Source organism: Rhodobacter sp. NTK016B, from assembly GCF_017303295.1.
Lineage (GTDB): Bacteria > Pseudomonadota > Alphaproteobacteria > Rhodobacterales > Rhodobacteraceae > Pararhodobacter.
This window is the reverse complement of record NZ_JAFKOK010000004.1, coordinates 1-55,145: the sequence shown is the minus strand read 5'-3', so window position 1 is coordinate 55,145 and position 55,145 is coordinate 1. Positions and strand designations below refer to the sequence as shown.

General features: G+C 66.2%; 54 protein-coding genes (1 of these 54 running past the window's edge). 18 read left to right on the top strand and 36 right to left on the bottom strand.

Going from position 1 to position 55,145, the window contains the following annotated elements:
* Together JI664_RS06415 and argF are read left to right on the top strand one after the other, a co-directional pair.
* Window positions 1-737: the 3' portion of an aspartate aminotransferase family protein gene (locus JI664_RS06415; protein WP_207012909.1), read on the top strand. The gene continues 436 nt to the left of window position 1, outside the view; 737 of the gene's 1,173 nt are visible here — the last part of the coding sequence; its start codon lies beyond the left edge, outside the window; the stop codon is at window positions 735-737.
* Between the two features lie 90 nt (window positions 738-827).
* On the top strand, window positions 828-1,754 hold the full coding sequence (gene argF / locus JI664_RS06410) for an ornithine carbamoyltransferase (RefSeq protein ID WP_207012908.1): 927 nt from the start codon (window positions 828-830) through the stop codon (window positions 1,752-1,754).
* 204 nt (window positions 1,755-1,958) lie between these two features.
* On the opposite strand, the gene gatB is transcribed toward argF, so the two are convergent.
* Complete coding sequence (gene gatB, locus JI664_RS06405; protein ID WP_207012907.1) at window positions 1,959-3,467, bottom strand: Asp-tRNA(Asn)/Glu-tRNA(Gln) amidotransferase subunit GatB; 1,509 nt, start codon at window positions 3,465-3,467, stop codon at window positions 1,959-1,961.
* A 224-nt stretch (window positions 3,468-3,691) separates the two neighbouring features.
* Here gatB and JI664_RS06400 point away from each other — a divergent pair, with 224 nt between their 5' ends.
* Entirely contained in the window at window positions 3,692-4,291 is a 600-nt protein-coding gene (locus JI664_RS06400) for a transglycosylase SLT domain-containing protein (protein ID WP_207012906.1), read from the top strand.
* 60 nt (window positions 4,292-4,351) lie between these two features.
* Here the strand turns inward: JI664_RS06400 and JI664_RS06395 are convergent, their stop codons facing one another.
* Complete coding sequence (locus JI664_RS06395; protein WP_207012905.1) at window positions 4,352-4,897, bottom strand: YbjN domain-containing protein; 546 nt, start codon at window positions 4,895-4,897, stop codon at window positions 4,352-4,354.
* 238 nt (window positions 4,898-5,135) lie between these two features.
* Here JI664_RS06395 and JI664_RS06390 point away from each other — a divergent pair, with 238 nt between their 5' ends.
* Both JI664_RS06390 and JI664_RS06385 read left to right on the top strand, forming a co-directional pair.
* Window positions 5,136-5,693 carry a DUF4177 domain-containing protein gene (locus JI664_RS06390; protein WP_207012904.1) on the top strand — a complete coding sequence of 186 codons (558 nt, stop codon included), beginning with the start codon at window positions 5,136-5,138 and terminating at the stop codon, window positions 5,691-5,693.
* Window positions 5,694-5,887: 194 nt separating this feature from the next.
* Window positions 5,888-6,526 carry a J domain-containing protein gene (locus JI664_RS06385; protein WP_207012903.1) on the top strand — a complete coding sequence of 213 codons (639 nt, stop codon included), beginning with the start codon at window positions 5,888-5,890 and terminating at the stop codon, window positions 6,524-6,526.
* Between the two features lie 60 nt (window positions 6,527-6,586).
* Here JI664_RS06385 and JI664_RS06380 read toward each other — a convergent pair whose 3' ends face one another.
* Window positions 6,587-7,192 (bottom strand): glutathione S-transferase family protein, encoded by a 606-nt coding sequence (locus JI664_RS06380; protein WP_207012902.1) that lies wholly within the window; start codon window positions 7,190-7,192, stop codon window positions 6,587-6,589.
* A gap of 69 nt (window positions 7,193-7,261) precedes the next feature.
* Here JI664_RS06380 and JI664_RS06375 point away from each other — a divergent pair, with 69 nt between their 5' ends.
* Window positions 7,262-7,945, top strand: a complete 684-nt coding sequence (locus JI664_RS06375) for a helix-turn-helix transcriptional regulator (RefSeq protein ID WP_207012901.1) — start codon at window positions 7,262-7,264, stop codon at window positions 7,943-7,945.
* Between the two features lie 201 nt (window positions 7,946-8,146).
* Here JI664_RS06375 and JI664_RS06370 read toward each other — a convergent pair whose 3' ends face one another.
* From JI664_RS06370 to JI664_RS06355, 4 genes are all read right to left on the bottom strand, one after another.
* Window positions 8,147-8,308, bottom strand: a complete 162-nt coding sequence (locus JI664_RS06370) for a hypothetical protein (RefSeq protein ID WP_207012900.1) — start codon at window positions 8,306-8,308, stop codon at window positions 8,147-8,149.
* A gap of 25 nt (window positions 8,309-8,333) precedes the next feature.
* Window positions 8,334-10,343: a M3 family metallopeptidase gene (locus JI664_RS06365; protein ID WP_207012899.1), complete on the bottom strand. Its 2,010-nt coding sequence runs from the start codon at window positions 10,341-10,343 to the stop codon at window positions 8,334-8,336.
* Window positions 10,344-10,517: 174 nt separating this feature from the next.
* On the bottom strand, window positions 10,518-11,237 hold the full coding sequence (locus JI664_RS06360) for a DUF5765 domain-containing protein (protein WP_207012898.1): 720 nt from the start codon (window positions 11,235-11,237) through the stop codon (window positions 10,518-10,520).
* A 65-nt stretch (window positions 11,238-11,302) separates the two neighbouring features.
* Complete coding sequence (locus JI664_RS06355; protein ID WP_207012897.1) at window positions 11,303-12,274, bottom strand: DUF808 domain-containing protein; 972 nt, start codon at window positions 12,272-12,274, stop codon at window positions 11,303-11,305.
* Between the two features lie 119 nt (window positions 12,275-12,393).
* Between JI664_RS06355 and JI664_RS06350 the strand changes: the two genes are divergently transcribed.
* Complete coding sequence (locus JI664_RS06350; protein ID WP_207012896.1) at window positions 12,394-12,843, top strand: YtoQ family protein; 450 nt, start codon at window positions 12,394-12,396, stop codon at window positions 12,841-12,843.
* Window positions 12,844-12,855: 12 nt separating this feature from the next.
* On the opposite strand, the gene JI664_RS06345 is transcribed toward JI664_RS06350, so the two are convergent.
* Window positions 12,856-13,791, bottom strand: a complete 936-nt coding sequence (locus tag JI664_RS06345; protein WP_207012895.1) for an AEC family transporter — start codon at window positions 13,789-13,791, stop codon at window positions 12,856-12,858.
* A 263-nt stretch (window positions 13,792-14,054) separates the two neighbouring features.
* Here JI664_RS06345 and cobS (JI664_RS06340) point away from each other — a divergent pair, with 263 nt between their 5' ends.
* On the top strand, window positions 14,055-15,029 hold the full coding sequence (cobS, locus tag JI664_RS06340) for a cobaltochelatase subunit CobS (protein WP_207012894.1): 975 nt from the start codon (window positions 14,055-14,057) through the stop codon (window positions 15,027-15,029).
* A 178-nt stretch (window positions 15,030-15,207) separates the two neighbouring features.
* Here the strand turns inward: cobS (JI664_RS06340) and JI664_RS06335 are convergent, their stop codons facing one another.
* Window positions 15,208-15,798: an NADPH-dependent FMN reductase gene (locus tag JI664_RS06335; protein ID WP_207012893.1), complete on the bottom strand. Its 591-nt coding sequence runs from the start codon at window positions 15,796-15,798 to the stop codon at window positions 15,208-15,210.
* A 262-nt stretch (window positions 15,799-16,060) separates the two neighbouring features.
* Between JI664_RS06335 and cobT (JI664_RS06330) the strand changes: the two genes are divergently transcribed.
* The gene (gene cobT / locus JI664_RS06330) at window positions 16,061-17,935 is read left to right on the top strand and encodes a cobaltochelatase subunit CobT (protein WP_207012892.1); all 1,875 of its coding nucleotides are present in this window, start codon (window positions 16,061-16,063) and stop codon (window positions 17,933-17,935) included.
* A 72-nt stretch (window positions 17,936-18,007) separates the two neighbouring features.
* Window positions 18,008-19,795 carry an aminopeptidase P family protein gene (locus tag JI664_RS06325; protein WP_207012891.1) on the top strand — a complete coding sequence of 596 codons (1,788 nt, stop codon included), beginning with the start codon at window positions 18,008-18,010 and terminating at the stop codon, window positions 19,793-19,795.
* On the opposite strand, the gene JI664_RS06320 is transcribed toward JI664_RS06325, so the two are convergent.
* From JI664_RS06320 to glpD, 6 genes are all read right to left on the bottom strand, one after another.
* Window positions 19,782-20,237, bottom strand: a complete 456-nt coding sequence (locus tag JI664_RS06320; RefSeq protein WP_286173900.1) for a DUF2155 domain-containing protein — start codon at window positions 20,235-20,237, stop codon at window positions 19,782-19,784. The genes JI664_RS06325 and JI664_RS06320 overlap by 14 nt on opposite strands.
* A complete protein-coding gene (gene mlaD / locus JI664_RS06315; RefSeq protein ID WP_207012890.1) occupies window positions 20,234-20,698 on the bottom strand; it encodes an outer membrane lipid asymmetry maintenance protein MlaD in 465 nt (154 codons plus the stop codon). Before mlaD ends, JI664_RS06320 begins: the two co-directional genes overlap by 4 nt.
* Window positions 20,699-20,701: 3 nt before the next feature.
* Entirely contained in the window at window positions 20,702-21,073 is a 372-nt protein-coding gene (locus tag JI664_RS06310; protein WP_207012889.1) for an NADH:ubiquinone oxidoreductase subunit NDUFA12, read from the bottom strand.
* Between the two features lie 123 nt (window positions 21,074-21,196).
* A complete protein-coding gene (locus JI664_RS06305; protein WP_207012888.1) occupies window positions 21,197-21,778 on the bottom strand; it encodes a peptidylprolyl isomerase in 582 nt (193 codons plus the stop codon).
* Window positions 21,765-22,280 carry a peptidylprolyl isomerase gene (locus tag JI664_RS06300; RefSeq protein ID WP_207012887.1) on the bottom strand — a complete coding sequence of 172 codons (516 nt, stop codon included), beginning with the start codon at window positions 22,278-22,280 and terminating at the stop codon, window positions 21,765-21,767. The genes JI664_RS06305 and JI664_RS06300 overlap by 14 nt, the downstream gene beginning before the upstream one ends.
* 101 nt (window positions 22,281-22,381) lie before the next feature.
* The gene (glpD, locus tag JI664_RS06295) at window positions 22,382-23,992 is read right to left on the bottom strand and encodes a glycerol-3-phosphate dehydrogenase (protein WP_207012886.1); all 1,611 of its coding nucleotides are present in this window, start codon (window positions 23,990-23,992) and stop codon (window positions 22,382-22,384) included.
* 185 nt (window positions 23,993-24,177) lie between these two features.
* Between glpD and JI664_RS06290 the strand changes: the two genes are divergently transcribed.
* The gene (locus JI664_RS06290; RefSeq protein WP_207012885.1) at window positions 24,178-24,945 is read left to right on the top strand and encodes a DeoR/GlpR family DNA-binding transcription regulator; all 768 of its coding nucleotides are present in this window, start codon (window positions 24,178-24,180) and stop codon (window positions 24,943-24,945) included.
* Here the strand turns inward: JI664_RS06290 and JI664_RS06285 are convergent, their stop codons facing one another.
* The 6 genes from JI664_RS06285 to JI664_RS06260 all read right to left on the bottom strand — a co-directional run bounded on the left by JI664_RS06285 (window position 24,946) and on the right by JI664_RS06260 (window position 31,422).
* A complete protein-coding gene (locus JI664_RS06285) occupies window positions 24,946-25,476 on the bottom strand; it encodes a sarcosine oxidase subunit gamma (protein WP_349768690.1) in 531 nt (176 codons plus the stop codon). It abuts the gene before it with no gap.
* A complete protein-coding gene (locus JI664_RS06280; RefSeq protein ID WP_207012883.1) occupies window positions 25,469-28,390 on the bottom strand; it encodes a 2Fe-2S iron-sulfur cluster-binding protein in 2,922 nt (973 codons plus the stop codon). The genes JI664_RS06285 and JI664_RS06280 overlap by 8 nt, the downstream gene beginning before the upstream one ends.
* Complete coding sequence (locus JI664_RS06275) at window positions 28,387-28,647, bottom strand: sarcosine oxidase subunit delta (RefSeq protein WP_207012882.1); 261 nt, start codon at window positions 28,645-28,647, stop codon at window positions 28,387-28,389. Before JI664_RS06275 ends, JI664_RS06280 begins: the two co-directional genes overlap by 4 nt.
* Before the next feature lie 44 nt (window positions 28,648-28,691).
* Window positions 28,692-29,648 carry a hypothetical protein gene (locus tag JI664_RS06270; RefSeq protein ID WP_207012881.1) on the bottom strand — a complete coding sequence of 319 codons (957 nt, stop codon included), beginning with the start codon at window positions 29,646-29,648 and terminating at the stop codon, window positions 28,692-28,694.
* Window positions 29,611-30,864, bottom strand: a complete 1,254-nt coding sequence (locus JI664_RS06265; protein ID WP_207012880.1) for a sarcosine oxidase subunit beta family protein — start codon at window positions 30,862-30,864, stop codon at window positions 29,611-29,613. The genes JI664_RS06270 and JI664_RS06265 overlap by 38 nt, the downstream gene beginning before the upstream one ends.
* Window positions 30,865-30,951: 87 nt before the next feature.
* Window positions 30,952-31,422 carry a MerR family transcriptional regulator gene (locus JI664_RS06260; RefSeq protein ID WP_207012879.1) on the bottom strand — a complete coding sequence of 157 codons (471 nt, stop codon included), beginning with the start codon at window positions 31,420-31,422 and terminating at the stop codon, window positions 30,952-30,954.
* A gap of 78 nt (window positions 31,423-31,500) precedes the next feature.
* On the opposite strand from JI664_RS06260, the gene JI664_RS06255 reads away from it, so the two are divergent.
* Window positions 31,501-32,130, top strand: coding sequence for a cation transporter (locus tag JI664_RS06255; protein WP_207012878.1), 630 nt, complete (start codon window positions 31,501-31,503; stop codon window positions 32,128-32,130).
* Window positions 32,131-32,133: 3 nt separating this feature from the next.
* Here the strand turns inward: JI664_RS06255 and JI664_RS06250 are convergent, their stop codons facing one another.
* The 3 genes from JI664_RS06250 to JI664_RS06240 all read right to left on the bottom strand — a co-directional run bounded on the left by JI664_RS06250 (window position 32,134) and on the right by JI664_RS06240 (window position 35,752).
* The gene (locus tag JI664_RS06250; RefSeq protein WP_207012877.1) at window positions 32,134-33,390 is read right to left on the bottom strand and encodes an NAD(P)/FAD-dependent oxidoreductase; all 1,257 of its coding nucleotides are present in this window, start codon (window positions 33,388-33,390) and stop codon (window positions 32,134-32,136) included.
* 170 nt (window positions 33,391-33,560) lie between these two features.
* Window positions 33,561-35,021: an amidophosphoribosyltransferase gene (gene purF / locus JI664_RS06245; RefSeq protein ID WP_207012876.1), complete on the bottom strand. Its 1,461-nt coding sequence runs from the start codon at window positions 35,019-35,021 to the stop codon at window positions 33,561-33,563.
* A 110-nt stretch (window positions 35,022-35,131) separates the two neighbouring features.
* Window positions 35,132-35,752 (bottom strand): FMN-binding negative transcriptional regulator, encoded by a 621-nt coding sequence (locus tag JI664_RS06240; protein WP_207012875.1) that lies wholly within the window; start codon window positions 35,750-35,752, stop codon window positions 35,132-35,134.
* Between the two features lie 101 nt (window positions 35,753-35,853).
* On the opposite strand from JI664_RS06240, the gene JI664_RS06235 reads away from it, so the two are divergent.
* Window positions 35,854-37,338, top strand: a complete 1,485-nt coding sequence (locus JI664_RS06235) for a hypothetical protein (RefSeq protein WP_207012874.1) — start codon at window positions 35,854-35,856, stop codon at window positions 37,336-37,338.
* On the opposite strand, the gene JI664_RS06230 is transcribed toward JI664_RS06235, so the two are convergent.
* The 5 genes from JI664_RS06230 to JI664_RS06210 form a co-directional block, all read right to left on the bottom strand.
* Window positions 37,323-38,858 (bottom strand): hypothetical protein, encoded by a 1,536-nt coding sequence (locus JI664_RS06230; RefSeq protein ID WP_207012873.1) that lies wholly within the window; start codon window positions 38,856-38,858, stop codon window positions 37,323-37,325. The genes JI664_RS06235 and JI664_RS06230 overlap by 16 nt on opposite strands.
* Window positions 38,859-38,952: 94 nt before the next feature.
* Complete coding sequence (rpsI, locus tag JI664_RS06225) at window positions 38,953-39,462, bottom strand: 30S ribosomal protein S9 (RefSeq protein ID WP_207012872.1); 510 nt, start codon at window positions 39,460-39,462, stop codon at window positions 38,953-38,955.
* Between the two features lie 2 nt (window positions 39,463-39,464).
* On the bottom strand, window positions 39,465-39,929 hold the full coding sequence (gene rplM, locus JI664_RS06220; protein ID WP_207012871.1) for a 50S ribosomal protein L13: 465 nt from the start codon (window positions 39,927-39,929) through the stop codon (window positions 39,465-39,467).
* A 159-nt stretch (window positions 39,930-40,088) separates the two neighbouring features.
* Window positions 40,089-40,865, bottom strand: coding sequence for a YiiX/YebB-like N1pC/P60 family cysteine hydrolase (locus JI664_RS06215; RefSeq protein ID WP_207012870.1), 777 nt, complete (start codon window positions 40,863-40,865; stop codon window positions 40,089-40,091).
* A gap of 7 nt (window positions 40,866-40,872) precedes the next feature.
* Window positions 40,873-41,697: an SseB family protein gene (locus JI664_RS06210; protein ID WP_207012869.1), complete on the bottom strand. Its 825-nt coding sequence runs from the start codon at window positions 41,695-41,697 to the stop codon at window positions 40,873-40,875.
* A 291-nt stretch (window positions 41,698-41,988) separates the two neighbouring features.
* Here JI664_RS06210 and JI664_RS06205 point away from each other — a divergent pair, with 291 nt between their 5' ends.
* From JI664_RS06205 to JI664_RS06195, 3 genes are all read left to right on the top strand, one after another.
* Complete coding sequence (locus JI664_RS06205) at window positions 41,989-42,648, top strand: ABC transporter ATP-binding protein (RefSeq protein ID WP_207012868.1); 660 nt, start codon at window positions 41,989-41,991, stop codon at window positions 42,646-42,648.
* Entirely contained in the window at window positions 42,626-44,425 is a 1,800-nt protein-coding gene (locus JI664_RS06200; RefSeq protein WP_207012867.1) for a capsule biosynthesis protein, read from the top strand. Before JI664_RS06205 ends, JI664_RS06200 begins: the two co-directional genes overlap by 23 nt.
* Window positions 44,426-44,572: 147 nt before the next feature.
* A complete protein-coding gene (locus JI664_RS06195) occupies window positions 44,573-45,139 on the top strand; it encodes a hypothetical protein (RefSeq protein ID WP_207012866.1) in 567 nt (188 codons plus the stop codon).
* 46 nt (window positions 45,140-45,185) lie between these two features.
* Here the strand turns inward: JI664_RS06195 and JI664_RS06190 are convergent, their stop codons facing one another.
* The 7 genes from JI664_RS06190 to JI664_RS06160 all read right to left on the bottom strand — a co-directional run bounded on the left by JI664_RS06190 (window position 45,186) and on the right by JI664_RS06160 (window position 52,847).
* Window positions 45,186-46,112 (bottom strand): alpha/beta hydrolase fold domain-containing protein, encoded by a 927-nt coding sequence (locus tag JI664_RS06190; protein ID WP_207012865.1) that lies wholly within the window; start codon window positions 46,110-46,112, stop codon window positions 45,186-45,188.
* Window positions 46,113-46,181: 69 nt separating this feature from the next.
* Entirely contained in the window at window positions 46,182-46,715 is a 534-nt protein-coding gene (cobU, locus tag JI664_RS06185) for a bifunctional adenosylcobinamide kinase/adenosylcobinamide-phosphate guanylyltransferase (protein WP_207012864.1), read from the bottom strand.
* Complete coding sequence (gene cobC, locus JI664_RS06180; protein ID WP_207012863.1) at window positions 46,700-47,227, bottom strand: alpha-ribazole phosphatase family protein; 528 nt, start codon at window positions 47,225-47,227, stop codon at window positions 46,700-46,702. The genes cobU and cobC overlap by 16 nt, the downstream gene beginning before the upstream one ends.
* Window positions 47,218-47,946 carry an adenosylcobinamide-GDP ribazoletransferase gene (gene cobS / locus JI664_RS06175; protein WP_207012862.1) on the bottom strand — a complete coding sequence of 243 codons (729 nt, stop codon included), beginning with the start codon at window positions 47,944-47,946 and terminating at the stop codon, window positions 47,218-47,220. Before cobS (JI664_RS06175) ends, cobC begins: the two co-directional genes overlap by 10 nt.
* A 4-nt stretch (window positions 47,947-47,950) precedes the next feature.
* Window positions 47,951-48,952 (bottom strand): nicotinate-nucleotide--dimethylbenzimidazole phosphoribosyltransferase, encoded by a 1,002-nt coding sequence (gene cobT, locus JI664_RS06170; protein ID WP_207012861.1) that lies wholly within the window; start codon window positions 48,950-48,952, stop codon window positions 47,951-47,953.
* 76 nt (window positions 48,953-49,028) lie between these two features.
* Window positions 49,029-51,587, bottom strand: coding sequence for a hybrid sensor histidine kinase/response regulator (locus JI664_RS06165; protein WP_286173897.1), 2,559 nt, complete (start codon window positions 51,585-51,587; stop codon window positions 49,029-49,031).
* Between the two features lie 87 nt (window positions 51,588-51,674).
* Window positions 51,675-52,847: an RsmB/NOP family class I SAM-dependent RNA methyltransferase gene (locus JI664_RS06160; protein WP_207012860.1), complete on the bottom strand. Its 1,173-nt coding sequence runs from the start codon at window positions 52,845-52,847 to the stop codon at window positions 51,675-51,677.
* Window positions 52,848-52,994: 147 nt separating this feature from the next.
* On the opposite strand from JI664_RS06160, the gene JI664_RS06155 reads away from it, so the two are divergent.
* Both JI664_RS06155 and JI664_RS06150 read left to right on the top strand, forming a co-directional pair.
* Window positions 52,995-53,825, top strand: a complete 831-nt coding sequence (locus JI664_RS06155; protein ID WP_207012859.1) for a hypothetical protein — start codon at window positions 52,995-52,997, stop codon at window positions 53,823-53,825.
* A gap of 77 nt (window positions 53,826-53,902) precedes the next feature.
* Window positions 53,903-55,078, top strand: a complete 1,176-nt coding sequence (locus JI664_RS06150; RefSeq protein ID WP_207012858.1) for an aminotransferase — start codon at window positions 53,903-53,905, stop codon at window positions 55,076-55,078.
* Window positions 55,079-55,145: the final 67 nt, after the last annotated feature.

Below are 55,145 nucleotides of genomic sequence, written 5' to 3'. Positions count from 1 at the left end.
AGGGCTTCGGCCCGCTGATGCCGGGTTTCAAACAGCTGCCCTGGGACGATATCGAGGCCTTCGAGGCCGCGATGGATGACAGCATCTGCGCCGTCATGGTCGAACCCGTGCAGGGCGAAGGCGGCATCCGTCCGATGCCCGCCGATCAGCTCAAGGCCCTGCGGGCGGCCTGCGACCGGACCGGCGCGCTTCTGATCTTCGACGAGGTGCAATGCGGCATGGGCCGGACCGGCAAGCTCTTCGCGCATGAATGGGCGGGCGTTGCGCCCGACATCATGATGGTCGCCAAGGGCATCGGCGGCGGCTTCCCGCTGGGCGCCGTGCTGGCGACCGAGGACGCGGCCTCGGGCATGGTGGCGGGCACGCATGGCTCGACCTATGGCGGCAACCCGCTGGGCTGCGCCGTGGGTCTGAAAGTCACGCAGATCGTCTCGGACCCCGCCTTCCTCGACGCGGTCAGCCGCAAGGCGGGTTTCCTGCGCCAGAAACTTGAAGGCCTCGTCGACGCGCATCCCGACTGCTTCGAAAGCGTGCGTGGTCTGGGCCTGATGCTGGGGCTGAAATGCAAGGCGCCCGCCGCCGATCTCGCTGTCGCCGCGCGCGAGGCGGGCGTGCTGGTCGTTCCCGCCGCCGATAATGTGCTGCGCCTGCTGCCCGCGCTCAATATCCCCGACGAGGATCTGGCGCAGGCCGTTGAGCGCCTCGACACCGCCGCCACGGCCTTTGAAGCCCAATGATCTTCACTTTGTTGCAAATACTCCGGGGGTGAGGCGCGACAGCGCCGAGGGGGCAGCGCCCCCTCCCCGGAGTTTCCGAAAGCCTGAATAATGAAGCATTTTCTCGACATCCACACCACCGACACCGCCGATCTGCGGGCGATCATCGACCAGGCCGCGGCGATGAAATCCGCGCGCAAGGACCGCCACAAGGGCGCGCCCGATGACGAACAGCCGCTCAAGGGTCGCATGGTCGCGCTGATCTTCGAAAAACCCTCGACCCGGACCCGCGTCAGCTTCGATGTCGGCGTGCGCCAGATGGGCGGCCAGACGATGGTGCTGTCGGGCAGCGAGATGCAGCTCGGCCATGGCGAGACCATCGCCGACACTGCCCGCGTGCTGTCGCGCTATGTCGACCTGATCATGCTGCGCACGTTCGAAGAATCGGTGATCCAGGAAATGGCGGAATATGCCAGCGTGCCGGTGATCAACGGGCTGACCAACCGCACCCATCCCTGCCAGATCATGGCCGATGTGCTGACCTATGAGGAGCATCGCGGCCCGATCGCCGGAAAGAAGGTGGTGTGGGCCGGCGACGGCAACAATGTCTGCGCCTCGCTTTTGCACGCGGCCGGGCAGTTCGGCTTCGACTTTACTTTCACCGGCCCCCAGCCACTGGACCCGGAAAACGAATGGATCCGCTATGCCCGCGACAAGGGCCGCGACGTGGTGATCGAACGCGACCCGATGAAAGCCGTCGCGGAGGCGGATCTCGTCGTCACCGATACCTGGGTGTCGATGCATGACAGCCAGTCCACCAAAGAGCGCCGCCACAACCAGCTGCGCCCCTATCAGGTGAACGAGCGGCTTATGGCAGCGGCAAAGCCCGACGCGCTTTTCATGCATTGCCTGCCCGCTCACCGCGAGGACGAAGTGACCTCGGCCGTGATGGACGGCCCGCAATCGGTGATCTGGGACGAGGCCGAGAACCGCCTGCACGCCCAGAAGGCCGTCATGCGCTGGTGCCTCGGCGTCTGACCCCACGCCAGACCTATCGACGAAAAGGGGGGCTGTCTGCCCCCCTCTTTGGCTGCGCCAAATTCACCCCCTGAGGATATTTTCGGATCAAAGATGCGTGGTTAACGAAAGCTCAACGCCGCATCTTTGTTCTCTAAATATCCCGGGGGTGCGGGGGCTGGCCCCCGCCGGTGACCGGTACGCCCTCGCCCGCCGCTCTGAGGATCAAAGCCCCAGCTTCGCGCTGACCAATGCGTTGACTGCTGCCGGGTTGGCCTTGCCGCCGGTGGCCTTCATTACTTGTCCGACGAACCAGCCCGCCAGTTTCGGGTTCTGCTTGGCTTTTTCGACCTGCGCCGGATTGGCGGCGATGATCTCGTCGACCGCGGCTTCGATGGCGCCGGTATCGGTGACCTGTTTCATGCCCTCGGTCTCGACGATCTCGTTCGGGTCGCGGCCGGTCTCGACATGGATTTCCAACACGTCTTTGGCGATCTTGGTCGAGATTTCGTCCTTAGCCACCATCGCAAGGATGGCGGTGTTGACGGCGGGCGCGGCGATCTGGCGGGGCGTTACCTCGGCCTTGTTGGCGCGGCCCAGCACCTCGTTGATGATCCAGTTCGCGGTTCTCTTGCCGTCCCCGCCGCCCAGCGACTCTTCGAAATAGCGCGCCAGCTCGACATCCGCCGTCAGGACCGAAGCGTCGTAATCCGTCAGGCCGAAATCACTCATGAAGCGCGCCTTCTTGGCGTCGGGCAGTTCGGGCATCGCAGCCGCGATTTCATCGACCCATTCCTGTTCGATTTCCAGCGGCAGCAGATCGGGATCGGGGAAATAGCGATAATCCTGCGCCTCTTCCTTGGAGCGCATCGAGCGGGTTTCGCCCTTGTCGGGATCGTAGAGGCGCGTTTCCTGATCGACCTTGCCGCCATCTTCCAGGATGGCGATCTGACGCCGGGCCTCGTAATCGATGGCCTGCTGGATGAAGCGCATCGAGTTCATGTTCTTGATCTCGCAGCGCGTGCCGAGATGGCCGAAATCCTGCGTCTCCATGTATTTCTCGTACTGGCCGGGACGGCAGACCGAGACGTTCACATCGGCGCGCAGGTTGCCGTTTTGCATGTTGCCGTCGCAGGTGCCCAGATAGCGCAGGATCTGGCGCAGTTTGACGACATAGGCTGCGGCCTCTTCCGGCCCGCGGATATCGGGGCGCGAGACGATCTCCATCAGCGGCACGCCGGTGCGGTTGAGGTCGATGAAGGACATGTTGGGGTCCATATCGTGGATCGACTTGCCCGCGTCCTGTTCGACATGGATGCGTTCGATCCGCACCACGCGCGCGACGCCCGCGCCCATCTCGACGATGACTTCGCCCTCGCCGACGATCGGGTGATAGAGCTGGCTGATCTGATAGCCCTGCGGGTTGTCGGGGTAGAAGTAATTCTTGCGGTCGAAGGCCGAGCGCAGGTTGATCTGCGCCTTCAGGCCCAGCCCGGTGCGCACCGCCTGCTCGATACAGAATTCGTTGATCACCGGCAGCATGCCGGGCATCGCCGCATCGATGAACGAAACGTTCGAATTGGGCTCGGCGCCGAAGGTGGTCGAGGCGCCCGAGAACAGCTTGGCCTGCGTGGATACCTGGGCGTGGATCTCCATGCCGATGACCAGTTCCCAGTCGCCGGTCGCTCCGGCGATGACTTTGGGCTTGGGGGCATCAAAGCTGAGATCGAGCATGTCGGTTTCCTTTGTAGGGCCGCACGGCGGGCGCGCGCGGTCTGGACGGGGATCGGAGCGGTTCTAGAACGGCCCGCGCGCGGTGAAAAGCGGTTTCGAGGCCCCTGGCAAGGCGGTTTCCGGCGTTTTCTTGCCGAGAGCCCGTGGCAGCGCGCCAAGCTTGCTTGCCACGACTCGATTTGCAGAGCATGGGAAGCCGGGTTGAAACAATCCCGGACGGATCCATGCGCCTCGCCCTTTGCATCGTGCCATTCCTCGCGGCCTGCGTCATGCAGCCCGTTGTCGAGGAAACCGCTCCCGAAGTCGCCGCGCGCTGGAACCATCGCCCCGAATCCGCCGAGTGGAACACCGCGATGATCGAAGCGTTGCTCACCGACGGCACCCCGATGGTGCATACGGTTCCTGCCGATATCGACCACTTCTGCCCCGATTACGAAGAGGCGACGCCGAGCCAGCGCGCGGCGTTCTATGTCGCCTTCTTCTCGGGCCTCGCGCGGTTCGAGAGCACGTGGAACCCCCGCGCGGCGGGCGGCGGCGGGCGCTATCAGGGGCTGTTGCAGATCTCGCCCACGACGGCGCGGTATCATGGCTGCGATCTGGGCGAAGACGGGCTTTATGACGGCGCGGCGAACCTTGCCTGCGCGGTCCGTATCGCCACGGCGGCGATTTCGCGCGACGGCGTGCTGGTGCAGGGGCGCGGCGGCGTTGCGGCGGATTGGCCGCCGATGCGCGACCCGGCCCACCGCGCCGAGGTGGCCGAATTCACCAACGCCCTGCCGCAATGCAGCAACGCCGTCCGCACCGCCGCTTTGGACGCCCAGTAACGCACTGCGCTTGAAACGGCGGCGCCCCATTCCCGGGGCGCGCGCCTGTAATCCGTGGCGTTACTTACCGGTCGAGCCGCCCGACGAACCGCTCGAAGAGCCGATCCCCGCCGCATCGTAGCCCGGATCGATGACCATTTCGCGGAACTGGCGGACGACCGCCTGCCACCACTGGATGGAATCGTCGAAATTGACTGCGCTCACCCCGCCTGCGAGGTTCACGTCCCATTCGATCGTCGCGTTATCGCGGCTGTCGAGATAGGCGGCCGAGAAACGGCGGTCGCGGTTCCACTGGTTCATCGCTTCCATCGAATGGGCGCCGTTCGATTCCCACCATGCGCGGAACTGGACGGACGTGCAGTTCTGCCCGGCATCGTTGCAGTTGAGAAACGAGATCGTGTAGACGATGCCATCCATCTCGCCGCGCAGCCAACGGCCGTCTTCGTCCTGACGGCGTTCGATCGTGCCATAGGCGCCAGCGATTTCCTGAATGCGGTCCAGATCGTTGCCGGTGATCATACCGGCAAGCGAAGATTGCGCCATTGCCGGTGAGGCCAGCATCAGGGCAAGGGCGGATGACGCGAAAAGCGTGCGAACAGACTGCATGAGAATCCCTCCATCAAAATACGCACCGACGCTAGCACCGGCCAGCGCACAGGTGCAATCACATGCGCGTGGTAAGGCTGAAACCTTTGCGCAGAAGACGCGGGCGACGGGTTTCCGCAGGGTCCGATGTGCGGGGCGCAGCCGATGCCGGGCGAGGTCGCTTGCAATAGGGCGTCGATTGCCGCAAAAGGCGCGGACACGCCTCGACAATGCCTCAGGGAAGCTGCCGGAAACTCGCATGTTCGAATACAAGGTCGTCCCCGCGCCGGTGCGCGCCGTCAGGGTCAAAGGTCTGAAAACCACCGCCGAGCGCTTTGCGCATACCGTGGCCGAGAGCATCAATGCCGAAGCCGCAGGCGGCTGGCAATTCGTGCGCACCGAAACCATGCCCTGCGAGACCCGCTCGGCTCTGGGTGCGACGAAGCAGACGCAGCAGGTCGTGATGATCTTCGCGCGCGAAGTCGGTGCACGCCGCCCCGATGCGGGCGCAGCGCTGGCGGCGGTGCAGGCCGCGCCGGCAGTCCCGGCCCCTGCCCCCGCGCCCGTCCGTGCGGCGCCGCAGCCCGTGGCCGACCCCGAGCCGCAGCCGGTTGCCGAAGCGCCGCGCGTCCAGCCGGAACCGCAGGTCGCGCAGGCCCCGGCAGAGGAAGAACCTGCCGCCCCCGTTCGGCGGCGCGAGCCGCTGTTCCGCTCGGGCGCCATGCTGCGTTCGGAAGGCGCGGTGCGTAACGAGCCGGTTCTGCGCCCGCGCGCGGCACCCGACGAGACCGAAAACGGCGAAGACGGCGAGCGCTGAGCGCGCTCCGTCTTCGCCTGTCGCTCACAGGCTTTTCAGCCATCACCGAGAAACGGGGCGCCGATCCGGGCGCCTTTCGCTTTTCTTTTGGTGGCTCAAAGCTGTAAAGTATCGCCTCCGACTCGCAGGGAGGTTTCGCAGTCGCGAATCCTCGCTTTCCGGCAGGCAAAAACCACAGGCAAAATACGGCACCCATGTCTCGCGACCCTTTCAGCTTCGATATGCGCGCGTCCAGCGACAAAAAGAAAAAAGCCCGCGGCCGCCGCGGGATGTCCGGGGCCGTCGAGACCTCGGCGCGCATCTGTCAGCATCCCGGCTGCAACGAGCCGGGCCAGTATCGCGCCCCGCGCTCGCCCGATGCGCTGGACGATTATCTGTGGTTCTGCAAAGACCACGTGCGGGAATACAACCTCAAGTGGAATTTCTTCTCGGGCCAGACCGAGGCTGAGCAGAACGAAACCATGGAGCGTGACCGCGTCTGGGGCCGTGCCACCGATGCCTTTGGCAATACCGAGCGCCGAGACTGGTCGCGCCATGGGATCGACGATCCGTTTCAGATCCTTGGCGACAACGCGACCCGGCGGCGCACCGATCAAAAGAACCCCGGACGCGGGGCCGCGACGCGCAAGCTGCCCTCGACCGAACGCAAGGCGCTCGAGATCCTCGACGCCCGCGACACGATGAGCCGCAGCGAAATCCGCAAGCAATACAAGAGCCTTGTCAAAGACCTGCACCCGGATCTCAACGGCGGCAACCGCGCCGATGAAGAACGCCTGCAAGAGGTCGTCTGGGCCTGGGACCAGATCAAGGAAAGCCGCCACTTCCGCGAGTGACGGCCTCCGCTTGCCCGTAAGGTTTCCCCGGCCCGGCCCTGCCGCGCCGGGGTTTTCAATTCAGCCCGTCGCCTTCGACGCCATGTCACGCTCAAGCGTGCGCTGCGCCGCGGGCCGCTGTGCACAACGTTCGATCCAGTCCCGGATCACCGGATTGTCGGGGATCAGGTCGGGCAGCCATGAAAACGGGCTCACGCATAGCAGATCCGCCGCAGAGAACGTATCGCCCAGCAGCCACGGCCCACGCTCCAGCGCCTCGGCCAGCCGCGCGGCCATCGTGTCGAAATCGCGCAGCGTGCTCTCGAAATAGGGGTGACTGACGCCCGCCATGCGGATCAGCATCAGCGGCTCCATCACGCCTTGGTAATAGAACAGCCACGACAGATAGGCGCCACGCCCCGGCGCGCCGTGAACCGGCCCCAGCCCCGCCTCGGGATAGCGGTCGGTGAGATAGAGCATGATCGCCCCGCGCTCGCGCAGATGCTCGTCGCCATCGACCAGATAGGGCACCTTGCCCTCGGGATGCGGATTGGCGGGATCCGCGCCGCCTCTGCCATCGGCCCTGCGCACCGTGACATCGCGAATATCGATATCGGCGCCGAGCTCGTCGATCAGCGTCACCACCGACGAGGATCGGCTGAAATACGAATGGTATAAAACGGGCATCCTTGGCTCCTTTGGATTTCTGTGCCCATGCTGTAAGCCGGGGCTGCTGACAGATTACGGCAGGATGACATGGCCCGCACCGACCGCCTGATGCGCCTGATGACCGCGCTGCGCCGCTTGCCCGCCCCGGTGACGGCCGCGCGGCTCGCCGCAGAGACCGGCGTGTCGCCGCGCCAGCTATACCGTGACATCGCCACCCTGCGCGCGGGCGGCGCGCTGATCGACGGTGAGGCCGGTCTGGGCTATACGCTGACCGAAGACAGCGCGCTGCCGCCGCAAAGCTTCTCCCGGCTGGAAATCGAAGCGCTGATGCTCGCGCAGAACGCGCTGGCGCATATGGGCGACGACACCCTCACCCGCGCCGGTCGCGACGCGCTTGCGCGCATCGTTGCCACGCTGCCCGACGCGCAGGCCCGCGCAGCGCTTCATCACACCCACACGTCTTGGCATCCCGGCGCGAGCCGTCCTGCGCCCAGCATTGATCTGGATCTTCTGCGCGAATGCTGCTGGGACGAGGTGAGCGTGCATATCACTTATCTGGACCGGCAAGAGCGCCGGACCGAGCGCGAGGTCTGGCCGCTTGGGGTCTCCTACAGCCAGAACACCCTCATGCTGTTGGGATTGTGCAGGATGCGGATGGATTACCGCTATTTCCACATCGACCGGATCGAGACCCTGCGCCCCGGACGCAGTTTCCGCCCGCAACGAGTCCCGCTTCTGCGTGCCCATCGCGCGCGGCGCCACAATGCTTAGCCCGATGAGCAATCGACAAGAAAAATGATCGGAAATGCAGATTGCATTAACCGTTCCCAAATTCTGCCACTTTTTGCCTGCAATCAGGGGGTGTGACGCGACTGTATGTGCGTCCTTGTGGAGAGTGACATGCGTAAGAGTGCCCTGACCGCCTTTCCCCGCCTGCGCGACCTCGGGATCGCGACTTTACGGGGGCTGCGCCTATCCGGCCCCGAGCAACAACGCCGGGCCCGCGTCGCCCGGCTTTTCAACACCGTCTTCGCCGTCGAAACCAAGTCCCGCCGCGCGGAACTGGTGAGCTATTACCAGAGCGTGCATGCCTGCGACCGCACGCATGCCATGCTGCGTGCGATCGAAGCTCATTTGCCGGAAATCCACGAAGGCCGCTTCACGCCGCGATCAGTCCCCGGCCTTTCAGCAGCGCCTCAACCCCTGGCATCGAGCCGCGGAACTGCCGATACAGCGTCTCTGCCTCATCCGAGCCGCCTTTCGACAGGATGAAATCCTCGAGCTTGCGGGCGGTTTCGGGATCGAAGGCACTGCCCGCTTCCTCGAAAGCGGCGAAGGCATCGGCGTCCATCACTTCGGACCACATGTAGCTGTAATAGCCCGACGAATAGCCGTCACCCGCGAAGACATGCGCGAAATGCGGCGTCGCATGGCGCATCCGGATGGCATGCGGCAGACCGATATTCTCCAGCACCTCGGCTTGTTTCTGCATCGGATCGGCAGGCGGCGGGCCATCGTGGAATTCCAGATCCACAATCGCCGATGCCAGGAATTCCACCGTGGCAAAGCCCTGATCCCAGGTCGAGGCGTTTTTCAGCTTCTCGCGCAGCTCTTCGGGCATCGGTTCGCCGGTCTGCCAGTGCTTCGCGTGGGCCTCGATCACTTCGGGGACGTCGAGCCAATGCTCGTAAAGCTGGCTGGGCAGTTCGACGAAATCGCGCGCCACCGAGGTGCCCGAGATCATCTTGTAGGTCACATCGGTCAGCATCCCGTGCAGCGCATGGCCGAATTCATGGAACAGCGTGCGCGCATCGTCCCAAGACAGCAGCGCCGGATCGCCCTTGGCGAAGTTGCAGACATTGACGACGACCGGCCGCACCTCACCATCCATTGCCGATTGATCGCGGAATCCCGACATCCACGCGCCCGAGCGTTTCGAGGCCCGCGCGAAATAGTCGCCGATGAACACCGCCATATGACGCCCGTCGCGGGTGACGTTCCACGCCCGCGCATCGGGATGATAAAGCGGCACGTCAAGCGGCTCGAACTCCAGCCCGAACAACCGGTGGGCCACGTCGAACGCGGCCTCGATCATCGCATCGAGCGACAGGAAGGGCTTGAGCGCCGCCTCGTCGAAATCGTGCAGCGCGTGGCGTCGCTTCTCGGCGTAATAGCGCCAGTCCCACGGCTCAAGCGGGCCCTCGAACCCGTCGGCATGAAGCATCGCCTCCATCGCCGCCGCGTCTTCTTCGGCCTTGGCCTTGGCGGGCTCCCAGACCCGCATCAACAGATCACGCACCGCGTCAGGGCTGCCGGCCATCTCGGGTTCCAGCTTGAAACGCGCGAAATTCGCATATCCCAAAAGTTCGGCGCGTTCCTGCCGCAGCGCCAGCGTTCGCGCCGCGATATCGCGGTTGTCGGTCTCGCCGCCCGTCATGCCCCGCGCGCCCCAGGCCTCGTAGGCTTTCTCGCGCAGGTCGCGCCGCGTCGAGTATTGCAGGAAGGGCACGATCAACGAACGGTTCAGCGTGACGATATGGCCGTCCATCCCGCGTTCGCGCGCTGCCGAGGCAGCGGTGTTGACGACGAATTCGGGCAGTCCCGACAGGTCATCGAGCGGCATGAACCACGCGGCCTCGTCCGCCAGCAGGTTCTGCGTGAACTGCGTCCCCAGCGTGGCCAGCTCGGATTTCACCGCCGCCATCCGCTTGGCCTCGCCCCCGTTCAGCCCCGCGCCCGCGCGTTGGAACATGCGGTGATAGAGCATCAGCACGCGCTCTTGCTCGGGCGTCAGCGCCAGCGTGTCCTTGCGCGCCCAGAGATCGGCGATCCGTCCCCAAAGCGCGGTATTCGCGGTGATCTCGCTGGAATAGGCCGAAAGCTTCGGCGCCAGATCGCGCTGCAGCGCCTGCCGCGCGGGGTTCGAATCTGATCCCGCAAGGTTGAAGAACACCCCCGCGACGCGATCCAGCAGCGCATCCGCACGCTCGAGCGCCTCGATCGTATTGGCGAAGGTCGGCGCGTCGGGGTCGGCGGCAATCGCGGCAATCGCCGCGCGCCCCTGTTCCAGCGCCGCCTCGAACGCGGGCGCAAAATCCTCGTCGCGGATCTGGTCGAACGGGGGCAGTGAGAAAGGACCGGTCCAGTCGGTCAGCAGCGCATTGGTCATCGTCAGGCCTTCTTGGGGGGCAATGTCGTCACCCCTTAGATGGGCACGAATCCCGCCGGGATCAAACCCTCGCCGCCATATGCGCCGGCACAGCTCGCATCTTTGTTCCGGAAATATCCTCGGGGGGTGAATTTGGCGCAGCCAAAGAGGGGGGCAGACAGCCCCCCTGCCCCATCACGCCGCGCGGGGCTGCGGCGGGCCTGCGACGGTGCGGCGGATCATCGGGCTCAGCGCCACCAGCACGATGACGATCGAGAACAGGCACCAGATCGCCGGCACCTCGTTGGGGTTCGAGGTCAGCAAGCCCGCCGCCACCGGCCCTGCCAGCAAATGAAAGATGACCAGCCGCCACGCGCCGTAGACAAGCGGCAGCGCGAAAGCCACCAGCATATAGCTCGGAAACCCCCAATGCGTGCCGGTCGCCTGTTCGAGCGGTACAAGCAGCCCGTTATAGGGCACATCCCAAGCCTGATGCCAGTCGCCCGACACGGTACACAGCCGCTCGGCGCAGAGCTGCGAGCCGGGCGCGCAGGCGCCGGCCCATTCGAACGGATAAAGCTGCATCAACATCAGCACCGAAGACGCGGCGCAGAGCGAAAAGACCCAGACCTTCATCATGTTGCTGACGGGCCTCGCCACCAGCGCCATGGCGAAGGCGTTGATGAAAAGCGGCTGGAAGACGATATGCATCACGCTCAGCCACGTGACCGTTTCGTTGACCGGCGTGCCGCATTGGTCGATCACCGCGTAGCCCGCGACCTGCAGCGCCTCCATTAGGGTGAAATAGCCCAGCGTCACCGGGATCGCGAGCGGATCCTTGCGGCGCGCGGTCACCACCGTGCCCGCACCGCCAAGCGCCACCATCGCGGCGGATACCCCCATCGTCCAACACATGCGCCTGTCCCCGTCTTTTCTGGTTCGGGTCACTCAAGCATGCGTGGGGGCGGCGTGGCAAATACTCAATGCGCGGGCTTGTTGCCGCCCGTCACGGCGCTTATCGCCGGATTGATCACCCATGTGGCGAGCGGGATCAGCAAAAGCCCGTAGATCAAGCCGAAGATCCCGTCGAAGAACGCGGTCACCGCCCAGGCGACGAAGCCTTCCGAGCGGGCCACGGCATGGGCCACCGCTTCGGCCTGATGGTGGATCCAGTCATAGATCGCGCTCAGCCCGAAGACGTCGAGCCCGTGGATGATGATCGAGCCGCCGACCCAGATCATCGCCGCCGTGCCCACGATCATCAGCGCCTTCATGAACCACGGCATGAAGCGCACGATGCCGCGTCCCAGCGCGCGGGTCAGCGACAGGTTGCCCACGCGCGCCAGCCACAGGCCGAAATCATCGGCTTTCACGATCAGCGCGACGCCGCCATAGACGGCGATGGTGATACCGATCCCGGCGATGGCCAGCGCCGAGGCCTCGATCCACAGCGGCTGATCGGGGTCGAGATTGGACAGGATGATCGTCATGATCTCGGCCGAGAGGATGAAATCCGTTTTGATCGCGCCTTTGACCTTCTGTTCTTCCAGATGATCGGGGTTCACGTCTTTGACCTGTCCGTCGGCATGGGGCGCGTGGGGGCGGAACAGGTGATAGACTTTCTCGGCCCCTTCGAAACACAGATACGAGCCGCCCAGCATCAAAAGCGGGGTGATCAGCCACGGCGCAAAGGCCGAAAGCAGCAGTGCCGCGGGCAACAGGATCAGCAGCTTGTTGCGGATCGAGCCGAGGGCGATCTTGCCGACGATGGGCAATTCGCGCGCCGGGGCGAAGCCGTGGACATATTTCGGCGTGACGGCGGCATCGTCGATCACGGCGCCCGCGGCCTTGGCCCCGGCCTTGGCCGCCTGTCCGGCGATGTCGTCGATCTGGGCCGCGGCCACCTTGGCGATGCCCGCCACGTCATCGAGTAGCGCCAGAAGTCCGCTCATATCCGCCCCGTTCTTGGTCTGCGGCCAAGGTAGGGGGAAGCGGGGTCCTGTCAAGCGCGCGGCTCGACCTGCGGGGCGCGCAATGCTAGATCCCGACCACCCAAGCAAGGAGCGTTCCCATGACCCTGTCCGTCTATCTGAGCGGCGAAATCCACACCGATTGGCGCGAACAGATCGTCGCCGGGGCCAAGGGGCTGGACGTTACCTTCAACGGTCCGGTGACCGATCACGCGGCGTCGGATGATTGCGGCGTGGCGATCCTCGGGGCCGAGGACAGCAAGTTCTGGCACGACCATAAGGGCGCGAAGGTCAACGCGATCCGCACGCGCAAGGGGATAGCGGATGCGGATGTCGTCGTCGTGCGCTTTGGTGAGCAGTACAAGCAGTGGAATGCCGCCTTCGACGCGGGATATGCTGCGGCCCTTGGCAAGTCGCTGATCATCCTGCAGCGCCCCGAGCATGACCATGCGCTCAAAGAGGTGGACGCCGCCGCGCTGGCCGTCGCGCGCGAGCCCGCGCAGGTGGTCGAGATCCTGCGCTACGTCCTGACCGGCGCCCTGCCCGGCTGACCGCGTCCCGCGTCAGCCGCTCAGTCGATCGGCCAGAAAGGCCGCGAGCGGCAGCATCGGCAGGCATAGCAGCGTCTGCCATGTCAGGATCGCGGCGTAGAGCTCGGCATCGCCGCCCATCTGCCGCGCGACGACATACCCATTCGCCGCGGCCGGGACCGCGAAGACGAAGGTTCCGGCAAGGAACGCCGCATGCGGCAGGCCCATCGCCCAGGCACAGGCGGCAAAGGCCAGCGGGCCAAGAACCGGGCGCAACATCAGCCCCGCCCACATCGGCCCCGAAGCCGAGACAAGCCTGCGCGGCATCAGCCCGGCGCCCACGCAGAGCAGCCCGACCGGCAAGGCCGCCGCCGCCGCCATGCCCAGCGTTTTCAAAAGCACCTCGGGCACCGGTACCTGCAGCAGATTGAGCGCGAGCCCCAGAAGCGAGGCCTGCACCATTGGGTTGCGCAAGACACTGACGAGCAGCGCGGACAACCCGGTGCGGGCGCCTGCGGGCGGCGTGCCCCAGATTTCCAGCACGAGGATATTCACCATGTTGATGACGGCAATCGTGGCCGCCATCGCCACCGCCAGCCATGCCAGCGCCTCGGGTCCCGCGAATTGCTCGGCGGCGCTGAGGGCGATGAAGGCGTTCCAGCGGGTGCCGGCCTGAAAGATCGTCGTGAAGCTGGCGTCACTCAGCCCCGGCAGGACCAGGCGCCACGCGAAAGCCCCCGCCGCTGCCAGCACCAGAACCACCAGTAAGAGCGGCACGAAGGGGCCCGAGGCGACCTCACCCAGATCGGCGCGGTAGATGGCATAGACCACCATCGCCGGGATCAACAGCCGAAAGCCCAGCGTGTCAATCCCTGCCCAGAGCGGCTGGGCAATGGTGCCGCTCACGCGCAGCGCGTAGCCCGCGCCCACAAGCAAAAGCACCGGCAGGATCGGCAGGATGAGGGACATGAGGGAAGGACCTTGGGACTCTGGATCGGGCGGAATCGCCGCGCGGCGCACGCTAGGCCCTGCAGCGGGGACGAGCAAGCGGCAGCGCCGCACGAATGCCGTGCACGGATGCAGGGCTGCTTTGCGGGGCATTGGCCCGTGGTTTCGCTGCGGCTTGCATGGGGGGCGCCCTCTTGCACAGATCGCCGGAATGCTCCACAAAACCCCAAACCGCGCGCCCAGTCCAACCCGTGCGCGCCCGCGTAAGAACAAAGGCGATCTCCATGCTCGACACGAATGCGAAACCGACCGAGGAACTGGATGTCCGCGAGGTCTTCGGCATCGACACCGACATGAAGGTGAAAGCGTTCGCCGAGGGCTCGGACCGGGTGCCCGAACTCGACCCGACCTACAAATTCGATCCCGACACCACGCTCGCGATCCTGGCCGGTTTTACCTATAACCGCCGGGTGATGATCCAGGGCTATCACGGCACGGGTAAATCCACCCATATCGAGCAGGTCGCGGCGCGGCTGAACTGGCCGACGGTGCGCGTGAACCTCGACAGCCATATCAGCCGGATCGACCTGATCGGCAAGGACGCGATCAAGCTGCGCGACGGCAAACAGGTGACCGAGTTCCACGAAGGCATCCTGCCCTGGGCGCTGCGCAACCCCTGCGCCATCGTGTTCGACGAATACGATGCGGGCCGCGCGGATGTTATGTTCGTGATCCAGCGCGTGCTCGAGCATGACGGCAAGTTGACGCTGCTGGACCAGAACGAGATCATCACGCCCCACCCCGCCTTCCGTCTGTTTGCGACGGCCAACACCGTGGGCCTGGGCGATACGACGGGCCTCTATCACGGCACGCAGCAGATCAACCAGGCGCAGATGGACCGCTGGTCCCTCGTCGCTACGCTGAACTACCTGAGCCACGACGCCGAAAGCGCGATCGTGCTGGCCAAGAACCCGCATTACAACAACGCCAAGGGCCGGCAGGAAATCAGCCAGATGGTGACGGTCGCAGATCTGACGCGCACGGCCTTCATGAAGGGCCAGCTGTCGACGGTGATGTCGCCCCGGACGGTCATCAACTGGGCCGAGAACGCGCGCATCTTCCGCAATATCGGCTACGCGTTCCGCCTGACCTTCCTCAACAAATGCGACGAGCTCGAGCGCCAGACGGTCGCCGAATTCTACCAGCGCTGCTTTGGCGAGGAACTGCCGGAATCGGCGGCGAGCGTCGCTCTGGGCTGATCCCTGCGCTTTTTGCACGGTTCTGGAAAAACGCCCCTCGGGGCGTTTTTTCGTGTCCGCTGGAATGGCTGCATGATGCGACGTCAAGCCAGACGCCGGTTGCGGAAACAAAAATGGCGGCCCCCGCAGGGACCGCCATTTCTGACCTCGGACAGTGCGAAACCGTCTGAGACGGGACTCAGGCCGAGCGGGCAGCCATCGTCGCGCGGGTCCACCAGTCCAGCTCGTCCAGCATCGCCTTGGCCGAATCGCCGATCGTCGGCTCGATATCGGTCATCGGCTTGTTCTGCTGACCCAGCGGGTGAACCGCGAAGAAGTCGGCGCCAGCGATATGGACGGCCGCGCGGGTCGACGCCATCTGCAGCTCGACACCGATGGTGCGCATGTGCTCGGCGGCGCGCGACGCACCGAGAGCGCCATAGCCGACGATCCCGAAGGCTTTGCGGTTCCACTCGACATAGGCCTGATCGAGCGCGTTCTTCAGAGCGCCGGTGATCGATCGGTTATACTCGGCCAGCACGAAGATATAGCCGTCGAACTCGCCCACTTTCTTCTGCCACGCGACCGCTTTGGGGTCTTCCGACGGCATCCAGGCGTTCGAGGCCATCTCGTTGAAGAGCGGCAGGTCATAGTCTTTCAGATCGAGCAGCTCGACATCCCAGTCGGGATGCAGTTCCTTGGCCTTGGCCAGGATCCACTCGGCGGGCGTGGCGCCGAAACGCGAGTCGCGGGTCGAGCTGATGACAACGGCAATACGGGGATTGGACATGGGGGTCTCCTGTCTGTTGGTCAGTATCTTGCTGTCCCCCAGATCGTGCGCCGCGGCGCAAATGTCAGTTCCCCAGAGCCGCACATGCCTTGTGCATCCGTGCAAAGCGCCAAGGCGGCGGAATGGGCGCGCGCGACGGCGGCCCGCACGGCGCTCGCCCCTTGTTCCCACCGCGCTTGAATGATTTACCTGTGAGCGAAGGAGCGCGAGCGCGTGTGCCCCCGGCTCCACCCCCTAATTGCCGAATGGTCCCCGCGACACGATGCAGAAGAACTCCGACAACCCCGCCGATCCGTTCAAGAAGGCGCTGACCGAAGCGACGCGCACCTTGTCGAACGATTCCGATGTCGCGGTCAGTTTCACCGTCGATCCGCCGGGCATGACCAAGGAATCGATGCGCCTGCCGCAAATCACCCGCCGCATGACCCGCGACGAGGTGCTGCTGGCGCGTGGCACGGCGGACAGTTTCGCGATGAAGCGGCGCTATCACGACGATGGCGTCCATGCGCGCTACATGCCGCAGGGCCAGATGGCGCGCGATCTCTACGAAGCGATGGAAACCGCCCGCTGCGAGGCCGTCGGCGCGCAGCACATGCCCGGCACCGCGTCCAATATCGACGCGCGCATCGCGCACGAGGCCGAGCGCAAGGGCTACGCGCAGATCCGCAGTCAGGCCGAGGCGCCGTTGTCGGTCGCGGCGGGCTATCTGATCCGCGAAATGGCCTCGGGGCGGCCCCTGCCCAAGGGCGCCGAGACAGTGGCCGAGATGTGGCGCCCGTTCTTCGAGCAGCAGGCGAGCGGCACGCTCGAATCGCTCGACGATACGCTGGGCGATCAGGCTAGCTTCGCCAGGCTTGCCCGCAAGGTGATCGAGGATCTGGGCTACGGCGACCAGCTGGGCGACGATCCCGACGATATGGGCGACGAGCCCGAGGGAAACGAGGACGAGCAGGAAGAAGCCGCCGACGACCCGGAATCGCAAGGCGACGACGACAGCCAGCAGGACGAAACCGAGCAATCGGATGACGGCCCGCAGGAAGAGACGGCCGAGACCGAAACGGTCATGGACGACCAGTCCGAGGACGAAATGTCCGAAGAGACCGAGATGCCGCAGGCCGAAGCTCCGCCCGAGCCGCCCGCGCCGCAGCCGATCTCGGATGCCGACCCGACCTATGCCGTCTTCACCACGAAATTCGACGAGGAAATCGCCGCCGAGGATCTGGCCGAGCCTGCCGAGCTGGAACGTCTGCGCGCCTATCTGGACCAGCAGCTCGAGCCGCTGAAAGGCGCGGTGAGCCGCCTTGCCAACAAGCTGCAGCGCCGCCTGCAGGCGCAGCAGAACCGCAGCTGGGAATTCGACAAAGAGGAAGGCATCCTCGATGCCGGGCGTCTTGCGCGTGTGGTGGCGAACCCGACAACGCCTTTGTCCTTCAAATGGGAAAAGGACACCGAGTTTCGCGATACCTGCGTGACGCTTCTGTTGGACAATTCCGGCTCGATGCGCGGCCGTCCGATCTCGATCGCCGCGATCTGCGCTGATGTTCTCGCCCGCACGCTCGAACGCTGCCAGGTCAAGGTCGAGATCCTTGGCTTCACCACCCGCGCGTGGAAAGGCGGCCAGTCGCGCGAGCAATGGCTGGCCGAGGGCCGCAAGCAATCGCCGGGCCGTCTGAACGACCTGCGCCACATCGTCTACAAGGGCGCCGACGCGCCGTGGCGGCGGGTGCGTGACAATCTGGGCCTGATGATGAAAGAGGGCCTGTTGAAGGAGAACATCGACGGCGAGGCGCTGGAATGGGCGTATCGGCGGATGATGGCGCGGCGCGAGCAGCGCAAGATCCTGATGGTGATCTCGGACGGGGCGCCGGTCGACGACTCGACGCTGTCGGTCAACGCCGCGAATTTCCTCGAAAAACACCTGCGCGACGTGATCGCCATGGTGGAAAAGCGCAAGGCGGTGGAGTTGCTGGCCATCGGTATCGGCCATGACGTGACCCGCTATTACGAGCGTGCGGTGACGATCACCGATGTCGAGCAGCTGGCGGGTGCGATGACCGAGCAACTGGCGGCTTTGTTCGATGCCGATCCTCGCGCGCGGGCGCGGGTGATGGGGATGAGCACAATCGCCCGACGCTAAGCCCCAGCGCCCAAACTTCTGACCCTGATGGCCCGCGCCGGGCCTGTGTGACCCTTCGGACGCGAGAGAGCCATGTTTCAGACCTATACCGCCTCGACCCGCCCTTCGGATGGCCCGCCCCGGCTGGCCGCTTTGCGCACAGAGCTGAACTCGCGGGGCCTTGGCGGGTTCATCGTGCCGCGCTCGGACGCGCATCAGGGCGAATATGTCAGCGACCACGACGCGCGGCTGGCTTGGCTGACCGGTTTCACCGGCTCGGCCGGGTTCTGCATCGTGCTGCCCGCGATCGCGGGTGTATTCGTCGATGGCCGCTACCGGCTGCAGGTGCGCGACCAGATCGCCATCCCCGATTTCACGCCGGTCGACTGGCCCGAAATCCAGCCCGCCGACTGGCTGCGCGAACATGCGCCCGAAGGCGCGGTGATCGGCTTCGATCCGTGGCTGCACACGCCCGACGAAATCGACCGCATCGCCAGCGGGCTGGCGGGAAGCGGCCTGAGCCTTCAGGCGGTCGACAGCAATCCGCTCGATGCGATCTGGCAAGACCAGCCCGCGCCTGCGGCGGGCGTCGTGCGCGAGCACCCGCTTGATCTGGCCGGGAAATCCGGCGCGGACAAGCGCGCTGAGCTGGCCGCCGGGCTGAAGCGCGACGGGATCGCGGCAAGCGTCGTCACGTTGGCCGACAGTCTTGCATGGCTGATGAACTGGCGCGGCTCGGACATCATCCGCAATCCCGTGGTGCAGGGTTTCGCGATCCTGCATGACGATGCGCGGCTCGATCTTTTCATCGATCCCGCCAAAGTTTCGCAGATCCCCGAAGAAAACGGCGTAACACGGCGGCCTGTTTCGGATTTCCCCGAAGCGTTGCGCGCCCTCAACGGCGCTGCGCGCTTCGATCCCGCAACCGCACCGGTCGCGGTGAAGACCGCGCTGGCCGACGGCGTGCCGGGCGCCGATCCCTGCCTGATGGCCAAGGCGATGAAGAACCCCGCCGAGCTGGACGGGATGCGCGCGGCGCATCGGCGCGACGGCGCGGCGATGGTCGAGTTCCTGTGCTGGTTCGATGCCAACGCGCTGGCGGGGCTGACGGAAATCGACATGGCCCGCAAGCTCGAAGAGTGCCGCGCCGCGACCGACGACCTGCTGGATCTGAGCTTCGATTCCATTTCCTCGACCGGCCCCAACGCCGCGATCAACCATTACCGCGTGACCGAGGAGACCAACCGGCGGCTGGAGCCGGGCGATCTGTTCCTGATCGATTCGGGCGGCCAATATCCCGATGGCACCACCGATATCACCCGCACCCTGCCCGTGGGCGTGGTCGATTCCGAGCGTCGCGACGCCTATACCCGCGTCCTGCAAGGCATGATCGCGCTAAGCCGCGCGCGCTTCCCGCGGGGCGTCGCGGGTGGCCATCTGGATGCGCTGGCGCGCTATCCGCTGTGGCTGGCCGGGCAGGATTTCGACCATGGCACGGGCCATGGCGTCGGCGCGGCGCTCAGCGTGCATGAAGGGCCTGTGCGGATCAGCCGTCTGTCGACCCTGCCATTGCAGCCGGGGATGATCCTGTCGAACGAGCCGGGCTATTACCGCGCCGGCGGCTGGGGCATCCGGATCGAGAACCTCGTCATCGTGCGCGAGGCCGCCCCTCTGGGCGACAATCGCAAGATGCTGGATTTCGAGACGATCACGCTCTGCCCGATCGACAAGCGGCTGATCGTGGCCGAGATGCTGAGCGGCGACGAAATCGCTTGGCTCGATGCCTATCACGCGTGGGTCGAGGCGGAATTGTCCCCGTTGGTCTCGCCCGAGGCACGCGACTGGCTTGAGAAAGCCTGCGCGCCGCTTACGAGCAGCTAAGCACCCAGACGTCGTAGCGGGGATGGTCGAGCGCGTTCAGCGCCGGGCTCGACCCGATCATCCAGCCCTGAAACACCCGCTCTTCGCTGCGCGTATCGGTGATCGTCAGGAAGGCGAACGCGTCCGAGGCCGGATTGTCGGCCGGATAACGGCAGGCGGTCAACGCGACCGAGAGGCGCCCGTAGCGAATGGTTTCGCCCACCGCGATGGGCAGATCGGCGATATCGCCCGAAACCTTGTCGAGCCCGCGAAGCACCGCCTGCGTTCCGGTCGAGACCTGCGGCCCGTCGGGGCGCTGTCCCTGCCCCTCTTCCACCGTGCCAAGCGGGGCCCATTCGACCGGACCTTCCCCCAAGGGCCGCCATTCCACCTGCGCCTGCGCCATGGGGGCGGCGACCAGCACAGCAGCGGTCATCACAGCGCAGATCATTGCGCGGATCATTGCGCAACCTCGGAGGCGTCCGAGCCGGTAAAGGCGCGCAGCAACAGGGTGATCAGGCTGACCGCGCTCTGGGTGTCCTGAAAGCTGTCGCCGGGCTCGAGATTGTCGAAATCGCCGCCGGGCAGGATTTCCACGAACGTGCCGCCCAGAATGCCCTCGGACGCAACCTGAATCGTCGAATCGAGCGGCAGGGCCAGATCCTGCTGGATCGCCACGGTCAGCTGCGCGCGGAAGCTTTGCGGGTCGAGCGTCAGCGCGGTTACGCTGCCGATCTTGACGCCGCCCAGCCGGACCTCTGTCCCCGGACGCACGCCTTCTGCCGAGCGGAACGAGGCATGCAGGTCATAGCTGTCGGATTGGGTCAGGACGGTGCCCGTGCTACGCAGCGCAAAGACCACGAACACGATCGCGGCGACCATGACCAAGGCCCCCAGCGCGACCTCCCAGGCGCGATAAGCCATCGGTTACTCGGGCTGCCAGGCTTCGTAATCGCGGCGCTCGACCGGAGCGTTGCGAATGGATCCCGGCGGCGCATAAGCGGCCATCGTGCCGGTGAAATTCTCGTGGTGCGGCTTTTCCCAGGCCTTGTGGACAAGCGGGCGCTCGGTCGGCGGCTCGTCCCAGGTGCCGTGCAGCCAGCCATGCCATTCCGGGTCGATGCGCGAGGCTTCGGTTTCGCCGTTATAGATCACCCAGCGGCGTTTGCCGTCGGCGGTCTTGTAGAAGACGTTGCCCTGGCTGTCCTCGCCCACTTTGACGCCCTTGCGCCAGGTGAAAAGCTGCGTGCCGATGGTCTGGCTGTTCCACCATGTCAGGATGCGAAGCAGGAATTTCATGGCGAGGCCCCCGAGGATCTGCATTTGCCCTGACATATGAACCAAGTCGGGCGGGAAATAAAGCCCCGCCGCGTCGCGGCGAAGCCGGTGGGGCGGGTTTCCCCGCCCCTTTTCAGGCGCGCGTCACTGCACGACCGAGACGTCGACCATCACGTCAGGCTCGCCCTGAACGGCGCCGTTCTGACCCCGGCCCAGCTTGATCTGGTCGAGCACGTCGAGCCCTTCGATCACCTGACCCAGCACGGTGTACTGACCATTCAGATACGAAGCTTCGTCGAACATGATGAAGAACTGGCTGTTGGCCGAATTGGGCGACTGGCCGCGGGCCATGCCCACGACGCCACGCACGAACGGCTCATCGCTGAACTCGGCCGGCAGGTCGGGCAGGTCCGAGCCACCATAGCCCGCGCGCGACCGGTCGCCATCCATGCGGCCGTATTGCACATCACCGGTCTGCGCCATGAAGCCCGACATCACGCGGTGAAAGACCACGCCGTCATAGGCGCCGCTTTCGGCCAGATCGATCACCCGCGCGACATGCTGCGGCGCAAGATCGGGGCGCAGGGCGATGCGGATCGTGCCATTGGCCTCGCCCGCGACCTGAATGACCAGTTCGGGCGCATCGGCGGGCGGCTGGGTCTGGGCGACGGCGCCCAGCGGCAGCAGGCTGAAGGCTGCAGCCAGAAGGAGATTACGACGCAGCATCGGCAGCCACTTTCATCGAGATCATCTTGTCCGGATTCGCGGGCGGCTCGCCACGGGTGATGGCATCGACATGCTCCATCCCCGAGACGACACGACCATAGACGGTGTATTGACGGTTCAGGAAGTGGTTGTCGCCGAAATTGATGAAGAACTGACTATTGGCCGAGTTCGGGTTCTGCGACCGCGCCGCGCCCAGCGTGCCCCGATCATGCGGAACGCCAGAAAATTCCTGCTTCAGATCCGGCAGATCCGAACCGCCCGTGCCCGCGCGACGCAGGTTGAAGCCGTCTTTGTCGGCATTGCCATGCTCGACATCGCCGGTCTGGGCCATGAAGCCGTCGATCACGCGGTGGAAGACCACGCCGTCATAGGCCCCGGCGCGCGCCAGTTCCTTGATGCGCGCGCAATGCAGCGGCGCGATATCGGGCATCAGTTCGATGGTGACGGTGCCGTCCTTGAGTTCAATCAGGAGGGTGTTTTCGGGGTCCTTGATCTCGGCCATGCCGGTCTCCTTTCGGGATTTTGGCGCAACTTATCGCGGCCCGCGCCCGAGGGGAACGGGACATCGTCGAAAATCGCGTAATCAATCGGGCGGGTCGTCGCTTATGCCGCGCGCGACAGGGCGCGGGCCATGTAATCCGACAGCCACGCCACCTGCCCCGCATCCAGATGCAGCCCCAGCTTGCCGCGCCGCCACAGAACATCATCGGCGGTGCGGGCGTATTCATGCGCGATCAGCCAGTCCACTTCGCGCGCGGTCAGCGTCGCGCCGAAATCGGCCCCCAGATCCTCGGCACTGCCGGCGCCGTTCAGGATCGATTTGGCCTCGGTTCCATACGCCTGAACCAACCGCTGCGCCCAGCGTTGCGTGAGAAACGGGTATTCCGCGCGCAGATCGGCCGTCAGGTCAGGCACGCCATCGACCGGGAAATCGCCGCCCGGCAATGCCACGCCCGCCGTCCAGTCGCCCGGCATCGGCAGATGCGCTGCAAGCTTGTGCAGCGCCGATTCCGCGAGTTTGCGATAGGTCGTGATCTTGCCCCCAAACACGTTGAGAACCGGCGCGCCGGCGCTGGTATCGAGGTCGAGCACATAATCCCGCGTCGCCGCCGTGGCGCTGCGCGCGCCGTCATCATAGAGCGGCCGCACGCCGGAATAGGTCCAGACGACATCCTCGGGCCGGACCGCGCGTTTGAAATACTCGGACGCGAAGGCGCAGAGATAATCGCGCTCGTCATCGGTGCAGCGGGGCGGCGTATCGGGGTCGGAATGCTCGGCATCGGTGGTGCCGATCAGGGTGAAATCCTGCTCGTAGGGAATGGCGAAAATGATCCGCCCGTCCTTGCCTTGGAAGAAATAGGCCCGGTCATGGTCATAAAGCTTGCGCGTGACGATATGCGAGCCGCGCACCAGCCGGATGCTGGCCTCGGTATTCTTGCCCAGCACACCATGCACCACCTCGGCGGCCCAAGGACCGGCGGCATTGACCAGCGCCTTGGCGCGGACGCTCTGTGTGCCCATGCTGACGCGCCAGTGATCGCCCTCGGCGCGGGCTTGCGTCACCTCGGTGCGGGTCAGAACCGTTGCGCCGCGCGCCTCGGCATCGCGGGCGTTCAGCACCACCAGACGCGCATCCTGCACCCAGCAATCCGAGTATTCATAGGCGGTCTTGAAATGCTCTTTCAGCGGCCCGCCTTCGGGCGCGTGGTCGAGATCCAGCTTGCGCGTGCCGGGCAGGATCTTGCGCCCGCCCAGATGGTCATACAGGAACAGACCCAGCCGGATCAGCCAGCGCGGGCGACGGCCCTTCATCCACGGCATGAAGGTCGATAAAAGCCGCGAGGTTGGCGTCTCGGAATCGAAGCGCATGTCCTTGTGATAGGGCAGCACGAAGCGCATCGGCCATGAGATATGCGGCATCGCGCGCAGCAGAACTTCGCGCTCGATCAACGCTTTGCGCACGAGGCCGATCTCGAAATATTCGAGATAGCGCAGCCCGCCATGGAACAGCTTGGTCGAGGCCGACGACGTCGCGCCCGCCAGATCGCCCTTTTCAACCAGCAGGACCTTCAGCCCCCGCCCTGCCGCATCGCGGGCGATACCGCAGCCATTAATGCCGCCGCCGATCACGACAAGATCGTACAACGCGTCGCCTGCCTCGGTCTGCAGGTCGGACTGCAGGTTGGTGTTCTGGGCTTCATTCTGCGTGGTCATGTTGCTTTCCACTGCGAGTCGCGCAATTTGGCGCGCGAAAATGTTCGTTTCTGCGCGATTATACGCGCTTTTGTGACGTTTCAACACCTCGCCCGGCAAAAATGATAGTCCATCCGAGGGTTTTTCACAGAACCAACGCGGTTCTGCGGTATGCGATCCGAAAATGCCCGAAAAGGATGCGACTCATGGCTCAGGGCTTTCGCCTGCCGGAAATCCTCGACATCGCCCGCTCGGAAGGACGGGTTACGGTGGACGATCTGGCCGTGCGGTTCGGCGTCACGGCGCAGACGATCCGCCGCGACCTTGCCGAACTGGACGATGCGGGCGAGCTGGAACGCGTGCATGGCGGCGCGATCCTGCGCTCGGGCGTGGTGAATATCGGCTATCAGGATCGCGCGGCGCTGAATGCCGAGGGCAAGCGTGCGCTCGCCCGGGCCTGCGCCGAGGCGATCCCGCACAACGCCGCGCTCTTCATCGCCATCGGCACCACGACCGAGGCCGTTGCGCGCGAGCTCCGGCGCCATGACGGGCTGATGGTTGTCACCAACAACCTGAACGTGGCGAATATTCTGGCCGAGAACCCGGCGGCACAGGTGATCGTGACCGGCGGCGCGCTCCGGCGTTCGGATGGCGGGCTGACCGGGCCGCTGACGCAGAACGCCATGGGCCAGTTCAAGGTGGATATCGCGGTGATCGGCTGCTCGGCGCTGGATGCCGAAGGCGACATGCTGGATTATGACGTGCAAGAGGTCGATGCGAGCCGCCGCCTGATCGCGCAGGCGCGGCGCACATGGCTGGTGGTCGATCACAGCAAGCTGTCGCGCACCGCGCCTGCGCGCATCGACTCGCTGCAAGTGATCGACACCGTTTTCACCGATTGCCCCCTGCCCCCGTCGCTGGCCACGAAATGCGCGGAATGGGGGACACGGATTGTGGTGCGCACCGTCGAGTGATCATAGCGCGTCACGCGCCGCCAGCCCTCGCATCGCGCCCGTAAGGTCGTGCAACAGGCTCTCGGCCATCGACCGGAAAACGCCCAGCTCGAAACTGTCCTCGCCCGTGCGGATCATGATCGCCTGCATATGCGCCAGCATCGAGCGCGCCGCGCTGCCAACCGCAAAGCTCTGCGCCCGCAGGTCAAGCGGGCAGAGCCGGGCCAGAACCGATACGGCATCCGGTCCCGATACTGTCAGCCACGCCCAGCCGTCGCTCTGATCGGTGGTGGCGGCGAGGCCGGTGAGGTCGGGCGCCGCGCTCCCCATCCAGAAAGCCTGCTCGCGCCCGGTCCAGACCAGCCGCGCGCCCGGCCCGTCGACCACGCAACCCGGCGCGGGAAAGGACAGCGGCGCCAGCGCGCGCGACAGGTCGCGACCAGGATACGGCGCGATCGCGGTGACCGGACCGGGGTCGAAGGCCGTCAGCGTCGCGCGTCCAATGGTTAGGGGCAGACCGGTGAAGGCCGCTGTCGGTGTTAGGTTAACCACGCATCCGCCCTCCGTCCGGATCGAAGAATACCGGGTCGCAGATCTCGACCAGAACCTTACGGCGGCGCAGCCCGTCATCGAGGCGGATCACCTCGCCATGCCTTGCCCGGCCGTTCTTCACGAAACCCAAGCCCAGCCAGCATCCCAGAGTCGGCGACGGCGCGACCGAGGTGACGTAGCCCTGATTATACGCACGCTCGGCAGGGTCCTTTTCGTTGTACAGATGCGCCCCGGCGCTAAGCTCCTCGCCCTGATTGACCGGCATCAGGCCCACCAGCTGTTCGCGGTTCTCCAGAAGACCGGGACGTTGCGAGGCGGCCTTGCCGATGCAATCCTTGCCCGCGCTCACCATCCCCCCCAGACCGACATCGTCAGCGGTGACGCGACCGTGGATCTCGGCATGGGTCAGGAAGCCTTTTTCAACGCGCAGGACATTGAGCGCTTCCATCCCGTAGGCGCAGCCATCCTCGGCCTCGGCAGCCGCGACCAGCGCGTCGAACAGTGCGGCGCCGTACCGGGTGGGCACGGCAATCTCGTAGCCTTCTTCGCCCGAAAACGAGATCCGGAACAGCCGCGCGCCGATGCCATTCAGCGACAAAGCGCGGCAGCCCATGAAGGGCAGGTCCGGTGCAATACCAAGACGCTCGAGCACCGCTTTTGATTTCGGTCCGGCGACACAGAATTGCGCCCAGGATTCCGTCACCGAAATCAGCCGCACGTCCCACCCCGCGCAAAAGGCCTGATGCACGAAATCCATATGCCGCATCACCAGCCCAGCTGCGGCGGTCGTGGTGGTGACGAGGAAATGCTCAGACCCCAGCCGCGCGCAGGTGCCGTCATCCATGACGAACCCGTCTTCGCGCAGCATCAGACCATAGCGCACTTTGCCGGGTTTCAGCCCTGACATCGTATTGGTGTAGACCAGATCGAGGAACCGCCCCGCATCGGCGCCCTGCACATCGATCTTGCCCAGCGTCGAGACATCGGCGACGCCCGCATTGACACGCACCAGCCGCACCTCGCGGTCGCAGGCTTCGCGCCACGAGGTTTCGCCGGCGCGGGGGAAGTAGCTGGGCCGATACCACAGCCCTGCCTCGATCATAGGCGCGCCCATCGACCGGCTTTTCGCGTCCGAGGTCAGCAGACGCCGGGGCGCGAAGCCCTCGCCGCGCCCGCCCGCGCCGAGGGCCGCGATGGAAACCGGCACATAAGGCGGGCGATAGGTTGTCAGCCCGGTCTCGGCGATGCCCTGCCCGGTCGCATCGGCCAGCACCGCCAGCGCGGCCACGTTCGAGCTTTTGCCCTGATCCGGCGCCATGCCCTGCGTCGTGTAGCGCTTCATGTGCTCGACGGAGGTGAAGCCTTCCTGTGCCGCGCGTGTCACGTCCTTGGTCGTGACGTCATTGGCGAAATCGAGCCATGCGCGACCGCCCGCATCGACCGCCCAGAAGGGCGCGATGGCATAGGGCGCATCCTCGGCCTGCGGTACGACAATGGACGGCGGGCCAAGATCCAGCGCAGCCAGTGCCGCCAGCGCCTTGTCGCGCCCGTCGAGCAGCGCCGCGCGGGTGGACAGGAAACCCGCCGCCGCCCCGGCCGGTGTCAGACCCGGCGTGCGGTCATGGGGCATGACGAAACTTTGCAGCGCCGGTTCCCAGACCGGACGCGCGCCCAGATGGCAGGCCAGCGCGATCGTAGGGTTCCAGCCGCCCGCCAGCGCCAGCGTGCGCGCCGCGATCATCGAGGTGCCGCCGCCATGTTGCACCGCCACGTCGCGCAGGCCCAGACGGCCGCGCGTGCCGGTAACCCGCGCTTCGGGATAGACGGGAAAATCCTCGGTCACCGCGACGGGACGCGGATCGACATAGGCCGCGATCTCGACCCCTTGCGCCGTCAGAGCCCGCGCCGCCTGCAACCCGCTGTCGTTGTTGGAAAAGACCACCACCCGGCCCGGATTGACGCCGTAGCGTGCGAACTGCCCGCTCACCCCCGAGGCCAGCATCACCCCGGGCCGGTCATTGTCGGGATGCGCGATGGGACGCTCCAGCGCGCCGGTGGCGAGGATCGCGTGCCGCGCAACGATACGCCAGAAGCACTCGCGCGGGGCTTCGGACGAGGGGCGGTGCAGGCTGACACGCTCGAGCGCGCCGAACGTGCCGTGGTCGTAGCTGCCGGTGACGCTGGTGCGCGTCATCAGCCGGACGTTCGGCAGGCTTTGCAACTCGGCCATCACCGCCTCGACCCAAAGCGGCGCGGGCTGACCGTCGATCTGCGGCAGATCGGATAGCAGCCGTCCACCCGGTCGGGTGTCCTCGGTCGCCAAGATCACGTCGGCCCCGGCCCGCCCGGCCGTCAGCGCGGCCATCAACCCGGCGGGACCGGCGCCGACGATCAGCAGGTCGCAATGGGCAAAGGCTTTCTCATACGCCGCCTCGTCTTGGTGCCCCGACAGCCGTCCCAAACCGGCCGCGCGGCGGATCGCGGGTTCATAGAGCCGCTCCCAGAAAGCGCGCGGCCACATGAAGGTCTTGTAATAGAACCCCGCGCCCAGAAACGGCGACAGCCGGTCGTTCACGGCCAGCAGATCGAAGCCCAGCGGCCCGAGCCGGTTCTGGCTGCGCGCGTCGAGCCCCTCGTAGATCTCCTGCATCGTGGCGCGGACATTGGGGGTCTGTTGCGCCCCCTCATGGATCTCGACCAGCGCCGAGGGTTCTTCGGATCCCGCTGTCATCACGCCACGCGGGCGGTGGTACTTGAAGGACCGCGCCATGAGCCGCTGCCCATTCGCCAGAAGCGCCGAGGCGAGCGTATCGCCGTGGAACCCCTCGAACGCTTCGCCGTCAAAAGTGAAGCGCACCGGGCGAGTGCGGTCGATCAGCAGGCCCTTGCCGGGAAAGCGAAACGGCTGGGTCATGCGTGCCGTCCTGCCACGGCTTGCACCGAATGAACGGCATGAGTGACAGTATCGCGCTCGACTTCCAGCCAGCTCTGACATGGGTCGTGATACCAAAGATCGCGCGTTTTCCCGGCGGGGTTGTCGCGCAGATGCAGATAGGCGTCCCACGCGTCCAGACCGGCCTCGGGCGCGGGGCGGTCGAGGTAATCGGCGGCGCCGTAATAGGTGAATTCGCGCCGGTCGCGCGGACCGCAGCAAGGACAGGCAAGGCGCATTCTCTACTCCTGACGGGCGCTTGGGGGACGGCGACGCATGACACTCATTCCATGCCCCGACATTCCTCGGGCGCAAGGCGGCGAAGCTGATGGCGGGTGATCGCCTGCCCTGGCGCTGCGATGTCGATATTGGCGGCTTCTGCGCCGAAGATCAGGAAGCGCCCGGTCGACAGCGCCACCCCCTCGCCGAGCGGTGCGATTGCCAGCGCGCCCTCGTCCACGCCTGACCGGCACAGCCCGTCGCGGCTGGAACACCAGACCGGCACTGACAGGCGCGCGCCGCCCAGTCCCGCCGCAGCCGCGCGCCCGCTATCGGGCAGCGTCACGCGAAACGTGCCGTCGGCTTGCGGAAAGGCATAGCCGTCGTCAGCGGGGTGCAAGAGCAGTCGCAGACCCAGCACCCCCTGCCCGTGCCCCATATCGGAATAGGTCATCCCATAGCAGCCTGGCTCGGGAAGCGGATGGGGTTGCCACAACGCCTGACAGATTTCGGGCGGCGCGGCACTCAGGCGATAGGTGGTTTCCTCGCCACGAGACTCGGCCAGATCCGAGCCGCCGCCGCAGGCTTCGCCCTCGCCCAAGGCAAAAAACCGGGTTGTGAGTTGCAGATCCCCGTCAGGCAGGATCGCGGTTTCGAAGATGCCCCCATCGCATTCGACGTAACAGGACTGATCGGCGTCGCAGAGCGCGTATTGCGTCAGCACTTCGCCGCCCACCCCGTCGCGCGCGCCCTGCCCTTGATCGGCCATACGGGCCTCGACCAGAGCGGCGTGGCTGTCAGCCTCCGCGCTTTCGTCGAAAAACCACAGCCGCAACGCCGCGACGCCCTGATTGGGATGCTCGGCCAGATGCTGAGCGGAGTATTCGCGTGCGTAGCAGCCCCGCGCTGGCGTCTCGGCCAGAGCCGGTACCGCGCCCCCAACCGCCGCAAACGCGATCAGCGCGGCAAGGCCCGTCCGTGCCTCAATGCAGGTTGTGTTGCGACCCTGTGCCTTCTTCATCCATCAATCCTTGTCCGGTGCGGAAACGGTCGAGTCGAAAGCCCTCGGCCACCTTGTGCGGCGCGCCGGTCGCCATCAGATGCGCAAGGCACCAGCCCGAGGCGGGTACGGCCTTGAACCCCCCGTAATTCCAGCCGCAATTCAAATAGAGACCGTCAATCGGCGTGCGGTCGATGATCGGCGAGCCGTCGGGCGACATGTCCATGATCCCGCCCCACGAGCGCAGCACCTTCGCGCGCCCGATCATCGGCATCAGGGTCATGCCCGCTTCCATCACATGCTCGACCATCGGCAGGTTGCCGCGCGCCGCATACGAGGCGTAGAAATCCAGATCGCCGCCAAAGACCAGCCCGCCTTTGTCAGACTGGCTGATATAGAAATGCCCCATGCCGAAGCTCACGACATGGTCGATCACCGGCTTCAGCCCTTCGGTGACGAAGGCCTGCAGAACGTGGCTTTCGATGGGCAGCCGCATCCCCGCCATCGCCGCGACCTGGCTTGAGCGTCCGGCGGCGACCATCGCCACTTGTCTGGCCCGGATCGGCCCGCGCGTGGTCTGAACGCCGGTGACACGCCCGTTGACGGTATCGATCCCCGTCACCTCGCAGCGCTGGATCAGGTCCACGCCCAGCCGGTCGGCGCCGCGCGCATAGCCCCACGCGACCGCATCGTGGCGCGCGGTGCCGCCGCGCGGGTGATAGAGGCCGCCATAGATCGGAAAGCGCCCCTGTTCGAAATCGAGATAGGGCAGTTTCTCGCGCACCCCCTCGCGGTCGAGCAGCACCGCATCGTCACCCTGCGCCAGCATCGCGTTGCCGCGCCGCACGAAGGCATCGCGCTGGCCGTCCGAATGGAACAGATTGATGAGGCCGCGCTGCGAATGCATGACATTATAGTTCAGCTCGGCTTCCAGCCCTTCCCACAGTTTCAGCGAATGGCTGTAGAATTCGGAATTGCCGGGCAGGAAATAATTCGCGCGCACGATCGTGGTGTTGCGCCCGACATTGCCACCGCCGAGATAGCCTTTCTCAAGCACGGCAATGTTGCGCAACCCGTGATTTTTGGCGAGGTAATAGGCCGTCGACAGGCCATGCCCGCCGCCGCCGATGATGACGATATCATAGTCGGGCTTCGGCTCGGGCTGACGCCATGCGGGCGTCCAGCCCCGGTTTCCCGTCAGCCCCTGCGCGAAGACGCGTAGCCCTGAATACCGCATTGCCTGCCCCTTGGTTCGTGCCCCCAGACAAGCGCGTCGGCCCTGACAAGACAAGCATTATCCGCAGATGCGGGAAGCGGGCCCGGGTCAGCCTGCCCCGCGGGCGCCGGCGGTATCCAGCTCGCCCGTCACGCCCGCCGGGTGGTCGGCAATGCAGCGCGCGTGGTCCGACAGGGTCTCGATCACCCGGCAATGCGCGGTGTCGGTATGGTCGCAGCCCGAGACCATGCGCTCGAGTTCCATCTCGAGCGCATGCAAAGCCGCGATCCGGGCGCGCACCGCTGACAGATGCCGCCGCGCCAGCGAATCGGCGGGCGCGCAAGAGGCCCCGGGCTGGCCCTGCAGCGCCAGAAGCTCGGCGATGTCTTCCAGCCGGAAGCCCAGATCGCGGGCATGGCGGATGAAACCCAGCCGCTCGACCGTCGCCGCATCATACATCCGGCGCCCGGAATCGCTGCGCGGCGGGGCGGGCAGCAGGCCGCGTTCCTCGTAGTACCGGATCGTAGTCACCTTGATGCCGCTCTGGCGCGCGGCCTCGCCGATGGAAATTTCGCGCATGAGACAATTTTCCGCTTGCTTCTACAGTCGCTGTAGAAAGTAGGACGTGCTCAACACGAAACAAGCGGAGGGCCGGATATGCCCCATGACCATTCCCATGACGAGATCGATTTCGACGGCACCGGCCCCGCCTATCGCCGCGCGCTGATCGCGGTCATCATCCTGAACGGCGGGCTGTTTCTGGTCGAGATGACAGCGGGCGCGCTGGCGGGAAGTCGGGCGCTGCAGGCCGACGCGCTGGATTTTGCCGCCGACGCGCTGACTTACGGGCTGTCGCTGGCGGTGATCGGACGGTCGCTGCAACTGCGGGCGCGCGTGGCGCAGCTCAAGGGCCTGTCGCTGGCCGTGATGGGGCTGGCGGTGCTGGGCTTTGCGATCAGCGACATGCTGGGCCCCGAAGTGCCCCGCGCCGAGGTGATGGGTGCCGTAGGCTTTGCCGCGCTCGCGGCGAATGTGGCCTCGGTTCTGATTCTGATGCGCTGGCGCGACGGCGATTCCAACGTACGTTCGGTCTGGCTGTGTTCGCGCAATGACGCGATCGGCAATATCGCCGTGATGGGCGCCGCGCTGATGGTCGCCTGGACCGGATCGGGCTGGCCCGACCTGATCGTCGCCGCGGCGATGGCGGGGTTGTTCCTGTCGTCCTCGCTCCAGATCCTGAGAAAGGCAGCGCAGGAACGCGCGCATGGCCATCACCACCACGGCTGAGCCCTAACGGCGGCGGTCCGCCAGATGCAGCGCCGCCGCCCCCAGCCGATACCCGGCGCCCCGCACTTTGCGCAGGGCGTCGGTTTTCGCCACCGGCAGCGCGGGCAGCGCCGATTGCAAGCCAAGCGCCGTGCGCGCCAGTTCCCGGCCCAGCACCGTGCCCGGTCCGATCCCGCGCCCGTTAAAGCCGGTCACACCGTAGGCTCCCGGCCCGGTCTCGACCATCCGGGGGACAGCATCGGGCGTCGTGCCGATGCGCCCGAACCAGCGATGCGCAAAGGGAATGCCCGACAGCTGCGGAAACAGGCGGCGCATCTGACGGCTGGCCCAGGCTTCGTGAAAAGCCGTATCGACGCGGCCCAGCTGACCGACCGAACCGATGATGAAGCGCCCCGCCGCGTCGAGCCGGAACGAGGTCAGAACCGTCGCGGTATTCCACGCTCCCTCGCCGCCCGGCAGGATCGTCTTGCGCAGATCCTCGGGCAAGGGATCGGTGGCGAAGTTGAAATACGGCATGATCGTCAGCGACTCGTTTGCCGCAGGCCCCGTGCCATAGGTATTGCCCGCCCAGATCACCCGTGCCGCACTGACCTTGCCGTGCGCGGTCTCAAGCACCCAGCGCCCGCCCTGCGCCCGCGCGCCAGTCACGCGGCTGGGCGCATGGATCACCGCGCCCGCTTTCAGCGCCGCGCGCGCAAGTCCCCGTGCATAGCCAAGCGGCTGGATCGTCCCCGCGCGCGGATCGAACAGCGCGCCGAGATAATGCCCTGTGCCGGTGCGCGCCCGTGTTTGCGACGCATCGAGCAGCGACACCGCGACCTGCCGTCCCTGCCATTGCCGCGCACGTTCTTCCAGCGCGCGCAGCCCGGCGGGATCGGTGGCGCAATGCAGCGTACCGGCGGGGCGCGCCTCGCAATCGATGGCGTGGCGCTCGACGGTATCCCAGACGGCAGCGGGCGCGGCGCTGAGCAGGTCCAGAAGCCCGCTTTCCACGCCCGCGCGCGCTTCGACTTCGTCCGGCATCAGCCAGAGGCCCGCATTCACCAGCCCGACATTGCGCCCCGACCCGCCCGCGCCGACGCCCTCGGCTTCCAGCACCACGACGCGCGCCCCGGCCTGCGCCGCTTCGAGCGCAGCGGAAAGCCCGGTATAGCCCGCCCCGACAATGGCAAGATCGACCTCGATCTCGCCTGTCAGCGGCTCAAGCGGCGGAAAATCGGGGGCGGTGATGGCCCAAAGGCCCGGCGTGTCGCGTGTCATGGTTCCCCGGCAGGCTTGTCTTGAGCCGAGCCTGTTCACCCGAAGCGGCGCGGTCAAGACTTGCCATTCGGCGCGACCTGCGACGCGGCGTCACCCACGGGCCGAGGCGGCGGAACGCATAAGGCCCGACGCATCGCGCCGGGCCTTGAAAATCACGAAGAGACAGAGGGTTACTCGGCCGCTTTCAGCTCGAACCCGCGCTCGATCATATCCGACGGCGCGACCGGATATTCGCCCGAGAAACAGGCATCGCAGAATTGCGGACAGGAATCGTCGCGCCCTTCCAGCGCCCCGGCAGCCCGGTAGAGACCGTCGAGCGAGACGAATTTCAGACTGTCCACGCCGATGTAATCGCGCATCTCGTCTTCGCTCATGCGGGCTGCGAGAAGCTTTGAGCGCTCGGGCGTGTCGACGCCGTAGAAACACGGCCACGTCGTCGGTGGCGAAGCGATCCGGAAATGCACCTCGGCCGCGCCTGCTTCGAGGATCATCTGTTTGATCTTCTGCGAGGTGGTGCCGCGCACGACCGAATCGTCGACCAGCACCACGCGCTTGCCCTCGATCAACGCGCGGTTGACGTTCAGCTTCAGGCGCACACCCATGTTGCGGATCTGCTCGGACGGTTCGATGAAGGTCCGGCCCATATATTGGTTACGGATGATCCCCATGGCGAAGGGAATGCCCGATTCCTGACTGTAGCCGATCGCGGCGGGCGTGCCCGAATCGGGGACCGGGCAGACGAGATCGGCCTCGACCGGGGCTTCACGGGCCAGCTCGACACCGATCTGGCGGCGGGTCTCATAGACCGAGCGACCGCCGATGATCGAATCGGGGCGCGAGAAATAGACCTGCTCGAAGATGCAAAAGCGCGGCGACACCCGTTCGAACGGGCGCGACGAGACCACGCCCTTGGCGTCGATCACCACCATTTCGCCCGGCTCGATCTCGCGTAGGAACTCGGCGCCGATGATATCGAGCGCGCAGGTTTCCGATGCCAGCGCATAGCCGTCGCCGATCTTGCCCAGCACCAGCGGGCGCACGCCCAGCCGGTCGCGCACACCGATAAGCTTGGTGCGCGTCATGGCGATAACCGAGAACGCGCCTTCGCAGCGCCGCAGCGCGTCTTTCAGCCGTTCGGCATGGGTTTTCTGGATCGAGCGCGCCATCAGGTGGATGATGCATTCCGAATCCGACGAAGACTGGAAGATCGAGCCGCGCTCGATCAGTTCGCGGCGGATGGCGTCGGCATTGGTGATATTGCCGTTATGCGCGATTGCCGCGCCGCCCATCGAAAATTCGCCGAAGAAGGGTTGCACGTCGCGGATCGCGGTGGCGCCCTTCGAGCCCGCCGTCGAATAGCGGACATGGCCGATACCGATCGACCCCGGCAGGGTCTCCATCAGCTTGGCCGATGTGAAGTTGTCACGCACAAGGCCGAATCTGTGCGCCGATTGGAAGCCACGTTCGGCGTGGTGGGTGATGATTCCACCGGCTTCCTGTCCGCGGTGCTGAAGCGCGTGCAGGCCCAGAGCGACGAAATTCGCCGCGTCCTGGACGTTCACTGCTCCGAAAACGCCGCATTCCTCCTTCAACTTGTCGTCGTCGAAGGGATGGCTGAGCCAAGGCTCCATGGTCGGGCCCCCGATAGCTGCGATGCGCACCGTTTAGAAGGAAGGCCGCGCGGGAGCAAGGGCCAAGGCGGCATCCGGCGTCGGATTTGCGACAGCGGCGTGACGGATGCTCAACCTTTGGTCGCGCGGCGCATCGCCTGAGCCACTGTTTGGTTGCCCCGGCTCTCAAGCGCCTGCGCCACGCCGCCGATATCGGCAGCGCTGCGGTTCTGGTTGAGCTTCGATTTTGCCTCGACCCGCGTGACCGCGATCCGGAAGGCCACGATCTGATCCAGAAGACCGGCAAGGAAGTCGGCGGGCGCATCGCCCATCTTCCACGCCGCATCGCCGTTCGTTTCCTTCTCATGCCGCGCGGTCAGCAGGGCCACGGCGCGGCGCTTGTCCTTGTCTGCATGCGACCAGTGGATCGTGCCATGCACATGCACGACCTGATAATTCCACGTGGGCACGGCCTTATGCGTCTCGGCCTTGGACGGATACCAGTTCGGGCTGACATAGGCGTCGCCTGCGCGGAAGATCGCCAGCACCGGGGCGCCGTCGGGAAGAAGGGCGTGCACCGGATTGGCGCGCGCGACATGGCCCACGAACCCCTCGCCCTCACGCAGAAGCGGCAGGTGATTGGCGTCAAGCCCGTCGCCTGTCTGCGCCACAAGTGCCGCGAGCGGACAGGCATGGAACAGCCGCTCGATCTCGGCCCGGTCGGTTTCGGTGAAATGGGCGGGATTGTACATGGCGCGGGTTCCTCGGCTTCGGGCGCAGGATAGGGCCGCGCGGTGCTTGTCCACAAGCGGGCACGCCCCTATCGTCGCGCGCCAAAGCCGGAGGCCCACCCGTGACACCACCCCGCCCGCTTGTAACGCTGACCGCTCTCTTGTCGCTGGTGGCTCTGGCCAATCTGTGGATCTACGCACGGTTCACGGTCGATGATGCCTTCATCACATGGCGCTATGGGCTGAACCTGATCCGGCACGGGATCTGGGCCTATAATCCTGACGGGTTTGACCTGACGCAGGCCTATACCAACCCGGTCTTCGCCGTGCTGTCGATCCTGCCCGCCGCTCTGGGGTTCGACATGGTGCTGGCGTTCAAGCTGCTGTCGCTGGCGGTGCTGATCCTTCTGGGCACGCTTCTGCTGCGCGAGGCGGGCGACCGCGTGCGGATGGGTTTCGTGCTGGCCTTGCTGATGGCGGTGCCAGCAACCGTCGCCCATGCGTTTTCCGGGCTGGAAACGATGGTCTATGGCGGCGCGCTGGGGCTGTTCTTCATCCTGCAGGAACAGCGCAGGTGGCGTGGTGCGCTGGCCTGCGTCGCGCTTCTGGTGCTCACACGGCCCGAAGCCTGGCTGCTCTATCCGCTGTATCCCGCGCTGCTGATTGCCGCGCGCGCCGAACGGCGCGTGATCGTGGTGCAGACCCTGCTGCTGGCCCTGCTGGCGGGCGCCTATTTCGGCTTTCACCTGTGGTGGTTCGGCGAGGCGATGCCGAACACTTATTTCATCAAGGCCGGCGACGGGTTTTCGCTCGCACAGGCGGCGGGGATTCTACCGTATGTGCTGCCCGCGCTCTTGGTCCTTGCTTTCGGCAACCGGCGGACGGGCGCGGCGCTGGTGATCTATTTCGGCGCGGTCGGGTATTCCTATGCGGGCTCGGACCTGCTGATGAACTACTTCCAGCGCTTTCCCTTCCAGATCCTGCTGCCGATGGCGCTGTATCTGGGCTGGGTCTTGTCGCGCATGGGCGGGGCGCGGGCGAACTGGGCGCTGCTGGGTCTTACAGGCTATATCGCCGCGTTCGGCTGGCATACCGCGCGGCTGGGCGATCATCTGGTCTATGCCAATTATTATCCCCGGCTGCTCGACAGCCATGTCCGGCTGGGCCGCGCGCTGCACGATCTGGGGCGCGAAGGCGTGGTCTCGGGCTTTGCCCTGGGCGATGCGGGAGCGGCCGCCTATCACTCGGATCTGCGCGCGCTCGATACCTATGGGCTGACCAGCCACCGCATCGCGCGCGAGGGGGTGAGCGCGGACGTCTTGCGTGCCTATGCGCCCGATGTCCTGGCCTTCTTCGCGACCGAGGACGGCATCCGCGACCAGCCCGCGCAACACGCCGCGATGCAAGCCTATGCCGGGGCCGAGGGCTTCACCGAGCAATGCGAGGTCTATTGGGCGCGGCAATACACCATGCGGCTCTTCACCCGCGCCGAGATCCCGGCGCTGCAAGAGGTCTGCGCCACCAGCCGCACGCTCAACGCGGCGGACGAGGTGACATACGCCCTGACCCAGCTGCGCCGCCCGCCATGGGCCTATTGGCACGAGTGAACGGACAAGTCCGCGCCGTCGGGCAGTGTCGGCGCAAACTCGGTGAGGGCCGCGCGCATCTCGGGCTCGAGATCGCGATCGATCAGGTAGAAGCTCACCGTGTCCGACGCCGCGATCACGCGCGAGGTCGTCAGCGTGGCGATGCGGCACCATTCGGGCGGAATAGCCCCCTCGAAAGCGATATCGTAGACCATGGCATAAGCCGCGCGCGCCTCGGTCAACTGCCGCAGGGTCTGTACGGTTCGCCCCTCTGCGGCGGTCAGTTGCCGCGCCTCCTCGCTTCCCAGCCCCCACAGGTCGAGCACGGCAATGTCGTTGTCATAAGACACCCAGCCGATATCGTTGACGGCGACCGTATATGGGAAGAACCCGGTTGCGAAACGGTGCATCTGATATTGCTGCTGATAGATCGACACAGCGGCGGCCGGGGTTTGCTCGAGCGTCGGCAGATAGGTCCAGCCGAACGCGGCGAGCGGCAGGATCAGCACGCTTCCCGCCTGCGGCAGATGGCGCGGCAGGATCAGCGCCAGCGCGGTCAAGGTCATGGCGACGGCATAGACCTCGTAGCGTGCGAACCAGCCGAAGCGCCCGACGAGAAAATGCGCGGCCAGCGCGGCCAGAAGCGGCCAGACCACCGCGCGGGAGACACGGTCGGGTCGCCACACCACCAGCGCCAGCAGAACCTGCCCGGTCCCGATCATCAGCGCGCCCTGCGGGGTTTGGGCCCCCCGGATCGCGTTGACGATGACGGCGACCAGCGCCGAGCGGCCATCGGCATCGAGCGCCGCCGCCGAAGCCGCGCTTTTCACCATCACCGAGCTGGGCAGAAGCGGCAGCCCGAGCGCCTGCATCGCCAGAACATAGCCGATGCTCAGCGCGGTCAGTCCGGCCAGCGCGAGAAACGCCATGCGCCGGTGATCTAGAAACGCCAGCGCCGTGATCGCGGCAAGCGCCAGCGCATAGCCTTCGAACCGAAGCGCGGGCGCAAGCAGGATCGCCAGCAACAGCCAACCGGGCGCGCGCCCGGCGGCGGCCCGCGCAAGGCCCAGAAGCACGGCCACCGAGACCGCGACATGCAGCGGATGCTCCATCCCCGTCAGCGGCAGGCCGATGGCATTGATCGCCAGTGCCAGAAGCGGCCCGGCCACCAGAGCCGCCGCGCGCTGACCCGTCAGCGCCGGGGCCAGCGCGCCCGCCATTAGCCAGACCGCCATCCCCTGCCCCACGACAGCAAGGGCCAGCGGTGCAAGCGTGCCCAGTCCCAGCGCCAGCAAGGGCGCCAAGGCCAGCGCGTACAGCATCGAGGACGATGGCGACGCCGCCTCGCCCGGATTGATGCCGTAATTGCCTTGCAGGATCTCTTCGGCCAGCGCGAGATGGATATAGGGATCGTCGAGCGTGTAGATCAGCGTCCCGCCGGTGCGCGCGATGATCGCGAGACACAGCGCCACGATGCCCAGCAGCGTCAGCGCCAGCGCGTAAGTCTGAAATCCGCGTGCCGTGAATCCGCGTGTCGTCATGGTCCCCTCGTTGTGGGCGGACGATAGCGGGCGGGCGCAAAAAGCAAAAGGCGCGACCGAAGCCGCGCCTTTTGATAGCATATGCCTGAAGCGATCAGCGCTTCGAGAACTGGAAGCTGCGGCGTGCTTTGCGCTTGCCGTATTTCTTACGTTCCACAACGCGGCTGTCGCGCGTCAGGAAGCCAGCGGCTTTCAGCACAGCGCGCAGGCTGGGATCATACAGCTGCAGAGCTTTCGACACGCCGTGTTTCACAGCGCCCGACTGACCCGACAGACCACCACCGACCACGGTCGCGAACACGTCGAACTGGCCAACAGTGTTGGTGATCTCGAACGGCTGCTTCAGGATCATCTGAAGAACCGGACGCGCGAAATACGCGTTGATGTCTTTGCCGTTGACGACAACTTTGCCCGAGCCCGGCTTGATCCAGACGCGCGCGATGGCGTCTTTCCGTTTGCCGGTGGCATAGGCGCGGCCCAGCGAGTCGCGCTGCGGCTCACGGGGGGCGGCGGTTTCGGTGCCTTCGGCACCTTCGGGCGCGGCCGAGGCAGCGCCGGCGACGGCATCCTTCAGCGCGTCGAGGGATTTGATCTCGTCAGCCATGATCAAGCGCTCCGGGTGTTTTTCTTGTTCAGCGACTTGACGTCGAGAACGGTCGGTTGCTGGGCTTCATGCGGATGCTCGGCGCCGGCATAGACGCGCAGGTTGGTCATCTGCTGACGGCCCAGGCGGTTGCGCGAGATCATACGCTCGACAGCCTTGATCACCACGCGCTCGGGATGAGCGCCTTCGAGCACTTGCTCGGCGGTGCGGAACTTGATCCCGCCCGGGTGATTGGTGTGCCAGTAATAGCGCTTGTCGGCACGCTTGTTGCCGGTCATCTGCACCTTGTCGGCGTTGATGATGATGACATTGTCACCCATGTCCATATGCGGCGTAAACGTCGGCTTGTTCTTGCCACGCAGGATGTTGGCGACGATCGTGGCGAGGCGGCCCAGAACGACACCTTCGGCGTCGATCAGGATCCACTTCTTCTCGATCTCCGCCGGTTTTGCGGTGTAGGTTTTCATGGTCCAGCCCTGAAAATGAGAAGCATTGACGCAACCGGGGAAACCCTGCTGCGGGATGGGCGTGTTCTATCGATTCCACCCGGCAGGTCAAGAGCCGTTCCGCACGGACACTTTCGGATTAAACGTTATATTTCAATAACCTACGATTTGGGTATTATTTTACCCCACACTTTTCCGCCCCTCGGGCACCTCGTTCTGGTCGCTCCACGGGATGCGGGCATGATCGAAGCCCCGATGGATGGTCGGTTTGACCACCGCGAAATAGGGCGACAGGTCGAAATCGCGCGGCACGATGAAGCTTGCGTCGCGCGCATGCCAGACAGTGCCCAGCGGCCGACCCGACGGCGCGCGCAGCATCTCGATCTCGGGCAGGATCGGGTAACCGACCGACTGGAAAGCCTGCGCGGCCAGAGACGAGCAGATCGCCCGTGTCGGATCCCCGGCCCCGAGCCGCAGCAATGGCCGGCGCCAGCGCACCGGAACCGGCGGCGTGGGGATGAAATAGCGCATCAGGTCGACAATATTGCGCATGTCATATTGCAGCCCGATACGCTCGACCATGAAATGCGCGACGGCGGCGCGCTCGTCCTCGGACAGCCCGGCGGCGCGGCACAGGCGGGTGTTGTGCGCGGCGTATTTCACCAAAGGCACCCGATGCGCGCCTTCGTGCATCGTGACTTCGACCAGTTCGACCTGCCCTTCGCCCCTTGTCAGGTCCTGCACGCAGATCGCCGCATGCGACCATGTGCTTTGCGTCAGGTACTTGATCGCCGTCGAGACCTTGGCGCGCCCCTCGACCAGAAGCACGTCACCCACCCGGATCGTCGCCGTCAGCGCGGCGTGATCCTGCGCGACGACGGGCTGCGTGTCGGGCTGGTCGCGTTCGAGAAAGCGTCCGATCCAGTGACCGAGGCGGTGGCGCAATCCGGCGAGCATGGCAGACTCAGCGCAGTTTAGGGGGCCGGCTGGGATCGAGGCCCGGATTGGCGCCGGGGGTGATCGTCTGATCCTCGGCCATCTCGAAGGGCGCGGGCGACAATGTCAGCCCCACGCCGGCGATGGCCTGCATGATCCGCTCGGGCGGAAAGATCACGTCGAGCGAGCCCGCTTCCAGCCCCGACAATGCCAACGCTTCGGACACGGCACGGGCGACGGCGGGATGCGTTTCGTCGGGCAACCCGGCCAGCGCCAGCGTATGGCCGCGCGTGCCATCCTGCCAGAGCACCCCGGCAAGCACCGTCTGCGAGAGGCCCGGCATCCCCGACAACCGCCGCTCAAGCGCGGCGACGAGCGGGGTCAGGACCGTTTCTGGCAGATCGGGCGCGGCGAAACCCTGCGCGACGCCCTGCCCCTCCGACGGCGCGGGGCCCGAAAGGGTCGCGGCCAGCCATTCGACCGCCTCGGGCGACATGAGCGAGGCATGCGGCGCATCGGCATTGACCAGAAGCGACAGCCCCTCGCCCGATTCGGCCAGCATGGACACCAGAATACGCCCCGGAAGCGCCGCATAGGCCGCCGCCGCGCCCGCAAATTCGGCCAGTCGGTATTCGCTGTCGAAAGCCAGCACCGCGCGCACATCCGGCAGATCGAAGACCCGCGGCGCCATGCTGTCGCCGGTGACCTCGGCATCGAGCAGCACGAACAGTTCCGCGCGGCTCAGCTCGGCATGAAAGGCAAGCCGGGCGCTGGTTTCCTCGGGCGTGTCGGCGGGGGCTGCGGCGGCGCGCTGCATGGCCGTGTCGAGTTCGGTGTGAGGCGCGTTGCTCATGGCGACCCTGCTCTGTGTGCTTGCCTGATCGGCGGTGTGACCCTACGGCGAAACGACCGCTGCCGCACGCGCCTTGTACGCATGCGACCCGGTCTGGGACCTACCTAATGCCTGCGGCGCGGGCGCGACAGTGCGAACACGCAGTTTTCACTACACTCAGAGGCGGTAATGCTTCATAATGTCGGGACAATTCCGGCCCTGACGGGCCGCAAGCGGGGCCGCAAGAGATGCCCTATCGAGGGCCGGGTGCGCCGAAGGCGCAGGACGGACCGGAAAACCGAGGCGTGAGCGATGCTGGAGTTCTACAACGTCAGCAAGTCCTTCTGGACCGGAAAAAGTCGTAAAGTGATCCTGCACGAGGCGTCGTTCCGCGTCGAGCTGGGTCATTCCGTCGGCATTCTTGCGCCCAACGGTACCGGCAAGACGACGATCATCAACATGATGGCAGGGCTTGAGAAACCCGACGAGGGCACGATCACGCGCACCTGCCGGGTCTCGTTTCCGCTGGGCTTCATGGGCGGGATCAACCACCGCCACACGGCGACCGAAAACGCCCGCTACATCGCCCGCCTCTATCAGCTCGATCCCGACGAGGTCGAAGCCTTCTGCCGCTGGCTGTGCGATATTGGCGATTACTTCGACATGGCGGTCGGCACCTATAGCCAGGGGATGCGCTCGCGTTTCGCCTTCGCGCTGATGCTGGCGATCGAGTTCGATCTTTACCTTGTTGACGAAGGCATGCCCGCGACCACGGATGTGAAATTCAACAAGCGGGCGGGTGCGATCCTGAAGGAGCGGTTGGAAGACGCCACCGTTCTGATCGTGTCACACCAGGCTGAAACCCTGCAGAAATACTGCAAATCGGCGGCGGTGCTGCGCGACGGCAAGCTGCAGTTCTTTGACTCGCTGGAAGAGGCGAAAGCGCTTTATGACTACGAAACCCAAAGCTAGGCGGTTCCGGCTCAAACTGGGCGACGACACCTCCGAGGCGCTGCGCACCAGCGTCGCTCCGCAGCGCTCGGAAGGTACGGCGAGCGGTTCAACGGCGGATGCAGCGGCGCCCCCGTCGCGGCAAGCCGCAGATCCGCAGGCGTCTTCCACGAGCGGGCTGAGCGATGAAGCGCAGCCCACCCGTCCGGCCCGACCGGCCACGGGCACCGACACCCGCCCCCCGCGCGGTGGCACGTCGGCCGATGAAGGCACGGCGGCGCGCACCAATGCGCAGCAGACGGGCAGCACAGACCGGGCCAAGGGCGACACCGCGTCGACCGAAACGGGTTCGTCTGCCGATCAGCCGCAATCCGAAACCGAGCTGACCGGCCGTCAATTGCGCATGGCCATGCGCGTGGCGCAGCGTAACGGGATCAAAGCCAGTTCGGGGCTCGAAGCCGTGCGCCTGCTGCGCCAGCAGGGGATCGATCCGTTCGAGCGCTCGACGCTTCTCGACATCGTGAAAGAAGAAGGCTCGAAAAGCCGCGCGCTGACCACGACCGAGCAGCCGCAATTGCCCAAGGCCTACCGCCAACCGGGCACTCCCGCACTCGCCGACCCGGTGCCCCCCCACGATCAGCGCAAGGCCGAGATCTCGCGTATCCAGCGCGACATCCGCAAACGGCGGCGGCGGCGGATGCTGTTGCTGGCGGCGCGGCTGGGGATCTTCGTGACCCTGCCCACGCTGATCGCCGCGTGGTATTTCTTCGTCGTGGCAACGCCGCTTTACGCCACCAATTCGGAATTCGTCATCCAGCAGGCCGACAGCAATGCGGGTGGCGGCGCGGCCGGGGCGCTATCGGGCATGTTCGGCGGTGCGGCGATGGGATCCAATCAGGATTCGATCACCGTGCAGAGCTATCTGCAATCGCGCGACGCGATGCGACGTCTCGACACCGAAGAAGGCTTCAAGAGCTACTTCCAGAACGAGGATATCGACCCGCTGCGGCGCTTGCCGCCCGACGCAACGGACGAAGCCGCCTATCGTTTGTATCAGGACATGGTGCAGGTCAGTTTCGACCCGACCGAGGGCATCATCCGCATGGAGGTGATCGCCGCCGATCCCGAAACCAGCGAGCGCTTCGCGCGCGCGCTTGTGAGCTATGCCGAAGAACAGGTCGACCAGCTGACCCAGCGCCTGCGCGAGAACCAGATGGCGGATGCCGAGGAAAGCGTGGCGCAGGCCGAGGCGCGGATGAACGAGGCGCAACTTCGCGTTCTGGAGACGCAGGAGCGGTTCCAGATGCTGTCGTCCGAGGTCGAGGTGACGCTGTTGACGCAGCAGATCAGCAATCTCGAAACGCAGCTCAATCTGGAACGTCTGAGCCTGTCGGATCTGCGCGCCAATCCGCGCCCAAACCCCGCGCGACTGGAACAGGCCGAACGGCGCGTGGCGACACTGGAAAGCCAGATCGCCGGTCTGCGCGGCAGCCTGACACAGGGTGGCGAAAACAGCCCCTCGGTGGCGCGGCTGCAGCGCGAACAGGTGATGGCGGAATCCGATGTGGCGACGCGGCAGATGCTGCTGGCGCAAGCGATGCAGCAACTCGAAGCCGCCCGGATCGAGGCCAATCGCCAGGTGCGCTATCTGTCGCTGGGCGTGAGCCCTGTGGCGCCGGACGAGCCCACCTATCCGCGCGCCTTCGAAAACACCGCGCTCGCCTTCCTGATCTTTGCCGGGATCTACCTGCTGATCTCGATGACGGCGGCGATTCTGCGCGAGCAGATTACCGGGTAAACTGGCCCGGTCAGCGCGTGTGCCATGGTCACGCGGCGGCAACCGGCAATTGAACGCCGGTTGCGCCTGCGCCGACTTATTGTCTCTGGCACCCGCCCTGCCCCGCGTTTAGGCTGGCGCCAAATCATTTCGCTAAGGGAGATTTCAATGCGTATGATCCAAGCTGCGGCGCTGGTTGGCGCGATGGCGCTTTCCGCCTGCGTCGACGTTGATATGACCGCCACGATCGAAGGCGCCGATCAGGCCAGCGTTTCGGGCCACATGACCGTTCAGCAGCAAATGCTTGAGATGATGGGCGGCGGCGCGTCCTTTTGCCCCGAGGATGAGGGCGGCACGCTGACCGTCGAGGGCGAAACCGCGCGCTGCGACGTGATGACCTCTGGCACCTTTGCCGAGGTCTTCGAAAGCGAGCCGGGCGAGCCTTCGCCCACCGCCGAGGATCTGGGCGACGGCACCGTGCGCGTGACCTTCCCGATCGGCGAAATGGGCGCGCAGGGCGCCGAAATGCGCAACGACCCGCAGATGGCGGCGATGATGCGCCCGATGCTGGAAGGCCATTCCTTCACCATCCGCGTGGCCGGTGCCGAAGTCGTCTCGTCGACAGGCGAGATCTCGGAAGACGGCACCTCGGCGTCCTTCAGCTTCGATCTGGTCGAGATCCTGAATCCCGACGTGGAACTGCCCGAGAATTTCGAAACCGTCGTGCGCTACTGAGCGAAACGACACCTGAACGCGAAGGGGCCCCGCGGGGCCCCTTTTTTCATGCGCCGATGGCCTGCGCGGCGAAGTGATCGAGCGCCCCGGCGATGCGGACAAAGGACTGCGCCGCGCCGGGCGACATATGCCGCGCGCGCAGATAGCCATGCACCATGCCCGGCTCTTCGATCAGCGACACGTCCACGCCCGCTTCGGCCAGCCGCGCGGCGTATTCGACGCCGCCCGAGGCCAGCGGATCGGCCTCGGCGGTAAAGATCGCGGTAGAGGGCAGATCGCCGTATTCCTCAGCATCGAGCGGGCGCGCGGTCACGTCGCCCACCGGCACCGGGCCGTCATAACGCACCGTCTCGTAATAGCGGCATTCATCAGCGCTCAGCATCGGGGCTTTGGCGTGGCGGGTGAAGCTGGGCAGCCCCTCGCCCCCCAGACCGGGATAGATCAGCACCTGCCCCGCCAGCCCCGGGCGCGCCGCGCTGATCGACGCCGCCAGCGTCCCGCCCGCGCTGTCGCCTGCCAGCACCTTGGGCCCCGGCACCGCATCGACCACGGCAAGGCAATCCAGATAGGCGGCGGGGTGGCGGTGCTCGGGGACCAGCCGGTAATCGACGGCAATCATCGTGAGCCCTGCGCGCTCGGCCAGTTCGGCGACGATGGCATCGTGGCTTTCAAGCCCGCCCACCACGAAGCCGCCACCGTGGAAATAGATCCCCGTCACCCCGCCTTTGGGCCAGGTCGGCGTGTAGCGGCGACAGGGGATATCGGCGATGGTGAGATCCTCGGTCGTCAGGCCGGGCGGATGGGGCTGATCGAAATCGGCGCACAGCTTGTCATAGAAGGCGCGCTGCTCACTGATCGAGAAATTCACCGCGTCGGGGGGATAGGCGGCCTCGGTCCGGGCGATGAAATCGCGGATCTCCGGCGGGAGCCACGCGTAATCGGTGAGGGTCTCAAGGGGGGTGTCGTCGGTCATGCGCCGCGCCTCCGGGCTGGATTTGGCGCATCGTGTCTGCGACGGGCGCCGAAGGTCAAGGGCGCGCGCTCAGATCGCCGGCGGCAGCGCGCCTTTCAGCACCATCGGCAGACCGGCGGCGGTGAAGACCACGGTATCGGAAATGGCCGCGATACGCTGATTGGTGCGCCCCGCATGGTCGCGGAACGCCCGGGCCAGCGCATTGTCGGGCACGATGCCAAGACCCACCTCATTCGCGACCAGCACCGTCACGCCCGGACGCGCGTGCAGCGCGCCGATCAGGCCCTCGACCTGCGCGTCGATGGCATGCTCGGCCAGCAGGTGATTGGTCAGCCAGAGCGTCAGGCAGTCGATCAGCACCGGGCGTCCGGGATCGAGATCCGCCAGCACGCCGGACAGATCGAGCGGCGCCTCGCGCGTCTCCCAGCCCTGCCCGTCCCGCTGTGCCCGATGCTGCGCGATGCGCGCGCGCATCTCGTCATCCCAGGCCTGCGCGGTAGCGACATAGACCGGCGCGCCGCCCGCCTGCAGCACGATACGCTCGGCCAGCGCGCTTTTGCCCGAGCGCGCGCCGCCCAGAACCAGCGTTACGGCGCGGGCCATGCGAGCCTCCGCCAATGGCCGAATTCGGTCTGCGCATCCCATCCATCCGCCTGCCCCGACAGCGCCAGCGCGGCCTTGATTACACCCGCATGGGTAACGACCAGCGCGGGAACCGGCCCTTCGACCACGGCATCAAGGCCCGCGCGTGTGCGCTCGCGCAGATCGCGGACGCTTTCGCCGCCATGCGGGCGCGCATCCAGAAAATCGTCGCGCCAAGCGTCAATTTCCGGGCGCGGGATCTCGGACCACGCGATGCCTTCCCACCGGCCGAAATCCATCTCGACAAAGCGTGCATCGGTTTCGACCGGCAGGCCCCGCGCCTCGGCAATGGCATGGGCCAGACGCTGACAGCGCGACAGGGGCGAAGACAGGATGCGCTCAACGGGCGGAAGTTCGGCGGCGATGCGGATCGCGGTGTCGTCGAAACAGGCCCGAAGGCCCAGATCGGTGCGACCGTAACAGGTGCCCTCGATCACATCGGGTTTCGTGTGCCGCAGGAGAATCACAGACATGCCAACAATCCCAGAAGAAAGCCCAGATCGCCCAGCCCCTGCGACGCGCCCAGAATATCGCCGGTGATGCCGCCCAGTCGTTTCACGGCCCAGCCGCGGATCGCCACCTGCGCGACGACAAGGCCCGCAAGGCCACCCAGTACCGCCCAGCCCAGCGTGACAAAGACGATCAGGATCGCAAGCGCGACGGCCACGATCAGCGCCCAGCGATGCGCGCCCAACGGGCCGGTCATGCCGGTCGCTGCACCCGTGGCGCGCACATAGGGGCCGCGCCGCAGCATCAGCGTCATACCCGCACGGCTGAGCGCCTGCCCGGCGATCAGCGCGACCGGCGCGCCCAGCCCGAGCGCGGCCAGCGCCGCGACTCGCGCGGCCAGTACGATGCCGAGGGCGATGGCGCCGAAACTGCCGATCCGGCTGTCGCGCATGATCTCGAGCGCACGCTCGGTCGGGCGGCCCGAGCCGAGGCCGTCGAAGGTATCGGCCAGCCCGTCCTCGTGCAGCGCGCCGGTCATAGTGAGCAACGCCGCGACGGCGGCCAAGGCGGCCAGAACCGGCGGCCAGGCCCACGCGGCGAGCCACCAGATCCCGGCCGAGGCGATGCCCAGCCCCAGCCCCACCGCCGTGAACCATGCGGGCGCGCGTGCGAAATCCGCACTGTCGAGCGGCCCGGCGGGCAGCCGGGTCAGGAAAGCCAGCGCGGCGCGGGCCTCGCGCACCGGATCAGTCGCGGTTCGAGACGCCAGCGGTCTCGAAGCTGGCCATGTCGGTCATCATCGCGGCGGCGGCTTTCAGCAGCGGCCATGCCAGCAGCGCGCCCGTCCCCTCGCCCAGCCGCATGTCGAGCGTCAGAAGCGGGTCGGCGTCGAGTTCCTCCAGCACCGCCCGGTGACCGGATTCGTGCGAGCGATGGGCAAAGACCATGGCGCGGCGGGTATCGGGCTGCAGCTTGGTGGCCAGAAGCGCCGCGACGCTGGCGATGAAACCATCGACGATCACCACGCGGTTCTCGCGCGCGGTCTCGATCATCGCGCCCGCGATCATGTTGATCTCGAAGCCGCCATATTCCGCCATCGCCTGTTCGGGCGTCAGCGCGCCGGTGCGCGCCGTGGCGCGGGTCAGGATGTCGAGCTTGCGGTTGAGCCCGGCATCATCCAGCCCGGTGCCCCGCCCGACAAGATCCGCAAGCGGCCGACCGGTCAGCTTATGCGCCAAAGCGGCGGCGGTCGCGGTATTGGCGATGCCCATCTCGCCGAAGGCCAGCGCCTCGCCCGCCGCCGCATGAGCCACGCCCGCGCCGTGATCGAGCGCCTGCTGCGCCTGTTCGGGCGTCATCGCCGGGCTGTCGAGGAAATTCTTGGTGCCCGCGGCAATGCGGCGGTCGACAAGCTGCGGATGCTCGATCCGCTCGCCCGCGACGCCCGCATCCACCACCTGCAAAGCAACACCGTTGACGCTGGCAAAGACGTTTGCGGCGGCCCCGCCCGACAGAAAATTCATCACCATCTGCGGCGTGACTTCCTGAGGAAAGGCCGACACGCCGGTCTCGGCGATGCCGTGATCGCCGGCGAAGATGGTCAGCGTGCACTGGGTCATGCGGGGCGCCTCGGTCCCCTGCAGAAGCGCGATCTGTTCGGCCAAGGTCTCGATCCGACCGAGCGCGCCGAGCGGCTTGGTCTTGGTGTCGATCACGTGGCGGATACGGGCGGCGAGCGGGTTTGTCACGGCAAGGTCCGATATTGGGATGTCGGCGCCTTTCCTAACAGTCCGGGCGCGCGGTGCAAGGACCACGCGCGACGGGTCACGACCGGGACGCGACCTCGGCCGGGGCAAGCTGCCCGGCGATGGTTTCACTCAATTCCTTGAGCGAGAAGGGCTTGCCCAGGAAGACCGCGCCGGGAATACCGCTGATCGTGGTGCGCAGCGCATCCTCGGTATAGCCCGACATGAACAGCACGGGCGTCCCCGGACGGTCGGCCAGCGCCTTGGCCACCCAGCCCGGCCCGTCGATACCGGGCATCACCACGTCCGACACGAAGAGATCGACGCGCAGCGCCGAATCCGCGAGAAATTCGAGCGCCTGCTCACCATCCTGCGCCTCGAAAACCTGATAGCCCTGCAGCCGGAGGGCACGCGCGGCGAAGGCGCGCACCGGCGCTTCGTCCTCGACCAGCAGAATGGACTCGCCGTGGAACGCGCCCTGAGTCGATTGAGGACGCTGGACAAGGGTGCGGGACCCGGAGTTGGGTTTGGGCTCGACCGCGGCGCGGTCAAGCTCGGCCAGCGTGTCGTGCACCGAAAACCCGTGACCGGCATCCAGATTGTCGAGGTCATCGGCATGGGACGCGCCACCGGCGGACCGGGCGCCCTGCTGTTGCTCCGGCAGATCCCCGAGCGCCCCGAAATAGAGCGTAAAGGTCGTGCCCGCCCCTTCGACGGAATCGGCAAAGATATAGCCGCCCATCTGCTTGACGATGCCATAGGCCGTCGACAGGCCCAGCCCCGTCCCCTCGCCCAATTTTTTGGTGGTGAAGAAGGGCTCGAAGATCTTCTCGATGACGTCGGCGGAAATGCCCAGCCCTTGATCGATCACGCGGATCAGGACGTAATCGCCCTTGGGCAGACGGGCGCGGCCGACCTCCTGCTCGGCGGTCAGCTGGCACTTTTCGGTTTCGATCTTGATCGTGCCGCCCATCGGCATCGCATCGCGGGCATTGACGACAAGGTTCAGGATCACCTGTTCGAGCTGGCGTTTATCGGCCCGGACCGCCCCCACCTTCGGATGATGGCGCAGGTCGAGGCTGATACGCTCGCCCACCAGCCGGGTCAGCAGGTGGGTGAGATCCTCGAGCATGTTTTCGACGCCGACAATCTCGGGGGTGAGCGATTGCTTGCGCGAGAACGCCAGAAGCTGACGCACCAACGCGGCGGCGCGGTTGGTGTTCTGATGGATCTGCAGCAGGTCGCTGTAATCGGGATCGAAACGGTCGCGGTTGAGCAAGAGCAGGTCACAATGCCCGGCAATCGCGGTTAGCAGGTTGTTGAAATCATGCGCGATTCCGCCTGCGAGCTGGCCGATCGCCTGCATCTTCTGGCTCTGCACGAACCGCCCCTCGAGCGTCTTGAGCTCGGTCGCGTCCGAGATCACCGCCACCAGCGCACCGCTATCGGCACCGTCATGCGCGCGCCGCAGGATGACCTGCACGAAGGTTTCCTGCGTGGGCAGCGTGGCCCTCAGGACCTCTGGCCGTCCCAGCGCGCTACCAAGCCGCGCATCGTCGAGCCAGTCGTTGACCGGGCGCCCGAGCCCCTCGACCACTTCCGAGAACCATTGATGTCCGTCGGGTTCGAGCCCCAGAAGCGTACGCGCGTGGCGGTTGCCCTGACCGATGCGGCCATCGGGGCCGATCCGCAGCAGCGCCACGGGAATATCCTCGAAAGCGGATTCGGGTGGTGCGGCCTGGATATCTGCGGCGGGCGGCGCGGGCAGCAGCATGAAGTCGCGTCCCTGTCCGTCACTTGCATCGCCCGGGCTGAGCGGCACGATCTGCACGCTCCGGCCATCGGGGAGATTCAGCATCACCGGGGCCGCCGGTTCATCCGGTCGCCGCCCGTGCTGCGGCAGCTCGACATTCTCAAGCAGCGAGCACGCCTTTTCCGGATCACCACCCAGAAGCGACAGCGCGGCGGCATTGGGATGGACGCCCTGCGTATCGACCGCGAACACCGCCAGTCCGAGCGCATCGAGCGACCGCCCCCCGCCGCGCCGGATAGGGGTGAAACGCCAGACGATGACGCCCTCGCCCAGAGCGCGGTCGGCATGGTGGCAGGTAACCCGCAAACCGCTGGCGCGGCGCCAGAATTCGCGCGAGGCCGACCCGATCCGCGCGGCTTCGGCGAGCAGTGAATCGCGCATGCCGTCAGGCGACACGCACCAGGGCCGCATCCGGTCGACCGGATCGGCCTGATCGGCAGCCGCCACGTTAACCGCACAAACCCCGCCTTGCGGGTCGGTCACGACGATAGGGTCCGGATCATCAGCCATGGCACGCGCCAGATCGGCACTGACGCGGCCGCGCCGTTTTCGGGAACGCCGCGCGGCGAAGCTGGCAATCGTGGCCAGAACCAGCATGCTGACCGCCGCCGCGGAGACAACCAGCACCGCCACCGGTTTGCCTGCGATGGCCAGAACACCGCTGCACAGCCCCAGCCCGACCCCCAGAAACGCCAGAACGCGCGCCACCGGCACCAGCCGGACAAGCGGCGCGATGAAAGCAGCGGGACCGACCGCGCCGTCCCGCTCTCCGCGTCGGAGAGGGGCTTGGGTATCGACTGCGATTTGCTCTACAGGCACGGGCATGACGGCGAGTGTCGAGTGATACAGTTAAAGCAGTGTTAACGGCTCAGCACACCACCAAGGGTTGCTTCACCAAATTCCGCCATGGTCTCAAGCTTTGCGCAACACCGCCAGAAAAAAACCGTCCCCGCCGTCAAGCGGCGACAGGCGCAGCTCGGACAGCCGCTGCCATCCCGGCTGGCGCTGCAGAAACGCCGCCACGCGCTCTTCGTCTTCGGCGCGAAACAGCGAACAGGTCGCATAGCCCAGGATCCCGCCCGGCGCGGTCAGCTCGGCGCAGCGATCAAGGATGCTGTCCTGTATCCGCTGCAATTCGTCCAGACGCTCCGCCGTGAAGGCCCATTTCGCCTCGGGCGCGCGGCGCCAGCTGCCCGACCCAGAACAGGGCGCATCGGCGAAGATCGCCGGCCAAGCGCCGGTGGGCGGATCCTGCAGAACACGAATCGTGGCCCCGGCGCGTTTGGCACGCGCGGGCAGATCGGCCATGCGGCGCGGATCGATATCATGCGCGCTGACGCCAAGCCCCTCAGCCGCGAGCGCCAGAGACTTACCACCGCCGCCCGCGCAGTAATCCAGCACCTTGGTCACCGAAAGCTCACTGGCCTGCCGCGCAAAAGCCAAGGCGACGGCCTGACTGGCGACATCCTGAAGCTCGATCTCGCCCTCGGCCATCGGCTTGGCGTTGCGCAGACGGCGCGGATGGGCGGTGACCTCCAGCGCGGTTTCGGCGAGCGGATGCGGGCGGGTTTCGATCCCGTCCCCGGCCAGATCGCGCGCGACCTTCTCGGGTGTGCTGCGGGCGCGATTGACGCGCAGGAAAACCGGTGCGCGATCCTGCATGAGCCGCAGCACATCATCCGCCTGATCCCCCAGCGCGGCATCGAAGGCCGGCAGCAACCAGTCCGGGCAATCAAGGCCCACACCGCGCGGCAGATCGGGCACAGGCGCGGCCAAGAGCGCGCGTTCATCATCCGTCAGCGCCGAGGGCGCGTGACCCTCGCCGTTCCAGCCCGACAGGTCACGCCCCGCCGCCCGCGCAAGACCCAGCAGCATCGCCCGCCCGGTCTCGCCCTGCCCCAGAGCCGCAGCCGAGCGGCGGCGGCGGACGGCCTGAAACACCAGATCGCGCACCGCCTCGCGGTCGCCCGACCCGGCGAAGCGGCTCGCCCGGGCCCAGTTGGTCAGGGCAGCTTCGAGCGGCTGACCTTCGAGCCAGCGGTCGAGCAGGATCATCGCGGCGGCTTCACGCGCGGCAGGGGTCATGGCAGGCTCCGGTTGGTTGGCCTTTCACATGCGGCAGGTTGCCCGACTTGGCAAGGGCTGCGCCGCCCGCCGTTATCGCCCGCATCCGCTTGCGCCGCCCTGCCCGGGCCACTAGCGTGCGCGCGACCTCTGGACGGATACGGACCCGTGACGCTTTTCATCCTGCTCAGCGCACTGGCGCTGTTTTTCGGCCTCGCCGCTCTCTTCGCGCGCCTTTTCGCGGATCCGCTGGCCCCCTATCCCCCCCGCACCCGCCGCACGCTGGCGCTGTCTGCAGCCGCCGGGCTGGTGGGGTCGCTGATCTGGGGCGGCGCATTACCCGGCAGCCTTGGCTGGGACGCGCCCGCTCTGGCGATCCGGCTTGCGGGCGCGATGGCGCTGGCGGCGGTCGCCGTTCTGGTCACGATCATGCGCGCGCCCTCGCTCGCACGCATCCGCTTCGGGCTGGGCACCGTCGCCACCGGCCTTGCGCCGATGCTGGTTCTGCTGGGTCTGTTCCACCGCCCCATCGCCGACTGGAGCAGCCCGGTGCCGTGGGTGCTGGCGCTGCTGAGCACGGTGCTGTCGGTCTGGGCAGTGCTGGAAATGCTGAAATCGAAGGATTTGCGCAAGGGCCGCACCCCGCCCGCGACCGAGCGGGGACTTTGGGCGGCAATGACCACCCTTGCCGGGGTGCTTGCGGCGCTGTGGATGCTGTGGCCTTGGGGCACGTGGTCGCCGCTATGGCCCTTCGCGGGTGTCGCGGGGGCCAATGTGCTGGCCGGGTCCGGGATGCTGGTGCTGTTCATGATGGGCTGGATGGCGCGCAACCGCACCGAGCTGGGCCGCCCGGCTGCCATCGGCCATGCGGTCTTCGGCGGCTGGGGGCTGGGCGCGGTGGCGCTCGCGGCGACCCAAGGCACGCCCGTACCGCCGGCGCTGACCATCGCGCTCGCCTGTGCCACGTTTTTGGGCCTTTGGCGCGCCTTGCGCCGATGACCCTCGCCCCTTTGCTGTGACCGCTTGCGCGACCACAGACCCTGCGGCAGTCTTGCCGCGCAGCCGATGAGAAGCCGATGTCCCTGATCCTGAACCCCGCCTTTGCCCAGACCTTCGCACCGCCGGTGATGGAGGCCCGCCGCTGGCTCAACGAGACCCCGCTGCCCGACGGGCTGCCGCTGATGAACCTCTCGCAGGCAGCGCCCGTCGACCCGCCGCCCGCCGCGATGCGTCAGGCCATGGCCCGCGCGATGGAGCAGGATCCCGAGGTGCATCTCTACTCGCCCGTGCTGGGCAACGGCCCGCTGCGCGAGCGGCTGGCGGCGCGGATCGCGGCCCTTTATGGCGGCACGGTCACCACCGACCACGTCGCGCTGACCTCGGGCTGCAATCAGGCCTTCTGCGCCGCGATCGCCACGCTCGCCGGGCCGGGCGACGCGGTGATCCTGCCCGCGCCGTGGTATTTCAACCACGTCATGTGGCTGTCGATGACCGGGGTCGAGGCCGTGGCGCTGCCGACCGGTGCCGACCTGCTGCCCGATCCAGAGCGAGCCGAGGGGCTGATCACCCCGCGCACCAAAGCGATCACGCTGGTTTCACCCAACAATCCGGGCGGCGTGGAATACCCGCCCGAGCTTCTCGCGGCCTTCGCGGACCTCGCCCGGCGCCACGGTATCGCGCTGATCGTCGACGAGACGTACCGTGACTTTCATACGCAAGACGGCCCGCCGCATGGCCTGTTCGCCGATCCCGACTGGGACGACACCTTCATCCATCTCTACAGCTTCTCGAAAGCCTACAGGTTGACCGGCCACCGCGTCGGCGCCATCGCCGCCTCGCCCGCAAGGCTGGCCGAGATCGAGAAATTCCTCGACACGGTGACGATCTGCGTCTCGGGGCCCGGGCAAATGGCCGCGCTTTGGGGGTTGGAGAACCTCGAAGACTGGCTCGCCGGGGAACGCGCCGAGATCCTGCGACGCCGCGCGGCAATGCTCGACGGCTTCAAAAGGCTCGACGGCTGGACGCTTCTGGGCTGCGGCGCCTATTTCGCGTATGCCCGCCACCCCTATGACGCAGCCTCACCGGACGTGGCCAAACGATTGCTGGCCGAGGCAGGCGTGCTGTTGCTACCGGGCACCATGTTCCGGCCCGAGGGCGACAATTCAGGCGCCACAGAAATGCGCATCGCCTTTGCCAATGCGGATGTCGCGCAGATCGGCACGCTGATGGACCGGCTTCAGGCCGCGCTCTGAATGTTAATTGGTTCAGGGGGCTGTCTGCCCCCTCTTGGCCTGCGGCCAATTCACCCCCGAGGATATT

What these genes read in the sequence shown, in the direction of transcription:
- JI664_RS06360 (WP_207012898.1), bottom strand. Translation starts at nt 11,237, where the DNA reads ATGTGTTGGACGATGGGGGTATCCGCCGCGATGGTGGCGCTTGGCGGT.
- JI664_RS06300 (WP_207012887.1), bottom strand. Translation starts at nt 22,280, where the DNA reads ATGGCCGAGATCAAGGACCCCGAAAACACCCTCCTGATTGAACTCAAG.
- JI664_RS06280 (WP_207012883.1), bottom strand. Translation starts at nt 28,390, where the DNA reads ATGACCCAGCCGTTTCGCTTTCCCGGCAAGGGCCTGCTGATCGACCGC.
- argF (WP_207012908.1), top strand. Translation starts at nt 828, where the DNA reads ATGAAGCATTTTCTCGACATCCACACCACCGACACCGCCGATCTGCGG.
- JI664_RS06240 (WP_207012875.1), bottom strand. Translation starts at nt 35,752, where the DNA reads ATGTACAATCCCGCCCATTTCACCGAAACCGACCGGGCCGAGATCGAG.
- purF (WP_207012876.1), bottom strand. Translation starts at nt 35,021, where the DNA reads ATGGAGCCTTGGCTCAGCCATCCCTTCGACGACGACAAGTTGAAGGAG.
- JI664_RS06325 (WP_207012891.1), top strand. Translation starts at nt 18,008, where the DNA reads ATGTTTCAGACCTATACCGCCTCGACCCGCCCTTCGGATGGCCCGCCC.
- JI664_RS06345 (WP_207012895.1), bottom strand. Translation starts at nt 13,791, where the DNA reads ATGTCCCTCATCCTGCCGATCCTGCCGGTGCTTTTGCTTGTGGGCGCG.
- gatB (WP_207012907.1), bottom strand. Translation starts at nt 3,467, where the DNA reads ATGCTCGATCTCAGCTTTGATGCCCCCAAGCCCAAAGTCATCGCCGGA.
- cobC (WP_207012863.1), bottom strand. Translation starts at nt 47,227, where the DNA reads ATGTCTGTGATTCTCCTGCGGCACACGAAACCCGATGTGATCGAGGGC.
- JI664_RS06355 (WP_207012897.1), bottom strand. Translation starts at nt 12,274, where the DNA reads ATGAGCGGACTTCTGGCGCTACTCGATGACGTGGCGGGCATCGCCAAG.
- mlaD (WP_207012890.1), bottom strand. Translation starts at nt 20,698, where the DNA reads ATGGCTTATCGCGCCTGGGAGGTCGCGCTGGGGGCCTTGGTCATGGTC.
- JI664_RS06200 (WP_207012867.1), top strand. Translation starts at nt 42,626, where the DNA reads ATGACTACGAAACCCAAAGCTAGGCGGTTCCGGCTCAAACTGGGCGAC.
- rpsI (WP_207012872.1), bottom strand. Translation starts at nt 39,462, where the DNA reads ATGGCTGACGAGATCAAATCCCTCGACGCGCTGAAGGATGCCGTCGCC.
- JI664_RS06275 (WP_207012882.1), bottom strand. Translation starts at nt 28,647, where the DNA reads ATGCGCCTTGCCTGTCCTTGCTGCGGTCCGCGCGACCGGCGCGAATTC.
- JI664_RS06215 (WP_207012870.1), bottom strand. Translation starts at nt 40,865, where the DNA reads ATGCTCGCCGGATTGCGCCACCGCCTCGGTCACTGGATCGGACGCTTT.
- JI664_RS06385 (WP_207012903.1), top strand. Translation starts at nt 5,888, where the DNA reads ATGTCTCGCGACCCTTTCAGCTTCGATATGCGCGCGTCCAGCGACAAA.
- JI664_RS06350 (WP_207012896.1), top strand. Translation starts at nt 12,394, where the DNA reads ATGACCCTGTCCGTCTATCTGAGCGGCGAAATCCACACCGATTGGCGC.
- JI664_RS06210 (WP_207012869.1), bottom strand. Translation starts at nt 41,697, where the DNA reads ATGAGCAACGCGCCTCACACCGAACTCGACACGGCCATGCAGCGCGCC.
- JI664_RS06365 (WP_207012899.1), bottom strand. Translation starts at nt 10,343, where the DNA reads ATGACCAATGCGCTGCTGACCGACTGGACCGGTCCTTTCTCACTGCCC.
- cobT (WP_207012892.1), top strand. Translation starts at nt 16,061, where the DNA reads ATGCAGAAGAACTCCGACAACCCCGCCGATCCGTTCAAGAAGGCGCTG.
- JI664_RS06375 (WP_207012901.1), top strand. Translation starts at nt 7,262, where the DNA reads ATGGCCCGCACCGACCGCCTGATGCGCCTGATGACCGCGCTGCGCCGC.
- JI664_RS06310 (WP_207012889.1), bottom strand. Translation starts at nt 21,073, where the DNA reads ATGAAATTCCTGCTTCGCATCCTGACATGGTGGAACAGCCAGACCATC.
- JI664_RS06165 (WP_286173897.1), bottom strand. Translation starts at nt 51,587, where the DNA reads ATGCCCGTGCCTGTAGAGCAAATCGCAGTCGATACCCAAGCCCCTCTC.
- JI664_RS06195 (WP_207012866.1), top strand. Translation starts at nt 44,573, where the DNA reads ATGCGTATGATCCAAGCTGCGGCGCTGGTTGGCGCGATGGCGCTTTCC.
- JI664_RS06265 (WP_207012880.1), bottom strand. Translation starts at nt 30,864, where the DNA reads ATGCGGTATTCAGGGCTACGCGTCTTCGCGCAGGGGCTGACGGGAAAC.
- JI664_RS06190 (WP_207012865.1), bottom strand. Translation starts at nt 46,112, where the DNA reads ATGACCGACGACACCCCCCTTGAGACCCTCACCGATTACGCGTGGCTC.
- JI664_RS06250 (WP_207012877.1), bottom strand. Translation starts at nt 33,390, where the DNA reads ATGACACGCGACACGCCGGGCCTTTGGGCCATCACCGCCCCCGATTTT.
- JI664_RS06290 (WP_207012885.1), top strand. Translation starts at nt 24,178, where the DNA reads ATGGCTCAGGGCTTTCGCCTGCCGGAAATCCTCGACATCGCCCGCTCG.
- JI664_RS06335 (WP_207012893.1), bottom strand. Translation starts at nt 15,798, where the DNA reads ATGTCCAATCCCCGTATTGCCGTTGTCATCAGCTCGACCCGCGACTCG.
- JI664_RS06205 (WP_207012868.1), top strand. Translation starts at nt 41,989, where the DNA reads ATGCTGGAGTTCTACAACGTCAGCAAGTCCTTCTGGACCGGAAAAAGT.
- JI664_RS06150 (WP_207012858.1), top strand. Translation starts at nt 53,903, where the DNA reads ATGTCCCTGATCCTGAACCCCGCCTTTGCCCAGACCTTCGCACCGCCG.
- JI664_RS06305 (WP_207012888.1), bottom strand. Translation starts at nt 21,778, where the DNA reads ATGCTGCGTCGTAATCTCCTTCTGGCTGCAGCCTTCAGCCTGCTGCCG.
- JI664_RS06380 (WP_207012902.1), bottom strand. Translation starts at nt 7,192, where the DNA reads ATGCCCGTTTTATACCATTCGTATTTCAGCCGATCCTCGTCGGTGGTG.
- cobU (WP_207012864.1), bottom strand. Translation starts at nt 46,715, where the DNA reads ATGGCCCGCGCCGTAACGCTGGTTCTGGGCGGCGCGCGCTCGGGCAAA.
- glpD (WP_207012886.1), bottom strand. Translation starts at nt 23,992, where the DNA reads ATGACCACGCAGAATGAAGCCCAGAACACCAACCTGCAGTCCGACCTG.
- JI664_RS06270 (WP_207012881.1), bottom strand. Translation starts at nt 29,648, where the DNA reads ATGAAGAAGGCACAGGGTCGCAACACAACCTGCATTGAGGCACGGACG.
- JI664_RS06370 (WP_207012900.1), bottom strand. Translation starts at nt 8,308, where the DNA reads ATGAGCTTCGATCGCACGCAGCATGGCATGCGTGCGGTCGCAGGCATG.
- JI664_RS06230 (WP_207012873.1), bottom strand. Translation starts at nt 38,858, where the DNA reads ATGACGACACGCGGATTCACGGCACGCGGATTTCAGACTTACGCGCTG.
- JI664_RS06255 (WP_207012878.1), top strand. Translation starts at nt 31,501, where the DNA reads ATGCCCCATGACCATTCCCATGACGAGATCGATTTCGACGGCACCGGC.
- JI664_RS06320 (WP_286173900.1), bottom strand. Translation starts at nt 20,237, where the DNA reads ATGATCCGCGCAATGATCTGCGCTGTGATGACCGCTGCTGTGCTGGTC.
- JI664_RS06260 (WP_207012879.1), bottom strand. Translation starts at nt 31,422, where the DNA reads ATGCGCGAAATTTCCATCGGCGAGGCCGCGCGCCAGAGCGGCATCAAG.
- JI664_RS06160 (WP_207012860.1), bottom strand. Translation starts at nt 52,847, where the DNA reads ATGACCCCTGCCGCGCGTGAAGCCGCCGCGATGATCCTGCTCGACCGC.
- cobS (WP_207012894.1), top strand. Translation starts at nt 14,055, where the DNA reads ATGCTCGACACGAATGCGAAACCGACCGAGGAACTGGATGTCCGCGAG.
- JI664_RS06395 (WP_207012905.1), bottom strand. Translation starts at nt 4,897, where the DNA reads ATGCAGTCTGTTCGCACGCTTTTCGCGTCATCCGCCCTTGCCCTGATG.
- rplM (WP_207012871.1), bottom strand. Translation starts at nt 39,929, where the DNA reads ATGAAAACCTACACCGCAAAACCGGCGGAGATCGAGAAGAAGTGGATC.
- JI664_RS06390 (WP_207012904.1), top strand. Translation starts at nt 5,136, where the DNA reads ATGTTCGAATACAAGGTCGTCCCCGCGCCGGTGCGCGCCGTCAGGGTC.
- JI664_RS06400 (WP_207012906.1), top strand. Translation starts at nt 3,692, where the DNA reads ATGCGCCTCGCCCTTTGCATCGTGCCATTCCTCGCGGCCTGCGTCATG.